General features: G+C 67.1%; 48 protein-coding genes, 1 tRNA gene and 17 pseudogenes. 16 read left to right on the top strand and 50 right to left on the bottom strand.

The features are described 5' to 3' along the window. Nucleotides 1-583: 583 nt before the first annotated feature. The 3 genes from FQ389_RS09965 to pgm form a co-directional block, all read right to left on the bottom strand. Nucleotides 584-838 carry a hypothetical protein gene (locus FQ389_RS09965; protein ID WP_144207204.1) on the bottom strand — a complete coding sequence of 85 codons (255 nt, stop codon included), beginning with the start codon at nucleotides 836-838 and terminating at the stop codon, nucleotides 584-586. A gap of 333 nt (nucleotides 839-1,171) precedes the next feature. Continuing rightward, a tRNA-Ala gene (locus FQ389_RS09960) sits at nucleotides 1,172-1,244 on the bottom strand. An 85-nt stretch (nucleotides 1,245-1,329) separates the two neighbouring features. After that, nucleotides 1,330-2,961, bottom strand: a complete 1,632-nt coding sequence (pgm, locus tag FQ389_RS09955) for a phosphoglucomutase (alpha-D-glucose-1,6-bisphosphate-dependent) (protein ID WP_144207202.1) — start codon at nucleotides 2,959-2,961, stop codon at nucleotides 1,330-1,332. A gap of 41 nt (nucleotides 2,962-3,002) precedes the next feature. On the opposite strand from pgm, the pseudogene FQ389_RS09950 reads away from it, so the two are divergent. After that, a pseudogene (locus FQ389_RS09950) lies at nucleotides 3,003-4,104 on the top strand (DUF190 domain-containing protein). 247 nt (nucleotides 4,105-4,351) lie between these two features. Here FQ389_RS09950 and FQ389_RS09945 read toward each other — a convergent pair. From FQ389_RS09945 to FQ389_RS22385, 7 genes and pseudogenes are all read right to left on the bottom strand, one after another. Further along, nucleotides 4,352-4,738, bottom strand: coding sequence for a hypothetical protein (locus tag FQ389_RS09945; RefSeq protein WP_144207199.1), 387 nt, complete (start codon nucleotides 4,736-4,738; stop codon nucleotides 4,352-4,354). Between the two features lie 48 nt (nucleotides 4,739-4,786). After that, a pseudogene (locus FQ389_RS09940) lies at nucleotides 4,787-5,412 on the bottom strand (GNAT family N-acetyltransferase). A gap of 92 nt (nucleotides 5,413-5,504) precedes the next feature. After that, nucleotides 5,505-5,862, bottom strand: a pseudogene (locus FQ389_RS09935) (DUF488 domain-containing protein). A 421-nt stretch (nucleotides 5,863-6,283) separates the two neighbouring features. Next, the gene (locus FQ389_RS19765) at nucleotides 6,284-6,691 is read right to left on the bottom strand and encodes a DUF4267 domain-containing protein (protein WP_144207196.1); all 408 of its coding nucleotides are present in this window, start codon (nucleotides 6,689-6,691) and stop codon (nucleotides 6,284-6,286) included. Between the two features lie 299 nt (nucleotides 6,692-6,990). Next, nucleotides 6,991-7,290 (bottom strand): sulfotransferase, encoded by a 300-nt coding sequence (locus FQ389_RS09925; RefSeq protein WP_144207193.1) that lies wholly within the window; start codon nucleotides 7,288-7,290, stop codon nucleotides 6,991-6,993. A 468-nt stretch (nucleotides 7,291-7,758) separates the two neighbouring features. Beyond that, nucleotides 7,759-8,085, bottom strand: coding sequence for a hypothetical protein (locus tag FQ389_RS09920; RefSeq protein WP_144207190.1), 327 nt, complete (start codon nucleotides 8,083-8,085; stop codon nucleotides 7,759-7,761). Continuing rightward, entirely contained in the window at nucleotides 8,049-8,669 is a 621-nt protein-coding gene (locus FQ389_RS22385) for an SDR family oxidoreductase (RefSeq protein WP_407662838.1), read from the bottom strand. Before FQ389_RS22385 ends, FQ389_RS09920 begins: the two co-directional genes overlap by 37 nt. Before the next feature lie 238 nt (nucleotides 8,670-8,907). Between FQ389_RS22385 and FQ389_RS09910 the strand changes: the two genes are divergently transcribed. Next, the gene (locus FQ389_RS09910; protein WP_144207187.1) at nucleotides 8,908-11,793 is read left to right on the top strand and encodes an MMPL/RND family transporter; all 2,886 of its coding nucleotides are present in this window, start codon (nucleotides 8,908-8,910) and stop codon (nucleotides 11,791-11,793) included. Nucleotides 11,794-12,205: 412 nt separating this feature from the next. On the opposite strand, the gene FQ389_RS09905 is transcribed toward FQ389_RS09910, so the two are convergent. Next, the gene (locus tag FQ389_RS09905; protein WP_144207184.1) at nucleotides 12,206-13,096 is read right to left on the bottom strand and encodes a DUF808 domain-containing protein; all 891 of its coding nucleotides are present in this window, start codon (nucleotides 13,094-13,096) and stop codon (nucleotides 12,206-12,208) included. Nucleotides 13,097-13,212: 116 nt separating this feature from the next. Between FQ389_RS09905 and FQ389_RS09900 the strand changes: the two are divergent. Both FQ389_RS09900 and FQ389_RS19755 read left to right on the top strand, forming a co-directional pair. Next, nucleotides 13,213-13,634 (top strand): annotated as a pseudogene (locus FQ389_RS09900) (SDR family oxidoreductase). Between the two features lie 999 nt (nucleotides 13,635-14,633). Further along, nucleotides 14,634-15,041, top strand: a complete 408-nt coding sequence (locus FQ389_RS19755; protein ID WP_407662837.1) for a cytochrome P450 — start codon at nucleotides 14,634-14,636, stop codon at nucleotides 15,039-15,041. On the opposite strand, the pseudogene FQ389_RS22380 reads toward FQ389_RS19755, so the two are convergent. The 4 genes and pseudogenes from FQ389_RS22380 to FQ389_RS09875 form a co-directional block, all read right to left on the bottom strand. Next, nucleotides 14,999-15,109: pseudogene (locus FQ389_RS22380) on the bottom strand (DUF732 domain-containing protein); the annotation flags it as partial. The gene FQ389_RS19755 and the pseudogene FQ389_RS22380 overlap by 43 nt on opposite strands. A gap of 469 nt (nucleotides 15,110-15,578) precedes the next feature. Further along, nucleotides 15,579-16,114 (bottom strand): annotated as a pseudogene (locus FQ389_RS09885) (ABC transporter substrate-binding protein); the annotation flags it as partial. Further along, a pseudogene (locus FQ389_RS09880) lies at nucleotides 16,113-16,563 on the bottom strand (GntR family transcriptional regulator); the annotation flags it as partial. The pseudogenes FQ389_RS09880 and FQ389_RS09885, both read right to left, overlap by 2 nt. 200 nt (nucleotides 16,564-16,763) lie before the next feature. After that, nucleotides 16,764-17,993: an MFS transporter gene (locus FQ389_RS09875; RefSeq protein ID WP_144207181.1), complete on the bottom strand. Its 1,230-nt coding sequence runs from the start codon at nucleotides 17,991-17,993 to the stop codon at nucleotides 16,764-16,766. 37 nt (nucleotides 17,994-18,030) lie between these two features. Here FQ389_RS09875 and FQ389_RS09870 point away from each other — a divergent pair, with 37 nt between their 5' ends. Beyond that, on the top strand, nucleotides 18,031-18,741 hold the full coding sequence (locus tag FQ389_RS09870; protein WP_144207178.1) for a FadR/GntR family transcriptional regulator: 711 nt from the start codon (nucleotides 18,031-18,033) through the stop codon (nucleotides 18,739-18,741). 67 nt (nucleotides 18,742-18,808) lie between these two features. Here FQ389_RS09870 and FQ389_RS19750 read toward each other — a convergent pair whose 3' ends face one another. The 12 genes and pseudogenes from FQ389_RS19750 to FQ389_RS09825 form a co-directional block, all read right to left on the bottom strand. After that, a complete protein-coding gene (locus FQ389_RS19750; RefSeq protein WP_260860647.1) occupies nucleotides 18,809-19,195 on the bottom strand; it encodes an aldehyde dehydrogenase family protein in 387 nt (128 codons plus the stop codon). Nucleotides 19,196-19,279: 84 nt separating this feature from the next. Beyond that, nucleotides 19,280-20,107 (bottom strand): annotated as a pseudogene (locus tag FQ389_RS22375) (aldehyde dehydrogenase family protein); the annotation flags it as partial. 149 nt (nucleotides 20,108-20,256) lie between these two features. Continuing rightward, nucleotides 20,257-20,975 (bottom strand): annotated as a pseudogene (locus FQ389_RS09860) (alcohol dehydrogenase catalytic domain-containing protein); the annotation flags it as partial. Beyond that, on the bottom strand, nucleotides 20,972-21,115 hold the full coding sequence (locus FQ389_RS09855) for a hypothetical protein (protein WP_260860644.1): 144 nt from the start codon (nucleotides 21,113-21,115) through the stop codon (nucleotides 20,972-20,974). The pseudogene FQ389_RS09860 and the gene FQ389_RS09855, both read right to left, overlap by 4 nt. Nucleotides 21,116-21,452: 337 nt before the next feature. Continuing rightward, nucleotides 21,453-21,929 carry a hypothetical protein gene (locus tag FQ389_RS19740; RefSeq protein ID WP_260860643.1) on the bottom strand — a complete coding sequence of 159 codons (477 nt, stop codon included), beginning with the start codon at nucleotides 21,927-21,929 and terminating at the stop codon, nucleotides 21,453-21,455. A gap of 365 nt (nucleotides 21,930-22,294) precedes the next feature. Then, nucleotides 22,295-22,618: a hypothetical protein gene (locus FQ389_RS19735; protein ID WP_260860642.1), complete on the bottom strand. Its 324-nt coding sequence runs from the start codon at nucleotides 22,616-22,618 to the stop codon at nucleotides 22,295-22,297. Further along, entirely contained in the window at nucleotides 22,615-22,938 is a 324-nt protein-coding gene (locus FQ389_RS19730) for a hypothetical protein (RefSeq protein WP_260860641.1), read from the bottom strand. Before FQ389_RS19730 ends, FQ389_RS19735 begins: the two co-directional genes overlap by 4 nt. Nucleotides 22,939-22,971: 33 nt before the next feature. Further along, the gene (locus tag FQ389_RS19725; RefSeq protein WP_260860640.1) at nucleotides 22,972-23,154 is read right to left on the bottom strand and encodes a PLP-dependent aminotransferase family protein; all 183 of its coding nucleotides are present in this window, start codon (nucleotides 23,152-23,154) and stop codon (nucleotides 22,972-22,974) included. 84 nt (nucleotides 23,155-23,238) lie between these two features. Continuing rightward, entirely contained in the window at nucleotides 23,239-23,613 is a 375-nt protein-coding gene (locus tag FQ389_RS09840) for an antitermination protein NusB (protein WP_144207175.1), read from the bottom strand. Further along, nucleotides 23,610-24,095, bottom strand: a complete 486-nt coding sequence (gene nusB, locus FQ389_RS09835; RefSeq protein WP_144207172.1) for a transcription antitermination factor NusB — start codon at nucleotides 24,093-24,095, stop codon at nucleotides 23,610-23,612. The genes FQ389_RS09840 and nusB overlap by 4 nt, the downstream gene beginning before the upstream one ends. 2 nt (nucleotides 24,096-24,097) lie before the next feature. Continuing rightward, a complete protein-coding gene (efp, locus tag FQ389_RS09830; RefSeq protein WP_144207169.1) occupies nucleotides 24,098-24,661 on the bottom strand; it encodes an elongation factor P in 564 nt (187 codons plus the stop codon). Between the two features lie 89 nt (nucleotides 24,662-24,750). Continuing rightward, on the bottom strand, nucleotides 24,751-25,863 hold the full coding sequence (locus FQ389_RS09825; protein ID WP_144207166.1) for an aminopeptidase P family protein: 1,113 nt from the start codon (nucleotides 25,861-25,863) through the stop codon (nucleotides 24,751-24,753). A gap of 33 nt (nucleotides 25,864-25,896) precedes the next feature. Here FQ389_RS09825 and FQ389_RS09820 point away from each other — a divergent pair. Then, nucleotides 25,897-26,560: pseudogene (locus FQ389_RS09820) on the top strand (B-4DMT family transporter). A gap of 38 nt (nucleotides 26,561-26,598) precedes the next feature. Here the strand turns inward: FQ389_RS09820 and aroQ are convergent. From aroQ to FQ389_RS09775, 9 genes and pseudogenes are all read right to left on the bottom strand, one after another. Then, nucleotides 26,599-27,039, bottom strand: coding sequence for a type II 3-dehydroquinate dehydratase (gene aroQ, locus FQ389_RS09815; RefSeq protein WP_144207163.1), 441 nt, complete (start codon nucleotides 27,037-27,039; stop codon nucleotides 26,599-26,601). After that, nucleotides 27,036-28,124, bottom strand: coding sequence for a 3-dehydroquinate synthase (gene aroB, locus FQ389_RS09810; protein WP_144207158.1), 1,089 nt, complete (start codon nucleotides 28,122-28,124; stop codon nucleotides 27,036-27,038). The genes aroQ and aroB overlap by 4 nt, the downstream gene beginning before the upstream one ends. Then, nucleotides 28,121-28,651 carry a shikimate kinase gene (locus FQ389_RS09805; RefSeq protein ID WP_144207155.1) on the bottom strand — a complete coding sequence of 177 codons (531 nt, stop codon included), beginning with the start codon at nucleotides 28,649-28,651 and terminating at the stop codon, nucleotides 28,121-28,123. The genes aroB and FQ389_RS09805 overlap by 4 nt, the downstream gene beginning before the upstream one ends. A 5-nt stretch (nucleotides 28,652-28,656) precedes the next feature. Then, a complete protein-coding gene (gene aroC / locus FQ389_RS09800) occupies nucleotides 28,657-29,868 on the bottom strand; it encodes a chorismate synthase (RefSeq protein ID WP_144207152.1) in 1,212 nt (403 codons plus the stop codon). A 216-nt stretch (nucleotides 29,869-30,084) separates the two neighbouring features. Continuing rightward, complete coding sequence (locus FQ389_RS09795) at nucleotides 30,085-30,906, bottom strand: shikimate dehydrogenase (RefSeq protein ID WP_144207149.1); 822 nt, start codon at nucleotides 30,904-30,906, stop codon at nucleotides 30,085-30,087. After that, nucleotides 30,881-32,152 (bottom strand): endolytic transglycosylase MltG, encoded by a 1,272-nt coding sequence (locus FQ389_RS09790; RefSeq protein ID WP_144207146.1) that lies wholly within the window; start codon nucleotides 32,150-32,152, stop codon nucleotides 30,881-30,883. The genes FQ389_RS09795 and FQ389_RS09790 overlap by 26 nt, the downstream gene beginning before the upstream one ends. Further along, the gene (gene ruvX, locus FQ389_RS09785; protein ID WP_144207143.1) at nucleotides 32,145-32,678 is read right to left on the bottom strand and encodes a Holliday junction resolvase RuvX; all 534 of its coding nucleotides are present in this window, start codon (nucleotides 32,676-32,678) and stop codon (nucleotides 32,145-32,147) included. The genes FQ389_RS09790 and ruvX overlap by 8 nt, the downstream gene beginning before the upstream one ends. Next, nucleotides 32,679-35,393, bottom strand: coding sequence for an alanine--tRNA ligase (gene alaS, locus FQ389_RS09780; RefSeq protein WP_144207140.1), 2,715 nt, complete (start codon nucleotides 35,391-35,393; stop codon nucleotides 32,679-32,681). Nucleotides 35,394-35,506: 113 nt separating this feature from the next. Beyond that, nucleotides 35,507-35,884, bottom strand: a pseudogene (locus tag FQ389_RS09775) (secondary thiamine-phosphate synthase enzyme YjbQ). A gap of 211 nt (nucleotides 35,885-36,095) precedes the next feature. Between FQ389_RS09775 and FQ389_RS09770 the strand changes: the two are divergent. Next, nucleotides 36,096-36,700, top strand: a pseudogene (locus tag FQ389_RS09770) (hypothetical protein). A gap of 4 nt (nucleotides 36,701-36,704) precedes the next feature. Here FQ389_RS09770 and FQ389_RS09765 read toward each other — a convergent pair. Next, a complete protein-coding gene (locus FQ389_RS09765) occupies nucleotides 36,705-38,045 on the bottom strand; it encodes a replication-associated recombination protein A (RefSeq protein ID WP_144207210.1) in 1,341 nt (446 codons plus the stop codon). Between the two features lie 185 nt (nucleotides 38,046-38,230). Here FQ389_RS09765 and FQ389_RS09760 point away from each other — a divergent pair, with 185 nt between their 5' ends. From FQ389_RS09760 to FQ389_RS09750, 4 genes and pseudogenes are all read left to right on the top strand, one after another. Beyond that, entirely contained in the window at nucleotides 38,231-39,172 is a 942-nt protein-coding gene (locus FQ389_RS09760; protein ID WP_144207137.1) for a DUF2189 domain-containing protein, read from the top strand. A gap of 224 nt (nucleotides 39,173-39,396) precedes the next feature. Beyond that, nucleotides 39,397-39,543: a hypothetical protein gene (locus FQ389_RS17925; RefSeq protein ID WP_186296343.1), complete on the top strand. Its 147-nt coding sequence runs from the start codon at nucleotides 39,397-39,399 to the stop codon at nucleotides 39,541-39,543. A gap of 17 nt (nucleotides 39,544-39,560) precedes the next feature. Then, complete coding sequence (locus tag FQ389_RS17920; protein ID WP_186296342.1) at nucleotides 39,561-39,905, top strand: hypothetical protein; 345 nt, start codon at nucleotides 39,561-39,563, stop codon at nucleotides 39,903-39,905. A 77-nt stretch (nucleotides 39,906-39,982) separates the two neighbouring features. Next, a pseudogene (locus FQ389_RS09750) lies at nucleotides 39,983-41,639 on the top strand (transglutaminase family protein); the annotation flags it as partial. Nucleotides 41,640-41,715: 76 nt separating this feature from the next. On the opposite strand, the pseudogene FQ389_RS09740 reads toward FQ389_RS09750, so the two are convergent. Next, nucleotides 41,716-42,362, bottom strand: a pseudogene (locus FQ389_RS09740) (transglutaminase family protein); the annotation flags it as partial. Nucleotides 42,363-42,452: 90 nt separating this feature from the next. On the opposite strand from FQ389_RS09740, the gene FQ389_RS09735 reads away from it, so the two are divergent. Then, nucleotides 42,453-42,842, top strand: coding sequence for an MmcQ/YjbR family DNA-binding protein (locus tag FQ389_RS09735; RefSeq protein WP_144207131.1), 390 nt, complete (start codon nucleotides 42,453-42,455; stop codon nucleotides 42,840-42,842). Nucleotides 42,843-42,866: 24 nt separating this feature from the next. Here FQ389_RS09735 and FQ389_RS09730 read toward each other — a convergent pair whose 3' ends face one another. Genes FQ389_RS09730 through aspS form a run of 3 tightly spaced genes read right to left on the bottom strand, consistent with a single transcriptional unit; the run spans nucleotide 42,867 to nucleotide 45,807 of the window. Next, nucleotides 42,867-43,541 (bottom strand): hypothetical protein, encoded by a 675-nt coding sequence (locus FQ389_RS09730; protein WP_144207128.1) that lies wholly within the window; start codon nucleotides 43,539-43,541, stop codon nucleotides 42,867-42,869. A gap of 45 nt (nucleotides 43,542-43,586) precedes the next feature. Continuing rightward, on the bottom strand, nucleotides 43,587-43,982 hold the full coding sequence (locus FQ389_RS09725; RefSeq protein WP_144207125.1) for a nitroreductase/quinone reductase family protein: 396 nt from the start codon (nucleotides 43,980-43,982) through the stop codon (nucleotides 43,587-43,589). 43 nt (nucleotides 43,983-44,025) lie between these two features. Next, nucleotides 44,026-45,807, bottom strand: coding sequence for an aspartate--tRNA ligase (aspS, locus tag FQ389_RS09720; RefSeq protein WP_144207122.1), 1,782 nt, complete (start codon nucleotides 45,805-45,807; stop codon nucleotides 44,026-44,028). A 54-nt stretch (nucleotides 45,808-45,861) separates the two neighbouring features. Between aspS and FQ389_RS09715 the strand changes: the two genes are divergently transcribed. From FQ389_RS09715 to ypfJ, 3 genes are read left to right on the top strand one after another with little or no spacing between them, the layout of a single operon-like run. Further along, nucleotides 45,862-46,749, top strand: coding sequence for an oxidoreductase (locus tag FQ389_RS09715; RefSeq protein ID WP_186296347.1), 888 nt, complete (start codon nucleotides 45,862-45,864; stop codon nucleotides 46,747-46,749). A 10-nt stretch (nucleotides 46,750-46,759) separates the two neighbouring features. Beyond that, the gene (locus FQ389_RS09710) at nucleotides 46,760-47,110 is read left to right on the top strand and encodes an SRPBCC family protein (RefSeq protein WP_144207120.1); all 351 of its coding nucleotides are present in this window, start codon (nucleotides 46,760-46,762) and stop codon (nucleotides 47,108-47,110) included. Between the two features lie 9 nt (nucleotides 47,111-47,119). Then, the gene (gene ypfJ / locus FQ389_RS09705; RefSeq protein WP_144207117.1) at nucleotides 47,120-47,992 is read left to right on the top strand and encodes a KPN_02809 family neutral zinc metallopeptidase; all 873 of its coding nucleotides are present in this window, start codon (nucleotides 47,120-47,122) and stop codon (nucleotides 47,990-47,992) included. 35 nt (nucleotides 47,993-48,027) lie between these two features. On the opposite strand, the gene FQ389_RS21230 is transcribed toward ypfJ, so the two are convergent. The 6 genes and pseudogenes from FQ389_RS21230 to FQ389_RS09690 all read right to left on the bottom strand — a co-directional run bounded on the left by FQ389_RS21230 (nucleotide 48,028) and on the right by FQ389_RS09690 (nucleotide 50,711). Next, nucleotides 48,028-48,375: a dihydrodipicolinate synthase family protein gene (locus FQ389_RS21230; RefSeq protein WP_313901970.1), complete on the bottom strand. Its 348-nt coding sequence runs from the start codon at nucleotides 48,373-48,375 to the stop codon at nucleotides 48,028-48,030. Beyond that, a complete protein-coding gene (locus tag FQ389_RS21225; RefSeq protein WP_313901968.1) occupies nucleotides 48,372-48,575 on the bottom strand; it encodes a dihydrodipicolinate synthase family protein in 204 nt (67 codons plus the stop codon). Before FQ389_RS21225 ends, FQ389_RS21230 begins: the two co-directional genes overlap by 4 nt. Before the next feature lie 127 nt (nucleotides 48,576-48,702). Next, nucleotides 48,703-48,885: pseudogene (locus tag FQ389_RS21220) on the bottom strand (dihydrodipicolinate synthase family protein); the annotation flags it as partial. An 8-nt stretch (nucleotides 48,886-48,893) separates the two neighbouring features. Beyond that, a complete protein-coding gene (locus FQ389_RS17915; RefSeq protein ID WP_186296341.1) occupies nucleotides 48,894-49,040 on the bottom strand; it encodes a hypothetical protein in 147 nt (48 codons plus the stop codon). A 9-nt stretch (nucleotides 49,041-49,049) separates the two neighbouring features. Further along, a pseudogene (locus FQ389_RS09695) lies at nucleotides 49,050-49,601 on the bottom strand (aldolase); the annotation flags it as partial. Nucleotides 49,602-49,685: 84 nt separating this feature from the next. Next, on the bottom strand, nucleotides 49,686-50,711 hold the full coding sequence (locus FQ389_RS09690) for an Rv2578c family radical SAM protein (RefSeq protein WP_144207111.1): 1,026 nt from the start codon (nucleotides 50,709-50,711) through the stop codon (nucleotides 49,686-49,688). 78 nt (nucleotides 50,712-50,789) lie between these two features. On the opposite strand from FQ389_RS09690, the pseudogene helR reads away from it, so the two are divergent. Then, nucleotides 50,790-52,956 (top strand): annotated as a pseudogene (gene helR / locus FQ389_RS09685) (RNA polymerase recycling motor ATPase HelR); the annotation flags it as partial. Here the strand turns inward: helR and FQ389_RS22370 are convergent. From FQ389_RS22370 to FQ389_RS22360, 3 genes are all read right to left on the bottom strand, one after another. After that, nucleotides 52,950-53,168 (bottom strand): hypothetical protein, encoded by a 219-nt coding sequence (locus tag FQ389_RS22370; RefSeq protein ID WP_260860648.1) that lies wholly within the window; start codon nucleotides 53,166-53,168, stop codon nucleotides 52,950-52,952. The pseudogene helR and the gene FQ389_RS22370 sit on opposite strands and share 7 nt — an antisense overlap. Nucleotides 53,169-53,856: 688 nt before the next feature. Next, on the bottom strand, nucleotides 53,857-54,078 hold the full coding sequence (locus FQ389_RS22365; RefSeq protein ID WP_407662836.1) for a DUF222 domain-containing protein: 222 nt from the start codon (nucleotides 54,076-54,078) through the stop codon (nucleotides 53,857-53,859). After that, nucleotides 54,075-54,278 (bottom strand): hypothetical protein, encoded by a 204-nt coding sequence (locus FQ389_RS22360; protein ID WP_407662835.1) that lies wholly within the window; start codon nucleotides 54,276-54,278, stop codon nucleotides 54,075-54,077. Before FQ389_RS22360 ends, FQ389_RS22365 begins: the two co-directional genes overlap by 4 nt. Nucleotides 54,279-54,310: the final 32 nt, after the last annotated feature.

The raw sequence follows: 54,310 nt of genomic DNA, 5'->3' as shown, positions 1-54,310 counted from the left end.
TCGGCTACTGCATCGACTCGCGGATGAAGTCACGACTGGCCACACAGGCCCTCACCAGTGCGGTGGCGCGTCGTGGCGATGTCGCGGGCTGCATCGTGCACAGCGACCGGGGTTCGCAGTTCCACAGACGAAAATTCGTTCGGGTTATGACTTTTCGATTGAGACGGATTTTCGAGACGCAGCGAACTAGCGCAACGGCACACCTGGATATTTGGAGACGCGGTCTCGTAAGCTTTATTTCGAGACTCGAGCTGATAGCTGCTACTCAGCAAGCCATTGGCTTTCAGCCAATACGCTCACCAGAGATCAGGGCCATTGGTGAACCGGCTTGATCACCCTACGACTCTCGTCAGTTCCTCGGACACAGAGGTTGCGTCACTTGGGGCCTCACGTAAATAGCGATGCTGATCGTGACATAGCACGCGCGTTTAGTATCGCCTGCGGCGCATCGCTAGTGTCCGATTAGATCACGGCATCCCACGGAATAGGTGCTGGTTCTCGGCAGGGAGCGCCGCTCTGGACATTCACACGAGTTGCTCGAGTAGCCAGTACGATTTGCCGGACACGATTTCGTTGAAGCGCTCTACCGCGAAGCCAAGAGCGCGCGCCCCTCGTCTTGACAACCCGCGATGAAGTCCGGGCCGGAGTCCACCCGGGCGATCTTGCCGCTTTTCAGACTGCCCATGAGCACCTGGTGACAGTACTCATTCAGGTCGGTGGCGGGATCCAACCGCACGTGGTGTTGCTGAACCTGTTCGTCGATGGCCTGTTTGCCTTGCCCGTGAGACGGGGAATTAGGATCGGCGGCCGCGGCACGCGCGAAGACGCAGCCCGGCACACAAAACCGCCGCCAAGGCCAATCCGCGCTCAAAATTCACGAACGCGACTTTACCGCGATCGGCCGTCATTACCGCGTGATTGTTTGCCCGGCAGGTGGCAGTGCCTAGAAGATCGGGCCGCCACGATTCGGGTGGACGTCTCCGTCCCCACCGCTCGATGATGAACGGCGCCCGTGAGGTTTTCGATGGTCGTGGAAGCTACCGGAAGCACTGCCCCGTAAAGAGATCCGTCCTTGCCGTCTCGCCCCTGAATGGGGAGCGTAGCTACGCCCAATGTTGCCGCGGTCTTCGCCTGACAGCGCTTTTTGTACTGTGACCTGCAATTACCTCGGTGGAGCTAAGGGGACTCGAACCCCTGACCCCCACACTGCCAGTGTGGTGCGCTACCAGCTGCGCCATAGCCCCAAGTCGTGCCCATCGAAGCTACACCACCGGCACCTGTCCATCAAAGTCGCTGGTCACACCGGGTCGGCAGCCACCGCCCCCGCCCTCACCCGATGGCCTTGTTGACCACCTCACGCGCGGTTTCCTGCACCTCCGCCAGGTGGTCGGGCCCGTTGAACGATTCCGCGTAAATCTTGTACACGTCCTCGGTGCCCGACGGCCTAGCGGCGAACCATGCATTGGCGGTGGTCACTTTCAATCCGCCCAGCGGGGCGCCATTGCCGAGCGCGGCGGTGATCTTGGCGGTGATCGGTTCTCCGGCCAATTCCGTGGCAGTGACCTCGTCGGCGGACAGCCGGGACAGCCGGGCCTTCTGCTCCCGCGTGGCGGCCTGGTCGACCCGGGCGTAGAATGGTGTGCCGTATTTGTCGGCCAGCTCCCGATAGCGCTGCGACGGCGTAGCGCCGGTGACCGCGACGATCTCGGAGGCCAGTAGGGCCAGGATGATGCCGTCCTTGTCGGTGGTCCAGACCGAGCCGTCGTGCCGCAGGAACGTCGCCCCGGCCGACTCCTCCCCGCCGAAGCCGATGGTGCCACCGATCAAGCCGTCCACAAACCACTTAAAACCGACCGGCACCTCGACGAGTTTGCGGTCGATCCCGGCGACCGCCCGGTCGATGATTGAGGAGCTCACCGCGGTCTTGCCCACCGCGATGCCGGTCCGCCACGACGGCCGATGCGTGTACAGGTAGTCGATCGCGGCGGCCAGGTAGTGGTTGGGGTTCATTAACCCCGCATCCGGGGTGACGATGCCGTGCCGGTCGGAGTCGGCGTCGTTGCCGGTGGCGATCTGGTAGTGATCACGGTTCGCGATCAGGGAAGCCATGGCGTCCGGGGAGCTGCAATCCATCCGGATCTTGCCGTCGTGGTCGAGCGTCATGAACCGCCACGTCGCATCGACCAGCGGATTGACGACCGTCAGCTCGAGGCGGTGCCGTTCGGCGATCACCGCCCAGTAGTCCACGCTGGCTCCACCGAGCGGGTCGACCCCGATCCGGATGCCCGCCTTGCGAATCGCGTCGACGTCCACGACGTTCGGCAGGTCGTCGACGTAGCTGTCCAGGTAGTCGTGACGCCGCGCCGTCTGCAGTGCCCGCGCCAGCGGCACCCGTTTCACCCCGGAGCCATCGGCTCGCAGAATCTCGTTGGCGCGCTTGGCGATTGCGTTGGTCGCTTCGGTGTCAGCCGGCCCACCGTTGGGCGGGTTGTATTTGAAGCCGCCGTCGGGCGGCGGGTTGTGCGAGGGCGTCACGACAATGCCGTCGGCGAATGCCTCGGTGCGCCCCCCGTTGTACCGGAGGATGGCGTGGCTGATCGCCGGGGTCGGCGTGTAGCGGTCGGCCGAGTCGATCACCGTAGTCACCTCGTTGGCGGCCAGCACCTCGAGCGCCGAAACCCACGCCGGCTCGGAGAGACCGTGTGTATCCCTGCCGAGGAACAACGGCCCGGTCGTCCCGTGGGCCGTCCGATACTCGACGATCGCCTGCGTGATCGCCACGATGTGGGCTTCGTTGAAGGCGCCGTTGAGGGACGAACCACGGTGGCCCGCCGTGCCGAACACAACTTGCTGCGCAACGTCCTCGGGGTCGGGTTGGATGGCGTAGTACGCCGTGACTAGATGGGACAGGTCGACGAGGTCTTCGGGCTGGGCCGGCTGACCGGCTCGCGGGTTGGCCATGTCTACAGATTCTGCCCGTGTCGGGGCGTCCACGTCGCTTCGTGCTACACGGCGCATGGGCAAACGAAAGGGAACCGACACGTGGCACGCGCCAGCGCGTCGTCGGTGACGGCAAGCGCTTCCTGGCCGACGCGATGTTCGACATGTTCGGCGCCCGCGACGTGGCAACCAGCGTGATGTTGCGCGGGATCGCCAGTTTCGGGCCGAGTCAGGAACTGCGCAGCGACGTGTTTTTGAGCCTGTCCAAGGATCCGGCGGTGGTGGTCGCGGCGGTCGACACCGAACCGAAGATCCGCTCCCTGATTGGGGAGGTGGCCGCGCTCACCGGCCGCGGGCTGCTCACGGTCGAGCGGGTGCGGCTGTTCACCCGACAACGCGGCACCGACGCGCTCGGCAGCTTCGACGGCCACAACGGCGATGCCGTGAAACTGACCGTGTACGTCAGCCTGCAGGAACGCATCGCCGGCAAGCCCGTCTATTACGCGGTCTGCGAACTGCTGCATCGGCATGGATTCGCCGGGACCATAGCACTTCTCGGCGTCGACTGCACAGCACACGGACAGCGCTTCCGGGCACACTTCTTGGGTCGCAACGTCGACGTGCCGATGATGATCATAGGCATCGGTTCACCGATCAAGTTGCCACTGCCGCAACGGAATTTGTCGCGATATTGGCTGACCCGCTGCTGACCGTGGAACGGGTTCGGTTGTGCAAACGCGATGGCGAGACGTTCGCCCGTCCGCAGCAGCTCCCCGCGACGGATGCACACGGCCGCACCCCGTGGCAGAAGCTGATGGTGTACACCGCCGAAACCAGCCGGCACGACGAGCTGCCGATCCATAGGGCACTCGTGCACCGGCTGTTGCGCTCCGGGACGGCCGCGGGGCGACGGTGCTGCGCGGCATGTGGGGATTCCACGGCGACCACAAACCGCACGGGGACAAGTTCTTTCAGGTCGCACGACGGGTTCCGGTGACCACCAGCATCGTCGACACACCGGAATCGATCACACACAGTTTCGACATCGTCGACGAGCTGACCGACCGGCACGGGCTGGTCACCAGCGAGATGGTCCCGGCGGTGCTGTCGCTGGACGATACGCAACGCCTGGGCAACATCTCACTGGCCCAGCTCGACTATTGACGTCGGGGTGACACCAAAAGCTCACGCGGGCAACGGCTCAACGCCGCGGATGGCACGGCGGTATGAGCGCGGTGTCATCATCGATGAGCTGGCCGATGATGTGCTGATAGGAACCGCGCCACGCGCTGACCTGGTCGGGGGACGGAGCCGCAAACGAGTCGCGCCGAGCCTCGGTCACCGTCGCGACCGCGTCTGTGGACAACTCGGCGATGCGGCGCAGATGGGGCGCCAGTTCGGGTGCCGACGCCTAATGCGAGTAGGCCACGAGCTGGTCTGACCAGTCCTGATATTTGTCCAGGCCGGGGCCACCCGGAGTGATCAGCCAGGCATCGAGCATGTTCGGGTGCGCGTGAATGTAGTTCATGACCGCATCGGCGGTCCGGCAGTCGTGACTGGGACCGCCCTGCAGATACCCGCGAGGTTTCGGAGTCAACCCGTCGACGATCCGCGCGTAACTCTGCTGCGCCGGACGCCGTGCCAGCGTCAGCAGCGCCGTCATGATCAAGCTGAATGCCGACAACGCCAGCAGCGGCCACACCCAGCCGTAGGCCGCAAGGCCGGGAACCCCACCACGCCCAGCAGGGACAGCGTGGCCGCGAAGATGGCCGCGTTCAGTAGCCAGTACACCCACCATGGCGCCACCACAAGCCGAGCCCACATTTGTGCCCAGTTTCGCAAAGAATCAGCTCGCGCGGGACCGGGGCACGTCGTCGGGTGTACGGGGCAATACGTACAGCGCCATCCGCCGATTGGACATGTCGTGCTCACCGAGGAAGACGCAGCCGCCGCGCTCACAAAACTTGCGCGCCGAGACATTGCGGTGGTCCGGGTCGAACATGACCCGGCGACACTGCGGGTCGAGGGCGAACACGCTGACGACGATGTGCGGCAGCACATAGCTCACGTGGCCGCGACTCAGATATTCCAGATCGGTAACCGCGGCGTGCAGGCCCAAATCGTGGGGGTCGTAGTCATAGCGTGCGGCGATGGAGTCCCGCGCCGCCCGATAGATTTCGACATATGCGTGGTCCACGCCGTCCAGGCTGATCAGGATGGGCTGGGAGAAGCTGCTGTCGAGCTGCGCGACGCAAAGATAGCGGTGCCAGCGCTCGGGCCAGAGATACTCCCACGATTCGGCTAGGTGAGGTCGGTTCATCCATTCCGAGATCATCTCGGGGTTGGCGTCCGGGTCGGCGAGGCGCAAACCGTACGGCTCCGGCACTTGGGGAATCGGCGGCGCGGGACTTTTCCGACCTCGACGCTGATGTCGGTCAGCTGCCGCGGCAGGATCACTTCACGATCACTCATATCGTGGCGGAGCCTACCCCCACCGCCTGCGCCCTAGCTGCGAGTTTGTTCGGTCGACCCCGCCGTCAGCTCACGCGCCTCCGTGCGCGGCTTCAGCCTCGCCCCAGCAACTTCGCCAACACTGCCGCATGAGCTTCCCGCCACTTCGCGGGTGCCGGTGACGAGGGTTATCACCCCGCGTCGAGCCAGCGTCCGCAGTTCTTGCAGCGCGGGATTGTCAGCCAATTCGGCCTCGTAGCGAGCCACGAACTCATCGAAGCGCTCCGGGTCGTGGTGATACCAGTCGCGAAGTTCTCGTGACGGCGCAACCTCCTTGCGCCAAATGCCCACCCGCGGATCGTCCTTGCGAATTCCGCGCGGCCACAGACCATCGACCAACACGCGTTGGCCGTCAGCTGGGGCGACGTCCTCGTAGAGGCGCTCCACCCGAACTCGGCTCTTGGTGGTCATGTGACCAGCCTAGGCGGCAGTAAACACACGGCGTTCGTCCGCGCCTCTTCGTGATATCCGAGATCAAAACGGCGCAGCAGCCCCGCGACGCGCTTGCCGACGCCCCTTGTCCGGAACAGGAATTTCGACAAAAACGATCTGAAACGCATGACCACAGTGGTGCGGGCTACGCGGTCGACCGCGCCCGCGTACGCGATCCGGCAAGCCCTGAGCCTCCTCGATTCTCCGTAGTCTGAATGACGTGAGTGTCGCACCCGACGTCAACGTCGCGATCCAGGACCGATTCGCCCGCGAGTTACCCGAGCTGAGAGTCCGCTGGCGAGCCGAGGCTCCTCCCGACCCGCGGCTGCTGGTCCTCAACGAGTCGCTGGCGGCGGATCTCGGGCTCGACCTGGCGTGGCTGCGGGGGCTTGACGGTATGCTATTCCCGGTAGGCAACCTGGTGTCCGACGAAGCGGTCCCCGGTTGGCGCAGGCCTACGCCGGACGGCGATACCCACGATCGCGCCACCCAGCCCGATCAACTGCTGCAAGCGTTTGAGCTCGAGGTGGACGCTCAACCCGCCGAGCAGGTCGGCCGCGTCGGCGCCGCCGGACGCCAGGAACCAACCCCGGGTGTTCTTGCCGCGCAACGCTGCCGTCGTGAGCAACCCGCCGATGAGCGCGTAGCGGTAGCTCATGGAACGCAGCAGCAGCCGCGCGGTGGGCGTCGGCTCCCCCGGGTCGCCCCACAGGCGATTCGCCTCCAGCGGGTCGACAAGAAAATGGACGCCTGAAGCGAGTCGGATACCTCCCGCGATGAGCGCGGCACGGTCGTGGCATGGCCGCAACCTACGCCGCGGCTCAGCGTGCCGTGCCGATTTCCGCGGCGGCGACCGCGTGCCCGGCCAGTAGGGCCGTAGCGGTGGCACAACATTCGTTGACTGCCCGAAGTTCCTCGGCGGACAGCCCATTCGACGCCCCCGCATATCTCGGGTCGATGACGTCGGTGCCGAAGTCCAGCCATTGTGAATCCGCGTCGACGCCAAGAAAATTCGCCAGGCGCGTCAGCGACTAACGCGGATCCGCGACGAGGTCGGCATACGACAACGGCAGATAGCGATCGGTGGGCAGGTCCGCCAGCTCTGCCTCACTGGTGACGATCAACTCGTTCCACATTTGGGCGAATCGGACGACGGGGAGGCACTGTCCCATCAGATATATCGATGTCGCAGGTGTCACCGAGCAGCGAGGCGAGTTCCATCGGTATCGCGGTCGGGTCCAGCCGCAGACCGGGATGCCGGGCTTCGGGGTCGAGGTCGAGCAGCTCGAGCGCGTCTTGGATGAGCGCCATCAAGCGGAATCCGGTGTGGCGACTCATCGAGACGGCCGTTTCCGGACCGTTGCGGTACAGGTGCACGAACTTCGCGTCGGGGAATGTCTGACGCAACCACGGGACGGCTCAACGACATGGCGGAGCGCTCAACCACCACAGTTCCACCGAAATGCGTTGCGAACAAGGCGAACAGCTGTCGATAATGCAGTCGTGCCGGTCGTTCGGGCCAGGTCTGGATCTCGGCGGCGAGAGCGTCGAAGACTCCGTCGGGATCGGACGACAGATGCGGCAGCGTCATCATGCTGATCGCGGGGATGCCGGTCGTGCTCGCGTCGAACCGCGTGTCCTGCAACCGTGGATAGATGAATTCAGACATGGCCGAGCCGCCCCGGACCATCGAGTCGAAGACCGGGTGCGGGTCGGCCAGCATCCTCCAGAACTGTTCGTCCGACAGCGTGTAGTCGACTGCCGACGTGACGTGCACCGACAGGCAGAACTCGTTGAGGCTGAGCACATCCGGGTGCGCGCCCAGGACACGTGACAGCGCTGTCGACCCGCTGCGACCGACCGTGACGATGAACGTCAGTCCCCTGACCGAATCGTGGGCCCGATCAGGAGACTAAGATGCGGCGCCACCGCGGGCGTTGACGTCGAAGGGTCGCCGCACGCATGGCAGCGGCGGTGGTGCCGTCCCACGCTGTTCAGCAGGTAGTCGCGGTCGACGATCGTATTGCGGTGCGGCTCACCGATCACCGCCCGCACTCCGGTCGTGTCGTAGGTCCGGCTGTGCGCGAGGCAGGGCATGAAACCGCTCGCCCACCGCAGCCGCCGCTCCAGCAGATTGAGGACCTCAATGGGACCCTCGACCAGGGTCAGCGGGATCGGCGACAGCGCGTTGAACAGCCCCACCAGGTCTGCACCGCAACGTCGTGGTGATGCACGATGTGGTAGGTGCTCAGGCCGTCGGGAGCCAACCGCATCAGACGAACCATCCCATCTCGCCGGCGGGCATGTAATTCAAGTGGCCGTTGAGATCTCCGCTGAGCCACATTGTCATGTTGGTTCGCATCGGCCACCCCGAGACGGAGAACAGACGCATCCCGCTGTCCGCCGATGTCGACAGGAAGGTAGAGCGGATGCAACGGAAAGTCCGGGTGCGGCAGCCGATCCACGATCAGGGTGCTGGGCCGAAGCACCACCACCCGGCGCCCGGTGCGGCGCGCCCAGTCGCGCACCAGTGACCCGGACTCGAATTTGGAACGCTCGTAATTATTTTCGAATCCTTGGTCGTCGCCCAGTTCGGTCTCGCGGATGAGACCGCTACAACGCTTGCCCGCGACGAACGCGGTCGAAACGTGGAACAGATCAGGGGCTCGGCCGCCGGACTCGGCGAGCTCGAGGATCCGGGTGGTGCCGCCGACGTTGGTCCGACGAAGGTCGTCGAGGTCGGCATCGAGCTCGATGATTCCGGCGCAATGCAGGATGGCGTCCAGGCTGTCGGCGAGCTCCCAGAACCGCCTCTCCGTCAGCCCCAGTCGGGGTTTCCTGTCGCCGCCAATCCATCAATGAGAGACTTTGGAAGTGTCGTCGGCACGCGGCAGGGTGACGGCAATACCAGAGGGAGAAGAACGCGATAGTGACAGCAGCTGCTGGCGCACCGGGGTGGACGGCGTGGTCGAAGGAGATCACGCGCGACGTGAACGCCGACAACTTCTGCCGGTTGACGGCCGCATGACCGGTCCACGCGTGGACGCGGAACAGCGCGCACCCTTCGCCGCACGGCTGATCCGCTGGCTGTCCACCCCCATCATCTTGGGCTGGCTGGCTCTCACCTTGATCGTGACCATGGGCGTCCCCTCGCTCGAACAGGTGGAGAAGGAACGCTCGGTCTCCCTGAGTCCCAGGGACGCCCCGTCGATCAAGGCGATGCAACGCCTGGGCGAGGAATTCAAGGAATCGAGTTCCGACAGCCTGGCGATGATCGTGCTGGAGAGCCAGCAGCCCTTACGCGACGATGCGCACCACTACTACAACCAGCTGCTGCGGCAGTTGGAGAGCGATCCCGCGCATGTGCAACATATCCAGGACCTGTGGGGCAATCCCGTCACGGCCAGCGGCGCACAAAGCGAGGACGGTAAAGCCGCCTACGTGCAGTTAAAGCTCGCCGGCAATCAGGGCACCAGCCTGTCCAACGAATCAGCCGATGCCGTCCGCAAAATCGTGGACCGAACACCCCCACCACCGGGAGTCAAGGTCTACGTCACCGGACCGGCTCCGCTGATCGCCGATCTCAACCACAGCGGCCAACGGACCATCGTGAAGGTCACCGTGGTCAGCCTGATGGTCATCTTCGTGATGCTGCTGTTGGTGTACCGATCGTTCCTCACCGTCATCATCCTGCTGCTGATGGTCGGAATAGAACTACAGGTGGCCCGCCAGATCGTGGCCTTCCTCGGCAACAACGGCGCACTGAGTCTCTCCACCTTCGCGGTTAACCTGCTGATCACTCTCGGCATCGCGGCGGGCACGTACTACGGGATCTTCTTCTTCGGCCGGTATCAGGAGGCGCGTCAAGCCGGCGAGGACCGCGAGACAGCTTATTATACGACGTGTCGCAGTACGGCGAAAGTGGTGCTGGCCTCCGGTCTGACGATCGCGGGATCCGTATTCTGCCTCAGCTTCACCCGGATGCCCTACTTCCAGACCATCGGGGTTCCCTGCGCGATTGGCATGCTCGTGGCGGTAGCCATCGCGCTGACCCTGGTGCCCGCGGTTCTCGCGGTGGGCGGTGGTCGGGGTCTGTTCGAGCCCAGGCGACGGCTAACGGTTCGGCGCTGGCGACGGATCGGTACAGCTGTCGTCCGCTGGCCCGGACCCATTTTCGCCGCGGCGTGTGCCGTCACCCTGGTAGGCCTGCTGGCCTTGCCGGGCTACACGACGAACTACCACGACCGGGTGTACCTACCGAGCGACCTGCCGACCAACCAGGGCTATGCCGCCGCGAACCAGCACTTTCCGCTGGGCCGCATGCTGCCGGAGTTTGTCTTGATCGAGGCCGATCATGACATGCGCAATCCCTCCGATTTCCTAATCTTGGAGCGACTAGCCAAGGGCGTGCTCGCGGTCCCGGGCGTCTCCCGGGTGCAGTCCGCTACTCGGCCCTCGGGGACCCCGATGGCGCACACCACAATCCCGTTCCGGTTAGGTGTAATGACCGCGAGTCAGTTGGTCAATCTCGAATACCAGAAATCTCGAATGAACGACATGCTCAAGCAGGCCGACGAGCTCGCCAAGACGATCGAGATCACGACAACGCTGTATCACCTGATTCTGCAGTTGAACGCCGTGACCCATGACCTGGCCGGCAAAACCCACGAAGTGCAAGCGATAACGGCGGAGCTGCGCGACCGGATCTCGAATTTCGAAGACTTCCTGAGACCAGTCCGCAGCTACTTCTACTGGGAGAAGCACTGCTACGACATTCCCGTCTGCTTCGCGATCCGATCCCTGTTCGATTCCTTTGACGGTGTCGACGAGATCAACGACAAACTCGCTGAAGTAGTGGTCAATGTCGACAAGATCGACGTGCTGCTGCCGAAGCTGGCGGCGGAGCTGCCGATTCAGATCGACACCATGAAGCAGATGCGCACAATGATGTTGACCATGCACTCCACCATGAGCGGCATCATCGGCCAGGCCGACTCGCAGGGCAATACCACCTCAGAAATGGGCGAAGCGTTCGACGCCTCGAAGAACGACGACTCCTTCTACCTGCCCCCGGAGGTATTCCAGAACTCCGCGTTCCAACAGGTGATGGGACTGTTCCTGTCGCCGGATGGGAAGGCGGCACGTATGACCGTTTCGGATCGCGGCGACCCCGCCACACCCGAAGGCATCGCGCGGGTCGCGGCTATCAAGACCGCAGCCGAGGAATCGCTGAAGTCGACGCCGTTGGAAAACGCCAACATTTTCGTGGGTGGCGTTTCGGCGACCTACAAAGACCTGCATGACGGCTCTCGCTACGACCTGATGATCGCCGGCATCGCCGCGCTCTGCCTAATTTTCGCGATCATGCTGATGATCACCCGCAGCTTCGTGGCCGCCATGGTGATCATCGGAACGATCGTGACGTCGCTGGGAGCGTCCATCGGTTTGTCCGTGCTGCTGTGGCAACACATCATCGGGCTCGGGTTAGAATGGCTTGTCTTGCCGATGTCGGTCATCATCCTGTTGGCCGTGGGCTCCGACTACAACCTGCTGCTGGTCTCGCGCATGAAGGAAGAAATCGGAGCCGGTATCAACACCGGCATCATTCGGGCAATGGGCGGCACCGGCAAGGTCGTCACGGCCACGGGGCTGGTGTTCGCCGTCACCATGGCCTCGATGGTGGTAAGCGATCTGCGGGTGATCGGTCAGATCGGCACCACGATCGGGCTGGGCCTGCTGTTCGACACGCTGATCGTGCGCGCGTTCATGACGCCGTCCATCGCGGCGCTGCTGGGCCGCTGGTTCTGGTGGCCGTTGCGGGTGCGGCCGCGGCCGGCAAGCTTCCTGCTCCGGTCCGAAGGCTCGCGTCCGATGGTCCGTGCCCTGCTCGGCACTCACGCGCCCGACTAACGGTCGGTCCGGCCGCAGCTAGCATGGCCGACATGTCCGAGCCGGGACCGACCACCGACAAAACCGCCGGGTTCGACGGTGGCGAGACCGCGGCCGCCCCGACCGCCGCGCGGAGCCCGAGGCGGCGACAACGTCGAACTCCGCCGGTCTGGGCTTGGTCCCGCGACGAGGACGGCGACGCACCACCCCGCGACCCGGCGAGCCAGCGCCAATCCTGGCGTACCGCCACTGCGCTGTTCGCGGCTGGGCTCGTGGTCGCCGTGAGAACATCCGCCTGGGCATGACGGTGCAGCAGGTCATCGCGGATTTCTGGGCCAGTAATCCCGCGCTCGGCAACGACGCTGACACCTACGCGACGATCTCTGTGCATACCTAACTTGCCCGCAGCACAGCAATCTGGTCGGGAGCGGGCCTAGCGGCCGCGGGCCAATGACAGCAGCCGGACGAGCACCAAAACGGTAAGCCCGACGAGCAAACCGACCACGGTGGACACCGCGGCGTCGAGCGGCCAGGCCAGCATGCCACCGACGACGTCGACGGCGTCGCTCACCTGTGATTGGGCATGGTGAATCGCGCCGCGCGGGGTGTGCCAACCGAGTCGGTCGCCGCCGTCGACCAAGATCTGTCCGCCGACCCACAGCATCGCCACTATCCCGATGAACGAGAGCGCGGACAGCAGTTTGGGCATCGCCGCGACCAGCCCGCGACCGAGTCCCCGTCCGATTCGAGAGGGAGTGGACGTGAGATGCAGACCGACGTCGTCCATCTTGACGATGACGGCCACGACGCCGTAGACCGCGATGGTGAGCAGGACGGCGACGACGATCAGAACGACCAGCCGGGGCCAGAACGTCTGATCCGCCACCTCGTTGAGGGCGATCACCATGATCTCGGCGGACAGCACCAGGTCGGTCCGGACGGCGCCGGCCACCACGTCGTCCTCGGCCGCCGACGCCGGATGGTGCACCTGGCCACGCAGACTCACCCACACCTTCTCGGTACCCTCGTAGCACAGGTACACCGCGCCCAGCATCAGAACCGGGGGGACCAGCCGGGGAGCGAACTGGCTCAGCAACATCGCGGCGGGCAGGATCACCACAAGCTTGTTGCGAAACGATCCCAGCGCGATGCGCCTGATGATCGGCAATTCGCGGTCGGCCGCGATGCCGTGCACGTATTGCGGCGTGACGGCGGTGTCGTCGATGACGACACCAGCCGCCTTCGCGGTCGCGCGGCCACTGGCGGCGGCCATCTTGGCCAGGACCGCGACGTCGTCTAGGAGTCCGAACAGGCCTGCGCTCATCTTGTCCCCGCCATGGCGTTGCAGGGTACCCGTTCGGTGTACGGTAACCGGCCATGGGACGAGTTGACAGCAAAGTGGCGCTGGTCAGCGGCATGGACGCATCGCATGCGTAAGTCCTGGTGGCCGAAGGTGCGCGCGTCTTGATCGGCGACATCCTCGACGACGAGGGTCGTGCGATTGCGGAAAAGCTAGGCGATGCAGCTTATTTCGCGCATTTGGACGTAGCGGACCCCGAACAGTGGGACCGTGCCGTTGACGCCGCCAAGTTCGGCCTGGGGGCATCACCAAATCGGCCGCCGTCGAATTGGCGGAGTATAACATTCGGGTGAATTCAATCCATCCCGGCCTGGTACACACCCCGCTGAGCCAGGGCGTCACCCAGGAGTTCATGCAGCCCATCCCACTGCGACGCGGCGCCGCGCCCGAGGAGATCTCCACCTTCGTAGTGTTTCTCGTCAGCTACGAGTCGGCATACGCCACCGGAGCGGAGTTCGTCGTCGACGGTGGCCTGACAAGTTACGTGCCCGCCAAGATTTGAGTCACCGCAACACCACAGACCACATCAGCATCAAAAAGCCTGGGCTGAACAGATCCGACAGGGCAGCGCCGATGCCGTGTCACGCCCGACGCGCACCGGTGATATGTTCCGGGCAGACGACTTACCGTCGGGTGCGAAGGGGATCGCTGTGCAGACGAGCATTTGGGCTCGGTGGATGGTGAGGTATGGCGCACCACGGGCATTCCTGGCCGTGCAGGCCCGTTGCGGGCAGCCGTTGGCCCGCTTCCTGATAGGGAGGGCGACCGACGCCGAGTTTATCGCCTGGTCGAAGACGTCAGAGCACAGGGCCGCCTGGTGCGACGACCGTTCGTGTGGGTGACCGCTGACCATCAGGTCTGCCGCACGGTGTTACGCGATGACGCATTCGGGGTCACCAACCTGGTGAATGCGCCTTTCCCGCAGCAGTTTCCAGCGTTGCTGGACCGCACGGATCCAGGCTTGCCCAATCCGGTGGAGCGACCCGCGATGGTGATGACCGACCCTCCCGATCACACCCGGTATCAGCGATTGTTCGCCCAAAGCTTCACGCCGCGGGCCATCGACCGACTCAGCGCACGCGTTGCCGAGATCACGACGGCCCTGCTCGACCGTTTGGCGGGCAACCCGCGCCCCGACACCTGGTTACCGACTTCGCGAACGAACTGCCCGTCGCGGTCATCGCCGAGATCCTCGGGCTGCCAACCGATGCGCTTCCGCAGGTGCGGGACTGGGAATACAGCCTGGCCCCGCTACTGGATTGCGGTACCGACTGTGACGACCCGTTCGGTCGCGTGGCCGCCGGTGGCGAGTTAACCTAGCGGGAATTCGCCGCCAACGCAGCACTTTTGGTCGGCGCCGGGTTCGAACCACCGTAAACTTGATCGGCAACGGCATTGTCTTGCTTCTGAATCATCCTGACCAGTTGCCTTGCTACGCGAGGACCCGGGGTTGTGGCCGGCGGCGGTGGAGAAGATTTTGCGCTTCGAAAGTCCCGTGCAGATGCTGGTGCGCAGCGCGCGCCGGGACACCGAGATCGCGGGCACGCGCATCCGCCGCGGAGCGATGGTGGGGTTGTTGATGGGCGGCGCCAACCGCGATCCACGGGTCTTCACCGATCCCGACCGCTTCGACATCACCAGACCCAATGCGCGCGACCACCTGGCGTTCGGTTCCGGCATGCACGGCTGCCTGGGCGCGGCGCTGGCAGGAGTCGAAGGCGCCATCGCCCTGCGCACGTTGTTTGAGCGGTTCCCCGATCTGTCCCTCAGCGAGCAGCCGGAACGACTCGGCCTCGTCACACTGCGGCTCTCCGCCACGGTCTTGATGACCTGGGCCTCGGACATCGCCTGGTCCACCAGTGCGCATTCCCTCTTGCCGACATTGATCGCGACACTCGGGATCGGATAGGAAATCCCGGCCTTCTTTAACGCGGCCAGAACATCCGCATCCGAACCCGGATCGGCCTGCGCCGGCACGGCCAATGCGATCAGGGCGACAAGGTTCGCAAGCAATAATAAAGATTCCCCACATCAACCCATCGTGCTACGCGCTGGCGCCGCTGTCCTGTCGTGCCCACCTGTGCGCGTGGCTCGCCGGATCTCGCCGGACGCGTTCACGGCCGCCGGCATGATCGCCGCGGTCGCCGTCGCATAGCGAAGGCCGCATCGGCGCCTTTGCCGCCCAGATAGTAGGCTGGGCGCGGCGAGTCCAATGCGCCCTTGACCTCCGCGACCGCAGCGCCAACGGGGTTTGTTTGTGCCGTCTCCAGGGTACTCTGCACCATCCACGTCCATGACTCGAGGACGCCCGGGCGCGCCGAGGCCTCACACCTCGACCATATTATGGATGCCTTGTTCGGTGGCACGCCAGCGATCGCCGAAACCTTCGCCGAAGCCGGGTGGCAGCGGGCCTTCGGTTCGGGCAGGATATAGCAACAGGGCGGTCTGGCAGGTCCAGCTCGGCGCCGTCGTACAGCAGTTTGGCCTTGCCTTGAAACACCAGCAACCCCGGCCAGGCAACGAACTGTGAAAGGCCTTGCACCTGACCGTATTCCAGCGCGGAAGCACCGACCTGTGGTTGTTGATTCAGCACGTCAACATCGCGGATCCCAGCCCGGTCCAGGACTCGCACCAAGGTGCCGTGGCCCGCCGAGCCGACACTCGCGGAGACCTTGGACCAGGCCAGATCGTTCAGCGTGGTCGCCGCCGACTCGGACGCGACCACCACCATGTTCAGAGCATCCTTGGGGTTGTAGCCGGTGCTGGAGACGACCTCGGTTTTTCGCCAGCGGGTTGGCCTGCGTCTTGGAGCCGTTGAGCAGCACAGGGTAATCCCCCCATCGAGCCGATGTCGATCTTCTCGGCCAGCATCTGCGCGGTGATCGGGGCGCCCGTGTCGTAATACTGCCACCACACAGCGTATTTGATGCCGGTGCGGGTGGTGATGTCGGCCAGCCGGTGCTCCAGATAGCCTTGCACCCGTGAGGTAGATCAGGTCGAGGCTGAGCGGCAGATCGCCCAGGTAGCGCAGCCGCTCGATGAACACCGCCTACTCGCCAGGCGCCAGTCGCAGCCGGCGGGCGACCATCAGCTGCGCGACCACCGGCATGGCGGCGCGCACCTCGTTGCGGACCTCGCCGATGTGTTTGAAGGTCTTGTTGAGGCCCAGCAGCGAGTCGCTCCGGTGGTCGTACTTGCGTTGCGCGACGTGCATGCCGACCTTGGGTCCGCGGTCGATCAGGCCCTCGTGTTTGAGAATGCCCAGCGCCTCTCGAATGGTGTTGCGCGACACCCTGAATTCGGCCGCCGGAGCGCTTTTCGGACAGCAGGCCGTCCGGATAAGCCGCGGCGTGAATCTGGTGACGGAGCACATCGGCAACCCGACGGGCACGGTCGGCCCAGGGTCCCCCGATGGGTATCGCCTCCGCCACGCCGCCACGCTAACGCGGCTCAGCGGCCTGTTTCGGGGCCGCGGCCGGGCGCCCGCGGCGGCGGCCCGGCGCATTACTCCGGGTGCCCCTCACCGGCGACCAGCGCAAACCGCGACCCCGGCGGCTATTGCGCCACCTGGGCAAACGCACAGCCTTTGCGATCCCGGTGAGTCGAACCTCAGCACAAGCACCGGTCGGGATCAGCGCATGGTGTCTTCGAGATACCGGGGCTTGCAGGCCTGATATCCGCCGATGAGCAGCGCCGCGATGGTGACCACCAGAACGCCGAACGACGGCCCCCACCCGCCGCTGACCTGATGCAGGACTCCGAAAATCAACGGTCCGGCGCAGGCGACCATATAGCCGACCCCCTGGACGAAGCCCGACAGAGCCGTCGCTGCCGCCCCGGTGCGGCAGCGCAGATTCATCAACGTAAGCGCGCCGGCGAACGTACTCTGGCCCAGTCCGACGATCAGTACCCATAGCAGGGTCGCGGTCAGCGGAAGCCAGAGCAGTCCGGCAAAACCGATCAGGAAGCACACCGCGCAGCCGATTACGACGGGAAAGGGGTTGGCGAATCTGACAAACAACGCCGGCGTGAAAAACGCCGCGACCAGTCCGCTGATCGAAAACATCGCAACCATGGCACCACCGAGCGCCTCACTGCCACCGGCCGAGGTGATGATCTGAGGGATCCAGGTCAACAACGCATAGGTATTCAACGACGTCATCGCGAACACGACGGTCAGAGCCCAGGTGACGGGCGACCGCCACACGGCTGCAACGGTTTCCGATGATGCAGCACGATGCTCCACGGCGTCAGCCGCGCACGATCGAAAACTGATCATCCCCCATGGCAGCAGCGAGACGAGCGGGATCAGTGCCCACACCCCGAGCGATACCCTCCATCCCCGGGCGTCGGCGATGGGCACCGCAAGGGCAGCCGGAACTATGGTGCCCAACTGGATACACGACGTGTAAACCGCGCTCATCGACGCGACGCGATCGGCGAAGTAGCGCTTGATCAACGGTGGGATCACGATGTTGCCGATCCCCATTCCCGCCAGCGCAAGCGCCATAAACCCCAAGAGGCTGGCCGCGTCCGAGACCACCGATCGGGCGGCCGTCCCGACAGCGGTCGCGGCGGCCGCATACCAGGCCAAGCGCTCGAGCCCGATTCTGCGGCCCAGCGCCAGGCCGATGAATCCGACCAACGCGAACATCGCGGTCGGAAGCATCCCGAGGATCCCCGCGACGACACTACCGAAACCCAGGGCGCCGGAAACTCTCGATAGCAAGGGTGTCAGCGAGGTCACCGCGGCACGTAAAGCCAGCGAGAATAACACGATCGCCAGCAACACCGTGACCCGCCCGGCAAGCGGCGAACGCCCAGCAAAGGGCTTGACCTGGGCATCTACCATCGCAGACATCATTCCGATCCTCGGGAAGTATTCATCGAATCATTGGATGATGCGATGTATTAGTCAAACCGGCTACCATCAGGGTGTGCAAACCGTTCGACGCCAGACGCTCGCCGCGCAGGTCAGCGACCAGCTGCGCGACGAAATCACATCCGGACGCTGGCAGGTCGGTGAGCGTATCGCGACCGAACCGAAGCTGTGCGAAATGACCGGGGCATCGCGTCACACCGTGCGCGAAGCGGTGCAGGCGCTAGTGCACGCCGGAATGCTGGAACGGCGCCAAGGGTCGGGCACCTACGTGCTAAGCAACGACGAGCACGGCGGCGCGCTCGCCGAATACTTCGCGGCGGCCCGCGAACGTGACGTGCTGGAGCTGCGCGAGGCGTTGGAAGTCACCGCCACAGCACTGGCGGCGCAGCGACGCGACGCGACCGACATCGCGGAGTTAAGGGCCATACTCGCGCGGCGAAACGCATTGTGGCGCCGCGACCCGGACACTGAAGCCGAACGCGCCGAACTGATTTCCGCCGATGTGGCACTGCATCGAGCAATCGTTGCGGCCAGCCACAATGAGGTCTACCTAAACTTCTACGATCTGCTGGTACCGACACTGTGCCGATACGTCGAGATCCGGCCCGTCGGCCACGAAGCCTCGTATGAGGCCCAACACACCAAGTTGGTCGAGGCCGTTATCTCGGGCGATCCGAAACAGGCCGAAGCAGCCGCCCGGGTATTCATCTCGGTCCTGCGCGGGTAGCAAAAAGTCCTAGCACCGACAGGCGCGCCGTCGTTTTCTCGTCGTGCACGGACTCGTGAGTCGAACCTTAGAATAGAATTAAGTGCCGCATCAACGACAGCGCCCACTTGTTGTGCGGCGGATAGATGAACGTGGGATCCGGCCGGGCCGGTTTGGTCAGCATAGAGCGACGGTGGCTGAGCTTCTCGAAACCCCACCTGCCGTGGTAGGCGCCGATCCCGCTGGCACCGACGCCGCCGAACGGAAGCTGCGGCGTCGGGCAGTGCATCGCCACGTGGTTGATCACCGAGCCCCCGGACGGCATCCGATCCACCAGGTCGCGGCCGAGCCGGGACGACGCGGTAAAGACGTACACAGCCAGCGGCTTTGGTCTGCCGTTGACGAAGGCAACGGCGGCGTCGAGCGATTCGACGACCAACACCGGCAGGATCGGCCCGAAGATCTCCTCGGCCATCACCGGTTCGATGCGCAGCGCGGCCAGCCGGTCGAACTTGCGTACGTTGACGATGCGGACGTCCGAGGTGGCCTCCGACGACCGGAACTGGCGCAGGTATCCGGCCGATCCGTCCACCAGTTGCCCGGCGATCGTGTGGTCGGCCAGCACGTAATCCGGTGCGATGCAGGTCTGTACGGAGTTGAGCAGTTTCATCCAGGCGATCCGCCGCGCGGTCACGTCAATGTCCACGTCGGCGGTTACGATGACCGAGCTCTTGCCGCCGAGCTCGAGCGTGACGTGTCAAGGTCGGGGCGGCGGCGGCCATCACCTTGCGGCCGGCCTCGGTGCCGCCGGTGAACAACGCGTGGTCGAAGCCCGGGCGAGCAACTCCCGGGTCACCGACGCGTCACCCTCCACCACCCGGATAGCCTCGGGGTCAAGGTATTTCGGCAGCAGCCGGGCGAGCAGCGCCGAGGATTCCGGGGCGAACTTCGATGGTTTGACGACGACGCAGTTGCCGCGGCCACGGCCGCCACCAGTGGTGCCCAGGCACAGGTAGAACGGATAGTTCCACGCCCGATGATCAGCACGACGCCGAGCGGTTCGTATTGCACCCAGCCGCGGCCGGGTAGCTGCGCCAGTGGCAGCTAGACGCGCCAGCGCCAAACCCATTTCTGGAGGTTGACGCAGCGCGTAGACCGCTTCGGCGCGGGTCGAGACGATGTCGCCCAGCGACGTTTCCGCGGGTGTGCGGCCGAGGTCCGCCCCGCCAGCGCGTCGGCGATGGCGGCCTCCTGCTCGCAGACCAGCCGTTCGATGCCGCGCAGTTGCCGGCGGTGCCACTGCACCGGACCGGGTGCGGCCGGTGGCGAAGACCTCACGCGCACCGGCCAGGACTTGCGCTTCGCCCGCCGTGGGCGGGCTCTCCATGACGAGCATTGCTGACCTCCAGGTTGCGGGGACGGTCAGAAACGGATGAGGCCGCGCAGGTTGAGCCCCGTCGTGCATGTCTTCGAAGCCCGACGAGGAGGTCACCATGCAGACGTCGGGCATCCGCGCCGCGGGTCAGGGTAGCGCCTGGCTTTCTCGACCGTCGCGGCGCTGTGCGTGGCGCCGAACTGCCCGGACGCGGTGCGTTTGTATTCAACCGGGTCCAGCGCAATAATGTTGCGCCGGACCCGCAATCCGGGCGCCCTGCACCGCGTTCATGCAGATGCCGCCGACGCCCATCACCACCACGGTATCCCCGTCGCGCACCTCGCCGGTATGCACCGCGCTGCCGTAGCCGGTAGTCACCCCGCAGCCGACCAGCGCTGCGGTGTCCAACGCGGTGTCCTGGTCGACCTTTATCACCGACGAGGTGGGCACCACGGTGTACTCCGAAAATGTTCCGAGGACTCACATTTGGCTGAGGTCCTGGCCTTTGGCGTGGAAACGGAAGGTGCCGTCGAGCTGCGGGCCGGCGACGATCGCCGCGCCTTGGACACACAGGTTGCTCATCCCGCGCGCACGGCACGCAGCGTCCGCAGGCCGGAATGAAGCTGAGCACCACCGAGTCGCCCTCGGCCACCTCGGTGACGCCGGGGCCCACCTCAACGACAACCCCGGCGCCCTCGTGGCCGCCCCCCACCACCGGCATCCACATCGGCATGTCACCGGTGACCAGGGGTCGTCGGAATGACACAGGCCGGTGGCTACGAGCTGGACCATGACCTCGGCGTGTTTGGGCCCATCCGGGTCTACCTCTTCGATTTCCCACTTCTGGTGCCCCCCACAGCACCGCGGCTTTCGTCTTCATCGGTCGGTGTTCCCCTCCGGTGTCCAGGTGGCGGGCAGGCGCTTGATGCCGTTGATGAAGTTGGCGACCAGGAAGTCTGGCTCGGGCGTGTCGATATCGGGGATGCGGGTGTAGACCTCGGTCAGCAGCGACTTGAGCATGGTGCGGGCGAGCGCGTTCCGCCATGGACTTCGCCCGGAACGAGCGAGCGGACAGGTCAATGTCGCGGTGCGTCGGGGTCAGCGCGGTGGTCATCACGGTCCTTCCGTTCGGGCCGCCCGGTGCATCGATTCGGCCGTGGCCCCCATCACATGCTCGCCCGGCAGTGACGCGCGCAGCACCGGCGCGCGTGCCAAAGCGTGGCCTGTGCGGGCCAATCGCACAGTCGGTGGGAATGATGACGGTCGCGGCCAAACCGCCGCCGTCACGGGCCGAGAACGTCAGCCGGCCTGTTGTACTGCACCAAAATCTGGATTCAACACCACCACCTGCGCGCTGTCATCGGGCAGGTGGTGGTGTCCGGAGCGGCCAGGATGCACTGCCCATGGCTCTTCGCAGAGGGTGTAGTCGACGGTGACGTGCATGAGTGTCTCCCAGGTCGAATCTGCTGCTGCGGCAAGTATTGCGCCGTTTCCCCGGGCAGCGGCGCCCGTGCGCGCCAACGGTGGCCTGGCGTGCCACAGAACGCCTCAGGCGTCTTCGCCGACCGACTGCCGGACCCGGTCCCCGTTGCACGCCCCGTTGAGCACCGAGGTGTCCGCGGGTAACTCGAACGACGGGAACGCGGTGCCCACGGCGGCGGCCGCCGCGCTGCGCCTCCAGCCGGGCCAGCGCCTCCTGGGTGAACACCGACAAGTCGAATTCCGGGTTGTAGCGGTGGATTTCCTTCACGTCGAGCTGCGCCAGAAAGTACAGGATCTCCTTGGACACCACATGACCCGGAGCCAGCACCGGGAAGCCCGGCGGGTAGGGCACCACGTGGCTTGAACGCGACGTCGAACTCGCTGAAAGTCGGGCAGGTGTGGACAGGTCCTCGGTGAGTTCCTCGACCCGCCGTTGGTGCAGCGTCCAGTCGGCGGCACTGGCCAGCTCCCGCTTCCCGGTCGAGGTCGGTCGCCAGCCAGCGCAGCACGTCGAGCAGATGGTGCACGCTCGACCAGGTAACGCCGATGGTGAAGATCAGCAGCACACTGTTGATTGACGTCTTGTTGATCTGAATCCCGAACCGCTCCATCAGGATCTTCTCGCCGAAGTCACACCCGTTCATCCCGGTCTTACCCAGGAACAAGCGTGACGCGCGTCGGGTCCAGCACGAACTGTTCGGAGCGCCACACCTCGTTTCACTCGGCCAGCGCGCCCTGCCGCACCTCCCGGTACGAGCTGACCGCCGAGGCTCGGAATTCCTCGGGCACCAAGTCGGATTCGTCGAGAATGCGGAACCACTTGTTGATCAAGCGGTCCTTGCGGAGCCGATGCCGGAACACCAGCGCCATGTCGTAGACCTTCCGAACCAGCTGGAATCCCTCGATGTCGACCTGCCGGCGGGCCAGATCCAGCGAGGCGAGCAGCCGCTGGTTCGGCGACGTCGAGGTGTGGGTCAAAAAACGCCTCACCGAACGCGTCGCGGGCCCGCGAATTGAAATCCGGTCCCACACATGGATCATCGACGCCTGCCGGAACGCCGACAGGGATTTGTGGGTGGAGTGTCGCGTACACCCGCACCCGCGCACGGTCCGGGTCGGGCAACAGCCGGCGGTTCACCCACTCCGATCGCGGGACGTATTCCGGTGACGCCGGCATCTGCTCGAGACGCTCCGCGGCGACCACCGCCGTCCATTGCCGGCCCACGACACCGCGGTGGCGAAGGCGTACCACCCTCGTCCCACAGGAAGCAGATATCCGGCTTGATCGCCAGCACCTCCTCCATCACCCGCTGCGGGTTGTAGACCACACCGTCGAAGATGCAGTTGGTGAACAACAGCATGCGCACCTTATCTAGCTGTCCGGCCTCTTCGAGTTAGAGCAGCGCCTTCTTGATCGTCTGCAGCGGCACGGCACCGTAGATGGCGAATTGCGGCAACGGACAGGCGTCCAGGTACAGCGGGTAGGCCCCGGCCAGCACCAGACCATAGTGGTGCGACTTGTGGCAGTTGCGGTCGATCAGGACGATGTCGCCGGGCCGGGTCAGGGACTGCACCACGATCTTGTTGGCCGTAAGTGCAGTTCCATTGTTATCCGGTCCGGCCAGCCGGGGTGATCTTTTTGCCCAGGATCGACGGGATGCTCAGCGCTCGGTGTCGTCGCCGTCGCCGACCCGTCGACCGGCGCGGGAGTTGTCCATCCACCGCAGCATCGGCAGGCCCCGGCCCCGCGCCGGCAGTTCGGCGACGTCGGACAGCGACCGCACGACGGCCTGGGTGAGACCCATCAGGGGTAACAGCGCCTGCAGCGGTTTGGCCGCCGACCGCACGGTGCTGATGTGGCGGGCGACGACCAGCCGCTCGATGCAATGGTACAGCCAGGCGCCCACGTCCAGCGCGTAGATCGACGCCGCCGACGCGACGATGGTCAGCCCGTAGGCAGCACAGCTCACCGCGCCCAGCACCACCGTAGAGGCGAGGACGACGGCAACCAGGGCGCGGAGCTCCAGCCTGTTCACGTTTCCTGGCGGCCCCGCACGGCCTGGGCCGCCAGCCGAATCTGCGGCGTCACCAGCATGACCTGGCCGAGCACGCCATTGATGAAGCCCGGCGACTCGTCGGTGGACAGCTCCTTGGCCAGCTGCACTGCCTCATCGACGGCGACTGGCTCCGGCACGTCGTCGGCATGCAGCAGCTCCCACACGGCGACGCGCAGAATTGCGCGGTCGACCGCGGGCAGCCGGTCCAACGTCCAGCTTTGCAGGTGGCTGCTAATCAGGTCATCGATGTGCGAGAGCTGGTCGCCGACGCCCCGGGCCACCGCGACCGTGTAGGGGTGCAACGGCTTCACGTCGGGATTCGATCGGGCCAGCGCGGTGCGGGCGTCAGCCACCTCGGCGGGACTCAAACCGCGCGCCTCGGCTTCGAACAGCAGGTCCACGGCGCGCTTGCGGGCGTGGTGACGTCCTTTGGCGGGCCTCGGCGGTTTACCGTCCGGCATGGTCAGCTGTTGACCCGGCCCAGATAACTGCCGTCGCGCGAATCCACCTTCAGCTTGTCACCGGTGTTGATGAACAGCGGCACCTGTAGCTCCGCGCCCGTCTCAACGGTCGCCGGCTTGGTCCCGGCGCTGGACCGGTCGCCCTGCAGGCCGGGCTCGGTGTGGGTGACCACGAGCTCGACCGACACCGGCAATTCGAGGTACAGCGGGGCGCCGTCGTGGAAGGCGATCTGCACCGGCAAGCCCTCCAACAGAAACCGGGCCGCGTCGCCGACCAGGGACTCCCGCAGCGGGTACTGCTCGTAGTCCTGGCTGTCCATGAACACGAAGTCCGACCCGTCGCGGTACAGGTACGTCGCGTCGCGGCGGTCAACGGTCGCGGTGTCGACCTTGACGCCGGCGTTGTAGGTCTTGTCGACGACCTTGCCCGACAGCACGTTCTTCAGCTTGGTGCGCACGAAGGCCGGGCCCTTGCCCGGTTTGACGTGCTGGAACTCGGTGATCTGCCACAGCTGGCCGTCGATCACCAGCACCAGTCCGTTCTTGAAGTCGGCAGTCGTTGCCACAGTCGGTCTATCTCCTACAGAATGACGAATTTTCCGGCCCGAGCCAGGCCCGGAGTGGAGCTTACGCGCTGCCCACACCACCAGCTAAGTCAGAACCGCCACAGGTCCCTGGGGAACCGGGTCAGCAGGTCCGGCGTGGTGGTCGCGTGCGCGCCCTCGGACCCCACGACCAGGGTGTCCTCGATGCGCACACCGCCGCGGCCGGGCAGGTACACGCCGGGCTCGACCGTCACCACGGAGCCGGCCAGCAGCGTCCCGGTCGAGGTCGCGCCGATCCCCGGCGCCTCGTGAATCTCCAGCCCCACCCCGTGTCCCAGGCCATGACCGAAGTGATCGCCGTACCCCGCGTCGGCGATCAGCTGGCGCGCCGCGCAGTCCACGTCGCGCAGATCGGCGCCCGGCCGCAACGCCTCGCGCCCGGCCCGCTGCGCCTCGGCGACCAGCTGATAGATCTCCAGCTGCCAGTCCGCGGCCTTCCCCAGAACAAAGGTGCGGGTCATGTCCGAGTGATACCCGGCGACCAGTGCACCGAAGTCGATCTTGACGAAATCACCGTCGGCGAGCACCGCGTCGGTGGGCCGGTGATGCGGGATCGCCGAGTGCGGGCCCGCCGCCACGATCGTCTCGAACGAGATTCCGTCGGCGCCGTGGTCGAGCATCAACGCCTCGAGCTCGCGGCTCACCTGGCGTTCGGTCCGGCCGGGCCGCAGACTGCCGCGGGCCACCAGGTCGTTCAGCGCGGCGTCGGCGGCCTCGCAGGCCAGCCGCAGCAGCGCCACCTCGCCGGCGTCTTTGATCTCGCGCGGCGTCTCGACCGCCCCGGCGGCACGCACCAACTCGGTCTTGCCGCCGTGCTCGTCCACCTCACCGCGCAGCGCGTCAAAGCCGTCCACCGTCACCACGTTGCTTTCGAAGCCCAGCTTGCTCACGTTCGCGTCGGCCGCGCGACCGGCCAGATAGCGGGCCACGGCGCGTTCGATCGCGACTTCGAGGTCGGATGCCTGTTCGGCGGCCTGGGTGCGGTAGCGGCCGTCGGTGGCCAAAACGGCTTCGCGATCGTCGGCGAACACCAGCAACGCGCCGTTGGAGCCGGAGAAACCGGATAGATAGCAGACGTTGTTCAGGTCCGTGACCAGCATCGCGTCCAGCCCGCTGGCACCGATCTGGGTTTTTAGCTTGTCTCGACGCTGGGAATGTGTCACGACACACGACGGTACTCGCTACGCTGATTGCCCATGGGTAACTGGATGGTGCGGGGATTGGCGTTCGCTGCGGCGATGGTGGTCGTCCGGTTGTTTCAGGGGACAATCATCAACACATGGCAAACGCAGGCCGGGCTGGTGAGCCCGGTACTGCTGCTCCTCTTCATCGTCAGCGTGATCGTGTGGGGCCTGCTGGACGGCCGCGCCGACGCCCGGGCCAACGCCGATCCGGACCGCCGCGCCGACCTGGCGATGACGTGGCTGCTGGCCGGCCTGGTCGCCGGGGTGCACAGCGGCGCCGTGTCCTGGCTCATCGCGTTGTTCTACAAAGGCCTCTACACCGGCGGCCTAATCAACGAGGTGACGACGTTCGCTGCGTTCACCGCGCTGTGCGTGTTCGTGCCCGGCATCGTCGGGGTGGCCGTCGGTCGCTGGCGGGTGGACCGCAATCCCCCGGCCGACCGCCCAGCCGGGCCCGACGCCGAACGGGGTGACACCGACGTGTTCGCCGCGGCCCGTGCCGACGAGGCGCCGACCGGCGAGATCCCGGCACAGCGCGCCGACGCAGGCGGAAGCCCCGACCTCGTCGGTTGCCACGGCCGAGTGCGCCCCACCGACCGAGACGATCCCGACCGGCCCGTGGGGCGCACCCACTGAATCGATTTCCACCGGTACCGATGACTCCAAACCGAGGTGATCCGCACCGACACCGACGCCGACAAGAGGGACTAACCGCTAGTCTTTCGCCGTCTCGGCCAGGTAGCGCAGCGCCAGCAGGTAACCCTGGACGCCCAGCCCGACGATCACTCCGGTCGCGACGGGGCTCAGATACGAGTGGCGCCGAAACTCTTCGCGCGCATGCACATTGGAGATATGCACCTCGATCAGCGGTGCGCGCAGCTCAGCACAGGCATCGCGCAGCGCCACCGACGTGTGGGTCAGACCACCGGCGTTGAGGATCACCGGTTCTCCCGCGTCCGCGGCAGCGTGAATCCAGTCCAGCAGCTCGGCTTCGCTATCGCTTTGCCGAACAACGGATTTCAAGCCCAATTCGGTGGCCTCACGTTCGATGCGCGCGGCCAGCTGCTGGTGCGTGGTGTCGCCGTAGACCTCCGGCTCGCGCCGGCCCAGCCGGCCCAGGTTCGGTCCGTTGAGGACATGGACCGTCGTGCTCATGGCGCACACACTCCCGCGTAGGCCGTCACCAGCAGGCCCGGGTCCGGGCCGACCAGCCGGGCCGGTTTGGCCAGCCCTTCCAGAACCACGAACCGCAGCACACCGGCGCGGGTCTTCTTGTCCCGCGCCATGTATTCCAGCAGCTGGGGCAATGCGTCGGGGTCGTAGCTGACGGGCAGACCCAGCGCGGTCAGGATGCGGCGATGGCGCGCGGCAGTGTCGTCGTCGAGCCGTCCGGTGAGCCGGGCGAGTTCGGCGGCGAACACCAGACCCACCGACACGGCGGTGCCGTGCCGCCATTGGTAGCGTTCGCGGCGTTCGATGGCGTGCGCCAAAGTGTGGCCGTAGTTGAGGATTTCGCGCAGCTCGGATTCCTTCTCGTCGGCGGCGACCACCTCGGCCTTGACGGCGATAGCGCGCCGGATCAGCTCGGACAGCACGTCACCGCGCGGATCCAGCGCCGCGTCGGGATCGGCCTCGATGAGGTCCAGGATCACCGGGTCGGCGATGAACCCGGCCTTCACGATCTCGGCCATTCCCGCGATGATCTCATTGCGGGGCAACGTTTCCAGGGTGGCGAGATCGACCAGGACGGCCAGCGGCTGGTGGAATGCGCCGACCAGGTTTTTGCCTGCGTCGGTGTTGATGCCCGTCTTGCCGCCCATCGCCGCGTCGACCATGCCCAGCAGCGTCGTCGGCACGTGCACGATCGAGACACCCCGCAGCCAGGTGGCCGCGGCGAAACCCGCGACGTCGGTGGCCGCCCCGCCACCGAGGCTGACCAAGGCATCCTTGCGACCAATTCCGGTGCGGCCCAACACTTCCCAGATGAACCCGATGACGGGCAACTCCTTGCCGGCTTCGGCGTCGGGAATCTCGATGCGGTGCGCGTCGACGCCCTTGTCGGCCAGGTAGGCGCGCATCGCCTCGGCCGTCTGCGCCAGCACCGGCTGGTGCAGGATCGCGACCCGGTGCCGGTCACCGAGCAGCTCGCCCAGCTCGGTGAGCAGTCGGGTGCCGATCACCACCGGGTAGGGTGGATCGACGGCCACCTGCACGGTGACCGGTTCACGGGTTTCAGTCATGTAGTCGCCTTGGACTGGTGGGTGTCGGGCAGGCGGGACGTGATGTAACGCACCACCGCCCCCGGGTTGCGGCGATTGGTGTCGATCCGAAGGGTCGCCACCCGCCGGTACAGCGGAGTTCGTTCCGACATCAGGGCGCGGTATTTCTCGGCCCGGTTCGCACCGTTCAGCAGGGGCCGGTCCGAGGTGCTGCCGGTGCGCCGGATGCCTTCGCGCACAACGATTTCCAGGTAGATTACGGTATGATCGGCCAGCGCCTCGCACACCCCCGGGCTGGTGACCGCCCCGCCGCCCAGCGAGACCACCCCGTCGTGGCCAGCCAGCGCCGCGCGCACCACGGCTTCTTCGATACGGCGGAATTCCGGCTCCCCGTCGGTGGCGAAGATCTCCGGGATGGTGCGACCGGTCTGCTCCTCGATCAGTGCGTCGGTGTCGACATAGCCGACGCCCAACGCCTTGGCCAGCCGGCGCCCAATGGTCGACTTGCCCGACCCCGGTAATCCGACGAGCACAGCCCTGGGTGTCACGGTGCCTACCCGGACGCCCGGGCGCGTGCCGCCGGTGCTTCGTGCTCGACGACCGCGCGCTGGTAGGCCTCGATGTTGCGCCGGGTCTCGGCCAGCGAGTCGCCGCCGAACTTGTCCAGCGCGGCCCGGGCCAACACCAGCGCCACCATGGTCTCGACGACGACGCCGGCGGCCGGCACCGCGCACATGTCGGACCGCTGGTGGATCGCGACGGTCTCGTCGCCGGTGGCCATGTCGACGGTGGCCAGCGCCCGCGGCACCGTCGAGATGGGCTTCATTGCCGCCCGCACCCGCACCGCCTGGCCGTTGGTCATGCCGCCTTCCAGGCCGCCGGCCCGGTTGGTGGAGCGGACCACCCCGTCCGGACCGGGGTACATCTCGTCGTGGGCCTGGCTGCCGCGCCGGCGCGCCGTGGCAAAGCCGTCGCCGATTTCTACACCCTTGATCGCCTGGACGCCCATCACGGCGGCCGCCAGCTGGCTGTCCAGCCGGTTGTCGCCGCTGGTGAACGAGCCCAGCCCAATCGGCAGGCCCAGCGCGACGACCTCCACCACCCCGCCGAGGGTGTCGCCGTCCTTCTTGGCGGCCTCGATCTCGGCGATCATCGCCTCCTCGGCCGCCTTGTCGAAGGCACGCACCGGGCTGGCGTCGATGGCGGCCAGGTCGCCGGGCCCTGGCGGCGAACCCTCGTAGGGCTGCGACGGGCCGATCGACACGACGTGGGAAAGCACCTCGACGCCGAGCGCCTGGCGCAGAAACGACCGAGCGACGGTCCCCGCCGCGACGCGTGCGGCGGTCTCGCGGGCGCTGGCGCGTTCCAGCACCGGCCGGGCGTCGTCGAAGCCGTACTTGAGCATGCCGGCGTAGTCGGCGTGGCCGGGCCGCGGCCGGGTGAGCGGCGCGTTGCGGGCCGAGTTCTCCAGGTCGGCCGGGTCGACCGGATCGGCCGCCATAACGGTCTCCCACTTCGGCCACTCGGTGTTGCCGATCTCGATCGCGATCGGCCCGCCCAGGGTCACGCCGTGGCGCACCCCTGCCAGCACCGTCACTACGTCCCGCTCGAAGGCCATTCGGGCGCCACGGCCGTACCCGAGGCGGCGGCGGGCCAACTGGTCGGCGATTTCGGTGGAAGTGACCTCCACACCGGCGACCATGCCTTCGACCACGGCGACCAGCGCGCGGCCATGCGACTCCCCGGCAGTGATCCAACGCAACACAAGAGCCATTGTCCCACGGGGTACTGCGCGGACGTAAATCCGCGCGGCGCCCGGCGGCCCGGGGTCAGAGCGACAGCACCGCCGCGGCCGCGGTGACCAGCACGGCGACGGCGCCGGGCAACGTCAACCAGTTCGGCAGCTGGCCGCCGGCGGATATCGTAGCCGCTGAGCACGGCCATCCACAGCACCACCGCCCCCGCCAGCACGGGACCGACGCTAGCGAAGCGCGGCGCTCATCGCCGCTCGCGGCGCGGGCAACCCGGTGAACTGTTCGACCTGCGCGAAGGCCTGATGCAGCAGCATCTGCACACCGTTGATAACCCGTCCGCCGGCGGTGGCCACGGCGGCGGCCAGCGGGGTGGGCCACGGGTCGTAGACGGCGTCGAGCAGCACCGGGATCGCCGCGAAGGTGCCGGTGTACCGCGCCGCGACGTCGACCGGAATGGTGCTGACCAGCACCTCCGCGGCCGCGACCTCGTCGGCCAGGGTGTCGCTGTCCAACCCGCAGGCCCGGGACGGCAGGCCGACCCGGGCGCCCAGCTCGACCAATCGGGCCGCCTTGTCCGGGTTGCGGGCCACGACGGTGATTCCGCGCACCCCGAGCTGCGCCAGGCCCACCACCGCCGCCGGCGCCGTCCCGCCCGATCCACAGACCAGCGCCCCTCCCGAGGCCGACCCGATTGCCCCGCTGACGCCGTCGATGTCGGTGTTGTCGGCGCGCCAGCCGCGCGGCGTGCGGACCAGCGTGTTGGCCGACCCCACCTGCGCGGCGCGTTCGGTGTGCTCGTCGGCGAAGGTCAAGGCGGCGAACTTGCCGGGCGCCGTCACCGATACGCCGACCCATTCCGGGCCGAACTCGCCGACCACCCGCGGCAACTGTTCGGCGTCGCACTCGATGCGCTCGTAGGTCCAACCGTGCAGGCCCAGCGCCCGATACGCGGCCAGGTGCAGCTGCGGGGACTTCGAATGTGCGATCGGCGACCCGAGCACCGCCGCCTTTCGCGGGCCCGCGTCAGCGGGGCGTGCTGTCGAGGACACCGTTGTGCTTGGCCAGCTCGATGTTGGCCAAATGCTGCTTGTAGTCGCGGGTGAACAGCGTGGTGCCCTGGCCGTCGATCGTGACGAAGTACAGCCAGTCCCCCGGTTCGGGACGCTCGGCCGCTCGCAGCGCGTCGATGCCCGGCGAACAGATCGCGGTGGCGGGCAGCCCTTGGGAGACGTAGGTGTTCCACGGCGTCTCCTGCCCGCGGTCGGCGTCACTGGTCGCCACCTCGCGGCGGTCCAGCGGATAGTTCACCGTCGAATCGAACTCCAGCGTGTGGTGGGCGTTGAGACGGTTGTAGATGACCTGCGCCACCTTCGCGAAGTCCGGGGAGTTCGATTCCTGCTGCACCAGCGAGGCCACCACCAGGATGTCGTAAGGCGAGAGCTTCAGGGCTTGCGCGGTGTTCAGCAGCCCGGACTGCGCGTACACCGTGGCACCGGCGCTGATCAAGTTCGTCAGGATCTCCTGCGCCGGCGCCGACGGGTCGACGTTGAAGGTGCCGGGCACGATCAGTCCCTCAAGCCGGCGGTGGTCGCTGCCGAGTTCGGTGACCGGCTGGATCGCCCAGGTGGGCACCGAAAGCTCGCTGGGCGGTGTGTTGCCCGCCGCCGCACGCAGGTCGGCCACCGAGACACAGTGCGTGTTGCCGTCGAGATCCACACAGCTGGCGCGGGAGATCAAGGTGAGGATCCCCGGGGTCACGACGTTGGTCTTCATATCGGTGGTGTCGTCGAGCTGGCGTCCCTCGGGGATGACCAGCTTGCCCACCCGGTTGCCGGGGTCGGTCAGCCGAGCGACGGCCGACGCGGCCGGGATCTCGGTGCGCATCCGGTAGTAGCCCGGCTGAATCGAGTTGATCGCGGCGTTGCCGTGGGCGGCGTTGACGAAAGCCCGGACGGTGGCGACCACGCCCTGGTTGTACAGCGTCTCGCCGACGTTCGTTGTCGAGTCGCCGGCCTGGATCTGAATGACGATGTCGCGCTTGCCGTCTCCGCTGTAATCGTCGCCGGTGCCGAACATCGAGTGCCACATCTTAGAGCCGACGAACACCGCCGCCACCACGATCACGACCAGCAGGCCCACCACGATCACGACCAGCAGGCCCAGCACGATGCGGCCGGTGAACCGGCGCCGCCGGCGGCCGCGCTCGGCCCGGATGCGGGCTATCCGTCTGGACCGGGCCCGGGGTGGGCCGACCGCCGGCGGCTCGGCCCGTTCGTCGCGCGCGCTGTCAACCATCGACGCCATCCCCTCGCGCGGGCCTGCGGTCGCTTTCCGATTCGATGCCGGCGCGGCGCTGATCGAGCCAGCTCTGCAAAATCGCCACCGCCGCGGCTTGGTCGATCACCGCCCGCTGGGCCTTGGCCCGCACACCCGCCGCGCGCAGCGACCGTTGTGCGGCGACGGTGGTCAGCCGTTCGTCGGCCAGCCGCACCGGTGTCGGCGCCACCCGCCGGGCCAGCGCCTCGGCCACCTCGATCGCGTCGAGGGCCGACGGGCCGGTGCGGTCGGCCAGCGTCCGGGGCAGGCCGACGATCACTTCGACGGCCTGAAGTTCGGCGACGAGTTTGGCCAGCCGTCGCAGGTGCTTGCCGGACCGGTCCCGGCGCACCGTCTCCACCGAGGTGGCCAGGATGCCGTCCGGATCGCTCGCGGCCACGCCAATGCGGACCGTGCCCACATCGACCCCCAGCCGCCGCCCCCGCCCAGCGTCGTGTTCAGGGTCACCGGGCCGGTCGGGCAAGCGATGCTGTGCCAACCCCACTCAACCGACCCGCGCTATCGCGGCGATCTTCGAACGCAGTGCGTCCAGCGCCGCATCGATGCCGGTCGGGTTCTTGCCCGAACCCTGCGCCAGGTCGGTCTTGCCGCCCCCGCGACCGTCGACGGCCGCGGCGAGCTCTTTGACCAGGTCGTTGGCGCGCAAACCGAGCTCCTGGGCGGCCGGATTGGCGGCGACGGCGTACGGCACGCTGTCGGCTTCCCCCTCGGCGATCAGCGCCACCACCGCGGGATCGCCGCCGAACTTTCCGCGGATATCGCCCGCCAGCGAGCGCAGATCGCCCGCTGTCATCCCGCCGGACATTCGCTGCGCCACCACACGGACGTTACCGATCCGCTCCGCGCCCGCGGCGGCATTGGTCGCGGCGGCGCGGGCACCGGCCATCCGAGCTTGCTCCAGTTCCTTCTCGGCGGCCTTGAGCCGCTCCACCAGGTTGGCCACCCGGGCCGGCACCTCGTCGGAGGGCACCTTGAGCGACGAGGCCAGCCCCGCCATCAGGGCGCGCTCCTTGGCCAGGTGCCGGAACGATTCCAGACCGACGTAGGCCTCCACCCTGCGAACCCCGGAACCGATCGACGACTCGCCGAGGATGGCCACCGGGCCGATCTGCGCGGAGTTGTGCACGTGGGTGCCGCCGCACAGCTCCAGCGAGAACGGCCCGCCGATCTCGACCACCCGCACCTCGTCGGGATAGGCTTCGCCGAACAGCGCCATCGCGCCCATCGCCTTGGCCCGCTCCAGCTTCTCGGTGAAGGTGTGCACCTCGAAGTCGGCCTGCACGGCCTCGTTGGTGACCTCTTCGATCTGGCTGCGCTGACCATCGGTGAGCGGGCCCTGCCAGTTGAAGTCGAACCGCAGGTAGCCCGGGCGGTTCAACGAACCGGCCTGAACGGCGTTGGGCCCCAGCACTTGTCGCAGAGCGGCGTGCACCATGTGGGTGCCCGAGTGGCCTTGCGTGGCCCCCTTGCGCCAGCCCGGGTCCACCGCGGCGACGACGGTGTCCCCCTCGACGAATTCGCCGGACCCGACGTTGACGCGGTGCACCCACAGCGTTTTGGCGATCATCTGCACGTCGGTGACTGCGGCCCGGGCGCTGGCACCGGAGCCGGTTCCGCTGATGGTGCCCTCGTCGGCGATCTGGCCACCCGACTCGGCGTAGAGCGGGGTGCGGTCCAAGACCAGCTCGACCCGCTTCCCGTCACCGGCGCCCCCGGCGGTGCCGTGCGCGACCACCGGAACGCGCTTGCCGTCGACGAAGATGCCCAGAATCTTTGCCTCGGAGGTCAATTCGTCGAATCCGGTGAACTCGGTGGGACCCGCGTCGACCAGTTCTCGGTACGCGCTGAGGTCGGCGTGCGCGTGCTTGCGCGCGGCCGCGTCGGCCTTGGCCCGCCGGCGTTGTTCGGCCATCAGCTCGCGGAAACCGAGCTCGTCGACCTGCAGGCCGGCCTCGGCGGCCATCTCCAGCGTGAGCTCGATCGGGAAGCCGTAGGTGTCGTGCAGGGTGAAGGCGTCCGAACCCGAAACCGTGGTCTTCTCGGCCGCTTTGGTGCTGCCGGTCACCTCGTCGAAGAGCTTCGCGCCCGACGTCAGGGTGCGGTTGAACGCGGTCTCCTCGGCGACGGCGATGCGGCGGATTCGGCCGAAGTCGTCGACCAGTTCGGGATACGACGGGCCCATCGCGTCGCGGACGGTAGCCATCAGGTCGCCGACGATCGGGCCCTCGATGCCCAGCAGCTTGGCCGAGCGGATCATCCGACGCAGCAGCCGGCGCAGCACATAGCCACGGCCGTCGTTGCCCGGGCTGACCCCGTCGCCGATCAGGATCGCGGCGGTGCGGCTGTGGTCGGCGATGATCCGGTAACGCACGTCGTCGGCGTGGTTACCCGCGTCGTAGCCGCGGGGTGCGCGCGCGGCCACCATGTCGATCACCGGCCGCAACAGGTCGGTCTCGTAGACGTTGTGCACGCCCTGTAGGATGAACGCGACCCGTTCCACGCCCATGCCGGTGTCGATGTTCTTGCGGGGCAACGGCCCATGGATCTCGAAGTCCTCCTTGCTGGTGCCCTCGCCCCGCTCGTTCTGCATGAACACGAGGTTCCAGATCTCGATGTAGCGGTCCTCGTTGGCGATCGGGCCACCGTCGACGCCGAACTCCGGCCCTCGGTCGTAGTAGATCTCCGATGACGGGCCGCACGGCCCGGGGATGCCCATCGACCAGTAGTTGTCGGCCATGCCGCGGCGCTGGATCCGCTCGGCCGGCAGCCCAGCAATCTCCTGCCACAGCTGGACGGCCTCGTCATCGTCGAAATAGACTGTGGTCCAGATCTTTTCGGGATCCAGCCCGTAGCCGCCTGCGGCGATCGGTTTGGTCAGCAGGGACCAGGCCAACTCGATGGCCTCCCGCTTGAAGTAGTCGCCGAACGAGAAGTTGCCGGCCATCTGGAAGAAGGTGTTGTGCCGGGTGGTGATGCCCACCTCGTCTATGTCCGGGGTGCGGATGCACTTCTGGATGCTGGTGGCCGTCGAGTACGGCGGCGTGCGCTGCCCCAGGAAGAACGGCACGAACTGGACCATGCCGGCATTGACGAACAACAGGTTGGGGTCGTCGAGAATCACCGACGCGCTCGGCACCTCGGCGTGGCCCGCCTTCACGAAATGATCAAGAAATCGCTTCCTGATCTCGTGTGTCTGCACTCTTTTTCCGCTTCTTCCTGATATCGGCTGTTCAAAGACTTTTTATAGACATTGTCCACGACTGTTTCGACCGCACACAGTACCGGTCCCGGCTGGGTCCGCCCGGCCGGGAGCTAGTCCCCCAGAAAGCTCAGCCGGACCGACAGGCGCGGGTTGTCCCGGTTGAGGTCGACCAGCTGACGCTCTGCCAGGTGCCCAGCTGCGGCTCACCGGCCTCGACCGGGACGGTCACCGACGGCGCGACGATCGCCGGCAACACGTGGCCGGCGGAGCCGTGCGAATGCCGGTACCGGTCATCGCGCGGCAGCAGCCGCTCCAGCGTGTCGACCAGATCGTCGGCGGAACCGGCGCCGGTCTCGATGATCGCGACCCCGGCCGTCGCGTGCGGGACGAACACGTTGCACAGGCCGTCCCCGCATGGAGAAGCAAAACCGGCGCACCGCGTCGGCCAGATCGACGACGCGGCGACAACTGGTGTCCACCTCGAGCACGTCCGTATGCATCTGCTCAAGCCTACGGCGCGGCGCCCGCGCCCGCGCGCCGGACGAGCCGCCGCCGGGCCGCAATCCCCCAATCGGGCCGCAATCGGACCATTGCCACGCGTAATCGGGAGGAGGAAGTGTAGTCGGTGGGACCGGTGGCGGCCACCGGGGGCGCTGCCCCGAACCTCAGGGAGCCATCGTGTAGGCACGCTCTTTCACCATCGACGGGCAACCCTTATCGGTAAACATCGGGGTCGCCCACGGTCGCGACGTCGTCATGACGGAATTGCAGGAAATCGACAGATACGTCGGGATGTCGCTGTTGGTCGAACGCCCGTCCGGGCGGCTGCATGGGGACCAGCGCCTGGGAGTCTCTCGCGGCGATGCGCGCCAGCGCCGAGCGGCTGGGGCTGATCCGCGACCACGTCGCGTTGATGTTCGACGGCAGTGCCAGCGTCGAAGAATGGCGCATCGCGTCGCTGCACCGCCGGCACCGCTCACCCGAGGGTGTGTTCGTGCGCGCCACCTGGCTCAAGGTGGTGCCCGACCAGCTCGACCGCTCGATGGACTTCTACCGGATGGCGGTGCTTCCGAAGATGGAGTCGCTCGAAGGGTTCTGCAACGCCAGCCTGATGGTCGATCACCCGGCCGGGCGCCGCGCGGTGTGGTGCTCGACGTTCGACAGCCAGCTGGCGATGGCACGCAACAGCGAGGCGGCCGGCGGGCTGCGCAGCCAGCGGGCCCGCGACCTGGGGCGCCGAGATCGTCGACGTGGCCGAGTTCGAGCTGGCGATCGCCCGCCCGAACGTGCCCGAGCGAGTCTGAGCCGTCAGCCGCGCAGGCGCCGGATGATGGCGCGCAGCCGGTCCAGTCGCCCGCCGAGCTCGCGTTCGACACCGCGTCCGGTGGGCTGATAGTAGTTGACGCCCACCAGCTCGTCGGGTGGATATTGTTGCGCGACAACGCCATCCGGGCTGTCGTGGGAGTATTTATAGCCCTGTGCGTTGCCGAGCGCGGCCGCACCCGAGTAGTGGCCGTCGCGCAGATGCGCCGGCACCAGACCCGCCTTGCCGGCCTTGATGTCGTTCATCGCGGCGGCCAGCGCGGTGGTGACCGCGTTCGATTTCGGCGCGGTGGCCAGGTGGATGGTGGCGTGCGCCAACGTCAGCTGCGCCTCGGGCATGCCGATCAGCTGCACGGTCTGCGCGGCGGCTACGGCGGTCTGCAGCGCGGTCGCGTCGGCCATGCCGATGTCCTCGCTGGCCAGGATCATCAGCCGGCGCGCGACGAACCGGGGGTCCTCGCCAGCCACCAGCATGCGGGCCAGGTAGTGCAGCGCGGCGTCGACGTCAGAGCCGCGCACCGACTTGATGAACGCGCTGATCACGTCGTAGTGCTGGTAGCCGTCGCGGTCGTAGCGCACCGCGGCCTTGTCCAGCGACTGTTCGACGGCCGCGACGGTCAGCTCGCCACCGGGCCGCACCGCCTCGGCCGCCACCTCGAGCGCGGTCAGGGCGCGGCGAGCATCGCCGGCGGCCAACTGCACCAGCAGGTCGACTGCCTCGGACTGCACCGCAATCTGGCCGCCCAGGCCGCGGGGATCGTCGATCGCGCGCTGCACCACGGTGCGGATGTCCTCGGCGGTCAACGGGCGCAGCTGCAGGATCAGCGATCGCGACAGCAGCGGCGCCACGACCGAGAACGACGGGTTCTCGGTCGTGGCCGCCACCAGTAAGACCACCCGGTTCTCCACCGCGGACAGCAACGCGTCCTGCTGGGTCTTGGAAAATCGGTGCACTTCATCGATGAACAGCACGGTCTGTTCGCCGTGCAGCAGGCCCCGGCGGGCAGTGTCGATGACGGCCCGGACGTCTTTGACGCCCGCCGACAACGCCGACAGGGCCTCGAAGCGGCGGCCGGTCGCCCGGGAGACCAGTGCCGCCAGCGTGGTCTTACCGCTGCCTGGTGGGCCGTACAGGATCGCCGAAGCCATCCCCGATCCCTCGACCAGGCTCCGCAGCGGCGAACCGGGCGCCAGCAGGTGGTCCTGACCGACGACTTCATCCAGTGACGCCGGCCGCATCCGCACCGCCAGCGGGGCACCGGCCGGCCCGGCGGGTGGCGATTCGCCGGGTAGGTCAAACAGACCGTCGGGCACGGTGTAAGGCATACCACGCTGACCGGACACGCACGCCACGGTGGCGGCGCGGGTCACGGCTGGACGCCGGAAAAACAAGCACGACAGGCAAACTTCAATCCTCGCTCCTCGGCCGCTTATTTGCTAAATTCCGCAGTGCCAAGTTCTCTGCGTGTGTGCCCGTAAGCTCCTCCCACAGCGAATCAGGACGGCAAATATTGAGCCAGCCACCAGAACACCAAGGCGATCCGGCCGGCCCCGACGGCGGCGACCAAAGCCCTGCGGGCTCCCCGCCCCCGCCCCCCGCGCCGGACTATCCGCCTTCGCCGGGCTACGGCGCACCCCCGACCGGCTATCCGCCGCAGCCGGGATTCGGCGGCGCCTACGGGGCCCCACCCTCGCCGCAATTCGACGTCGGTGACGCGGTGAAGTGGTCGTGGGGCAAGTTCACCCAGAACGCCGCGGCACTGATCGTGCCGGTGTTGGTCTACGCCGTGCTGATCACGGCCGCCGTTCTGGTGGCCGCGCTGTTGCCGATGGCGTTCGGCGAGAGCACCAGCACGACGTACACCGACAGCTTCGGCCAGACCACCAGCGGCGTCGAGATCGAGTACGGCTCGGCGTCGATCGCGGTGATGATCGTCGGCTACCTCCTGGTGTTCGTCGCGGCGGTGTACATGCACGCCGCGCTGCTGACCGGCGGTCTGGACATAGCCGACGGCAGGCCGGTGGGCATCGGATCGTTCTTCAAGCCGCGCAACCTCGGCGCGGTGTTCGTTGCGAGCCTGCTGATCGCGGCTGGCGTCGCCGTCGGTTTGATCCTGTGCTTCATCCCCGGCCTGCTGTTCGCGTTCGGCACCTTGTTCGCGTTGACGTTCGTGATTGACCGGTCGCTGTCGCCGGTGGAATCCATCAAGGCCAGCATCGCCACCGTCCGCGCCAACGTCGGCCCGTCGCTGCTGTCCTGGCTGGTGCAGTACGCGGTAGTGCTAGTCGGCGAATTGGCTTGCGGGGTGGGCATTATCGTCGCCCTACCGATCGCCGCACTGATCCAGGTCTACGCCTACCGCAAGCTCTCCGGCGGTCAGGTCGTCCCGCTGCAGCCCGGCTACCAGCCGGGGCTGCCACCCGGGCCACCGCCCGGACAGCAGTTCGCCTAGTCGGCGCCCCGATGAGCGAACTCCCACAGCAGCCAGCACCACGATTGAGCATCGGCAGCGCCTTCGGCTGGGCGTGGATCGCATTCACCCGCAACGCCGTAACGCTGATCGTGCCCACCGCCGTCTAGGGGCGTGCTGTTCGCCGCGGCCTCCACCCTGAACTTCCTGGGCCAGAACATGAGCACGAACTTAACAAGTTCGACTTCACCGACTACGACTTCTCGATGCACTTCAACCCCACCGGGGTGGCCGCCATCCTGCTCGGCTACGTCGTCTCGCTGGTGGCGACCACGCACACGCAGGCCGCGTTCCTGTCCGGCTGCCTGGACCTCGCCGACGGCAGACCGGTCAGCATCGGGTCCCTTCTTTAAGCCGCGCCAACCTCGGCATGGCTTTTCTGGCGGCGTTCCTGGTCAGCGTGATCACCGGGATCGGCTGTGCCGCCTGCTTCGTGCCCGGCCTGCTCGTGGTGATCTTCACTCAGTTCACCATCTTGTTCCTGATCGACCGATCGCAGTCGGCGACCAACTTCACCTCGAGCGTCGCCCTGGTCGGATCGAATTTCGTCAGCGCATTGCTGGTGTGGCTGGTGTCCGTGGCGGCGATTGTCGTCGGCTCAATGGTCTGCGGCATCGGCCTGCTGGTGACCGTCCCCGTCGCCGCGCTGATCCTGACTTACGTCTACCGCACCCTTTCCGGTGGTCAGGTCGCGACGGAGCCCCGGCCCGCCTAGCGAAGCCGCCCCGGCCCGGTGCCGGCAGTCGGATGGCGCGCTGCGGCCTGGCGACGCGTGTGATGAGATCAGCGGTTGTGACCATCAAAGTTGCGCTGGAGCATCGCACTAGCTACACCTTGACCGGCTGGTATCGGTGTTTCCGCACGTCGTGCGGCTGCGTCCGGCCCCGCACTCGCGCACGCCCATCGAGGCTTACTTGCTGCGCGTCGAGCCCGCCGAACACTTCAATCAACTGGCAACAAGACGCGGTGGGCAATTTCCCTTGTCCGGCTTGTCTTTCCGAACCCCATGCGTCAGTTGACCATCACGGTCGGGCTAATCGCCGACCTCAAGGTGATCAACCCGTTCGACTTCTTCATCGAGGACTGGGTCGAAACGTGGCCGCCCGCTTCCGGGTCGATCTACCCCAAGGCCCTCGCCGAGGATCTCAAGCCGTATCTGCGGCCCGTCGAGGAGGCCGAGGAGGGCTCGGCGAGCTCGCCCGAGAGTGGACGCGTAACTCCTCAGTTCCCGACGGCACCCGCACCATCGACTTCTTGGTCGCGCTCAACGCCGACGTCGCCTACAGCCTGCGCATGGAACCCGGCGTGCAAACGCCGGATTTCACGCTGCGCACCGGGGTGGGCTCGTGCCGGGATTCGGTGTGGCTGCTGGTGTCGATCCTGCGCCAACTCGGGCTGGCAGCCCGGTTCGTGTCCGGCTATCTGGTGCAGCTGGCCTCCGACGTCGAAGCGCTGGACGGGCCGGCCGCCGACTTCACCGACCTGCACGCGTGGACCGAGGTGTACATCCCGATGCGGGCTGGATCGGGCTCGACCCCACCGCCGGGCTGTTCGCCGGCGAGGGCCACATCCCGCTGGCCGCCACACCGCATCCCGCCAGCGGGGCGCCGATCACCGGCAGCACCGACGTCTGCACCACCACGCTCGAGTTCTCCAAAACCGTCACCCGCATCCACGAGGACCCGCGCGTTACACTGCCCTACACCGACGCGGCATGGGACACCATCTGCGTGGTCGGTCGCAGTGTCGACGAACGCCTGGCCGCCGGCGACGTCCGGCTGACGATGGGCGGTGAACCCACCTTCGTGTCGATCGACAACTAGGTCGACAAGGAGTGGACCACCGGGGCCGACGGCCCGCACAAGTGGCAGCGCGCCTCCGACCTGGCTGCCCGGCTGAAATCGGTGTGGGCCCCGCAGGGGCTGATTCATCGCGGACAGGGCCGGGGTATCCGGGAGAACCGTTGCCGCGCTGGCAGATAGCGCTGTACTGGCGCACCGACGGGCAGCCACTGTGGACCGACGCGACGCTGCCGGCCGACCCGTGGGCCGCCGAGCCGGCCGGCTCCGGCTCCGATGACAAGACCGCCTACAAGGTGCTCGACGGTGTGGCCGAGAGCTTGGGACTGCCACCATCCCAGGTGCGGCCGGCCTACGAGGACCCGCTGGCCCGGCTGGAGGCCAAAGTCTAGCTGCCCGAGGGCGACCCGGTGCAACCCGACGATGACCTCGCCGCCGACGACACGGCCGCCCGCGCCGCACTGCTGGTCCGGCTCGATGAAACGACGACGGCCCCAGCGGTTTTTGTGCTGCCGTTGCACTGCCGGGAAGACGGCAACAGCTGGGCGAGCGCCGACTAGCGGTTGCGCCGGGGCCGGATCATGCTGCTGGAAGGGGATTCGCCGGCGGGGCTGCGGCTGCCCCTGAACTCGATCAGCTGGAAGCCGCCGTGACCGTCGTTCGAGGCGGACCCGCGGGATCCTGGAAAGCCCTGGGGTGCGCGTTTCCTGCCGGAACTGGCCGCCAACCCGTGGCGCACAGGCAGGCGATCGCCAGCCGTGTAAAGTCTTGACATAACCTTTCCCGCGCCACCAGAACACCTTTCCCGCGCCACCAGAACCTCTTTGACCCCGGTGGAAATCGTCGTCGACCCCGAGGCGGTAGATGAAGTCGCTGAAGATCGCGCGGCGCGAGGTCGCGCAGCACCTAAATCAGCGGGCGGCTGGGGACAAAGCTGGGCGCCGCATAGTCGCGGACCTCGTCGGTGACCTCGGGCGGATCCAGGTCCAGGGTGAACTCGCTGGCCAGCGCACCGCGGCGCCCGGACGGCCGCGCCCGCCTCCCACGGTTCGACCGCCGGCCCACTGCTGTAGCGCTCCGGTGGCGCCGGGTACACGTTAACGATCGAGTCGCTGGTCACCGTCAGAGCGCGATGCGGTTCGGTGACGTGAAAGTTAGGAGCTGATATTGCCGTAGCCGTCGACGCTGGTGGAGCTGTCGGACGGGACCGGGTCGATGGTCAGCCGGTGCGCGATGCAGCGCTGCCGCTGCGAGTCGCGCGGAGTGAGGAAGCCGCGGCCGTACGAGCTGGTCACGACGTCGGAATAGCGGTATTCGGTGCGGTGGGTGACGCGATGCCGTCGGGCCTGAAGGCCTTGGTCTGCAGCAGACAACGAATACCTCCCGGGAGTGGCCCGTGCGAGGTGGGCAACCGATAGCCGATACGGCACCAACCGCACCATAGCTGGAGCACAATTGGAGGGGTGGCCAACTGGGACGATGTTGCCCGGATCGTGGGTGGGCTGCCACTCACCTCCGAGCAGTCACCACACGACTGGCGGGTCGGCAAGAAGTTGCTGGCCTGGGAGCGGCCGCTGCGCCCGACGGACCGGGAGGCGCTGTCGGCCCGCGGGGTTCCGCCGCCCGACGGCGACATCCTCGGAGTCCGGGTGTCCGACGAGGGCGTCAAGTACGCGCTGGTGGCCGACGAGCCGCGAATTTACTTCACTACCCCGTATTTCGACGGCTACCCCGCGGTGCTGGTCAAGCTGGACGCGATCGACGTGCGCGGTCTCGAGGAGCTGATCACCGAGGCCTGGCTGTCGCAGGCGCCCAAGAAGCTGGTGCAGGAGTTCCTGACCGGTTCGTTCTGAGCCCTCACGTCGTTCCGAGGTCGATCATCCGCTGCAGATCGTCGACGCAGGCCTGGACGACGTCGGCCAGCACCACCTCGGTAGCTCCCGGGCGCGCTGGTCAGCAGGTGCGCCGCGTGCCCTCGTGCGGCTTCGACGTGGGCTGTCGCGGCGGCGGGATCGGTGTCGGCCAGCGCGGTCGCCCGGGGCAGCTCCTCCAACACCTCCTGCACGGGGTGCGGCGCCCGATCGCCGACAGCCGTGGGTGGTGAGCGAGGCGGGCACCACGACGCGAGCCAGCTGCAGCACCGAACCCGCCAGCAGGGCCAGCCGCACGGCCTGCTGATCCCGGCCCGTACCGCGTCGCGAAGTCCCCACCGCCGCGGCGCCACCCGCACGATCTGCCGCGAGGTGGTGCCGGGCCTGGATCAAGCCAAGCCGCCCAGCCGTTCGTGCACCCGGTCCACCGCCGGCAACGGCCAGTCCGCGGCGGGCGCTTCGCGGCAGCGCTAGATCGCCGGTGCGCCGCAGCACCGACTCCAGCGTCTCCAGCACCGCCAGGCGCACCGAGCGCAGCACCAGCAGCGGGTCGGCCGGGAAGAGCAGGACTGCGTTGACGATGGCCAGGCTGGCGCCGATCAGCGCGTCGAAGATGCACTGCTGCACACCGCCGACGAAGGCGGCTCGCGCGAACGGGTGCGTCAGCAGCGATGTGCTCATTCCGCTTGCTTACCGCAGCGCCGGCGCGTGCGGCAATGTGACTCGCTAGACGCGCTTCAACTCGAACAGCGGAATGATCCTGCTGGTCTTCGACTCGTATTCGCCGAAGCCCGGCGCGGCTGCGACCACGCGGTCGAAGAGGCGGTCGCGCTCGGCGCGCGGCAGTTCGTGTGCGATCACGTCGACCGTCTCGATCCCGGATTGCGAGCCGATCTCGACGCGGGCCCGCGGGTTGGCGCGCAGGTTGTGCACCCACGCCAGATCCTTGGGCGCGCCGGCGAAGGAGCCGATGATGATCAGCTTGCCGTCGATGTCGAAATACGCCAGCGGGGAAAGCCGCTGGCGGCCGGACTTGGTGCCCGTCGTGGTGAGTAGCAGCAGGTCGCGGCCGGCGAATTGGCCGACGACCTGGTCAGCGTTGGCCCGAAATTCGTCGACGATGGCCTGGTTGAACGCGTGAGGTCGTCGATTGGTGTGGTTTCGGTCACGTCTGTTGAACCATCTTAGGTTTGACGTCTATTCCGGATTCCTTACGCTGTTGCGCGGTGATCGGCGCGGGCGCGTCGGTCAACGGGTCCGCGCCGCCGCCGGTCTTCGGGAAGGCAATCACCTCGCGAATGGAGTCCACCCCGGACAGCAGGGCGTTGATCCGGTCCCAGCCGAACGCGATGCCGCCGTGCGGCGGTGCGCCAAGGGTGAACGCCTCCAACAGGAATCCGAACTTGTCCTCGGCTTCGGCCTTGTCCAGGCCCATCACCGCAAACACCCGCTCCTGGATGTCACGGCGATGGATACGGATCGAGCCGCCGCCGATCTCGTTGCCGTTGCAGACGATGTCGTAGGCATCGGCCAGCACCCGGCCGGGATCGGTGTCGACGATGTCCTCGTATTCGGGTTTAGGCGAAGTGAACCCGTGGTGCACCGCGGTCCACGCCCCAGAGCCGACCGCCACGTCACCGGCGGCGGTCGCTTCTTCGGCGGGCTCGAACAGCGGCGGGTCGACTACCCACACGAACGCCCACGCGTCGGGGTCGATGAGGCTCAGCCGGTTGGCGATCTCGCCGCGGGCCGCGCCCAGCAGGGCGCGCGACGACTTCGCCGGGCCGGCGGAGAAGAAGATGCAGTCCCCCGGATTGGCGCCGACGTGGGCGGCCAGGCCGCTGCGTTCGGCGTCGGTCAGGTGCTTGGCGACCGGACCGCTCAGCTCGCCGTCCTCGCCCACCAGGACGTAGGCCAGCCCGCGATGGCCGTGCTGCTTAGCCCACTCCTGCCACCCGTCCAACGTGCGCCGGAGCTGCGACGCCCCGCCGGGCATCACCACCGCGCCGACGTAGGGTGCCTGGAAGACGCGGAAAGTGGTGTCTTTGAAGAACTCTGTGCACTCGACAAGCTCCAGCCCGAAGCGCAGGTCGGGCTTGTCGGAGCCGAACCGTCGCATGGCGTCGGCGTAGCTGATCCGCGGGATCGGCGTGGGGATCTGGTAGCCGATCAGCGCCCACAGCGCGGTCAGGACCTCCTCGGAGATCGCGATGATGTCCTCGGCGTCGACGAAGCTCATCTCCATGTCGAGCTGGGTGAACTCCGGTTGCCGGTCGGCGCGGAAATCCTCATCCCGATAGCAGCGTGCGATCTGGTAGTAGCGCTCCATGCCGCCCACCATCAGCAGCTGCTTGAACAGCTGCGGGCTCTGCGGCAGGGCGTAGAACGAGCCGGGGTGTAGCCGCGCCGGCACCAGGAAGTCGCGGGCCCCCTCCGGGGTGGAGCGGGTGATAGTAGGCGTCTCGATCTCGACGAAGTCGTGCCGGGCCAGCACCGACCGGGCGGCGGCATTGACTTTGGAGCGCAACCGGATTGCCGCGGCCGGGCCTTCGCGGCGTAGGTCCAGGTAGCGGTACTTCAGCCGTAGTTCCTCCCCGGCCGGCTCGTCCAGCTGGAAGGGCAGCGGCGCACATTCGCCGAGCACCGTCAGGGATGTGGCGTTGACCTCGACGTCGCCGGTCGGTATCTCGGCGTTGGCGTTGCCCTCCGGGCGGATCTCAACGACGCCGTGCACGGCGATGCAGAATTCGGCGCGCAACCGGTGCGCCTGCTCCAGCACGTCCGCGGCGCGGAAGACCACCTGGGCGACCCCGGACGCGTCGCGCAAGTCGATGAAGATGAAGCCACCGTGGTCGCGGCAGCGCGCCACCCAACCCACCAGCGTCACCTGCTGGCCGGCGTCGCCATCCCGAAGCGAACCAGCGGTGTGGCTGCGCAGCACGAACACTCCCCTCTGCCTTGGACGACTGATCAGTCTAAGGGGCGGTGTAACTTCACTTTTATCGCCACAAACATCGCACTCGTCGGCCCCGGCGCCGTCGGCACGACGGTCGCCGCCCTGCTGTATCGGGCCGGGCATTCCGTGCTCGTGTGCGGCCGCACTCCGCGAGACCGGATCGAACTACGTCCCGACGGCCAGGCCCCGATCGTGGTGCCCGGGCCGGTACACACCGACCCTGCACAGATCCGCGGCCCGGTGGACCTGGTGGTGTTGGCGGTCAAGGCCACCCAGAACGATCGGGCGGCCGGCTGGTTGTCTCGTCTGTGCGCCGAGCACACCGTCGTCACCGTGCTGCAGAACGGCGTCGAACAGGTCGAGCAGGTGCAGCCGCTGTGCCCGGATTCCGCCGTGATCCCCGGCATCGTCTGGTATTCCACCGAGACCCAACCCGAGGGCTGGGTGCGGCTGCGCACCGAACCGTCGCTGGTGTTGCCCAGCGGCCCCGCGGCGGAAACGGTCGCCGAGCTGCTGCGCGGTGCCGGCTGCCGGGTGGACTGCGACCCCGACCTCGGCACGGCGGCCTGGCGCAAACTGCTCACCAACGCCCTGGCCGGGTTCATGGCGCTGTCCGGGCGGCGGTCCGGGATGTTTCGCCGCAGCGACGTCGCCGCCCTGGCCCGCCGCTATGTGGCCGAGTGCCTCGCGGTGGCGCGGGCCGAGGGCGCCCGGCTGCCCGACAGCGTGGTCGACGAGCTGGTCGGGCTGTTCGAGCGGGCCCCGGAGGACCTGGGCACCTCGATCCTGGTCGACCGCGAACACCACCGGCCAATGGAATGGGACATCCGCAACGGCGTGATCATCCGCAAGGGGCGGCGGCACAACCTGGCGACGCCGATCAGCGATGTGCTGGTGCCGCTACTGGCCGCGGCCAGCGACGGACCGGGCTAGGTTTACCCCTATGCACCCTTGCGAGCGGGTCGGCCTCGACTTCACCGAGACGGCGCCCTTCGTGTTCCGCGACAATGTCGACCTGGCCATCACGCCGGAGCAGCTGTTCGAGGTGCTGGCCGACGCCGACTCCTGGCCCCGCTGGGCGCCGGTGATCACCAACATCACCTGGGCCAGTCCCGAGCCGCGCGGTGTCGGCACCACCCGCATCGTCGAAATGCGCGGCGGCTTGAAACCTCTGGTCGGCGACGAGGAATACTTGGCCTGGGTCGCGCCGTTGTTGAACGTCGCGCTGCGGCGCTTCCTGCGCAACCTGCGCCGCTACAACGATGCCCGTTACTCCACGAGCCCACAACATTAGGAGGGTGCGATGACCTTCAACGAGGGCATGCAGATCGACACCAGCACCGCGGAATCGTCCGGCGGGATGGGCGGCATGGGGATGGCCGTCGGCGGTGGTGGAATCGGGCTGCTGATCCTGGTCGCGGCGTTGTTCTTCGGCATCGACCCGGCCCGGGTGGCGACCCACCCGGGCCCGAGCACCGGCGGTTACTCCGCGCCCGGCTTCGACCTGAGCCAGTGCAAGACCGGCGACGACGCGAACAAGTACCTGCAGTGCCGCGTGTTGGCCACCGGCAACTCGTTGGACGCGGTCTGGCATCAGCTGATACGCAATTACACCCGCCCGCGCGTGCGCCTGTTCACCGGCTCGGTAAACACCGGCTGCGGCCCCGCCACGACCGCGGTGGGCCCGTTCTACTGTCCGGTGGACCAAGCCGCGTACTTCGACACCGACTTCTTCAAGGAGCTGGTCGACAGATTCGGTTCCAGCGGTGGGCCTTTCGCGCAGGAGTACGTGGTCGCCCACGAATACGGCCATCACGTGCAGCAGTTGCAGGGGCTGCTGGGCCACTCGCAGCAGGGCGCCGGCGGTAACGGGGTGCGCACCGAGTTGCAGGCCGACTGCTATGCCGGCATCTGGGCGCACTACGCGTCCACGGTCAAGCAAGAAAGCACCGGAGTGCCGTACCTGGAACCGTTGAGCGACAAGGACATTCAGGATGCGCTCTCGGCGGCCGCGTCCGTCGGCGACGACCGGATCCAGAAGGAGTCCACAGGGAGGGTCAACCCCGAGTCGTGGACCCACGGATCGGCCGCGCAGCGGCAGAAGTGGTTCACGATCGGGTATCAGACCGGCGACATGCACCAGTGCGACACCTTCTACGCAGAGTACCTGGGCTAGGTTATCATGGGGCTAGGAAGCGCCCAGCAGTGTCATCAGATAAACCCGGCCCGGCTCGTCGAGCGGCAGCAACGGCGCCCGCGATCGCCGATCGGGAAACCGAGCAGGTCTAGGCCCGCCTTCACGGTGGTCGGCAGGCCGCCAGCGACGATGAACTCCAGCAGCGGCTTGAGGTCGTCGTAGAGCAGCTGCGCCTTGTCCAGGTTGCCCGCGCCCGCACCGCTTCGTACAGGTCCCGGCACGGCTGTGCGCAGATTCGGCGCGGCCGTCCACCATCCGGAGGCGCCGGCCTTCAACGCGTCCAGCACCAGTGGTATTGCTGCCGTTGTAGAACGGCAGCCTGCCGCCGGACGATTCGCGGATGCGCGCCGCGTCCGGGTCAGGTCGCCGGTGGATTCCTTGACCTATGCGCACGTTTTCGATGTTCTCGAACATGCTGGCCAACAGCTCGGGTGATGTCCACACCGCTGGTGGCCGTGTTGTTGTAGACCATGATCGGGATGGAGACGGCGTCGCTGATGCTGCGGTAGTGCTGCACGATCTCGCGCTCGGCCAGCTTCCAGTAGGACACCGGCAGCACCATCACCGCGTCCGCACCGGCCCGTTGTGCGTACTCGGCGCGCCGGACGGTCCGGGAGCGTCACGTCCGACACGCCCACCACGACCGGAACCCGGTGATCCACGGCGGCGATCGTGGTGTCGACCACGGTGTCGAATTCTTCCTCGTCGAGGTAGGCCAGCTCGCCGGTGCTGCCCAGCGGCGCGATCGCATGCACCCCGACGGTGATCAGCCGCTCGACCAGTTCGGCCAGCGCGGCGGTGTCGATGCCGCCGTCGCTGCCCTCGTCGAACGGGGTGACCGGATAGGCGATGATGCCGTGGATTTCAGACACGGGATTCCTCAACCCGTCAGGGCGTCGGGGTGGCGGGCCAGCGCCCGGCGTGCGTAGTAGACAAAGTTGGCTGGGCTGCGTTTGGGTGTCAGGGTCCAGTCGTGTGCCTCGCGGGCCAGCCGCTCGGGGAGCGGATTAACCCGGCCCGCGGCCATCGCCGCCAGCTACAGTTTCGCCACCCGCTCGATCAGGATGCCCAGCGAGCAGGCCTCCTCGACGCTGGCGCCGGCGATCACGCGGCCATGATGGGCCAGCAGCACCGCCTTCTTGGCGCCGAGTGAGGCGCTGATGATCTCGCCCTCCTCGTTGCCGACCGGCTCTACGCCCGGCCGCGCGGCCAGAAACGCGCAGTCATTGTAGAGCGGCGTGGTGTCCATGTGCGAGACCACCAGCGGGACCTCGAGCATCGACAGGGCGGCAACGTGGAAGGCTTGGTGTGCACGATGCATTGCACGTCGGGCCGGGGCCCGGTAGATCCAGCTGTGAAAACGGGTGGCGGGGTTAGCCATTCCGTCACCGTCGAGCACGTTCAGGTCCTCGTCGACCAGCAGCAGGTTGTCCTCGGTGATCTCGTCAAACCCCAGGCCCAGCCGCTGCGTGTAGTAGGTCCCGCCGGTTTCCGCGCGTGCGGTGATCTGCCCGGCCAGGCCGGAATCGTGCCCCGCGTCGAACAGCGCCCGGCAAGTCAGCGCCAGCTTCTGCCGGGTGGTCAATTCATCATAGGAAACCCTGTGTCATTGGTCGTGAGAGGAAGGGCCTGCCGGAGCAGGTCACCCTGACCAAGCCGCGCGGCGGCTAACTCAGAACAAGGTCGGCTGAACCGGTTGCGGCTCGACGGTGCGGGCCGACTGGGCGAAGGCCCGCTGATCACCGGTCAAGCGGTGTTTGGCGATCAGCAGCGCGGCCCGCGCCCGCAGCATCTCGCGATAGTCCGGCGGCAAATACGCTCCGCGCCGGTACAGTTCGCGATAGCGACCGACGAGTTCGGGATGCGAGCGCTCCAGCCACGACATGAACCAGCCGCGGGTGGAACGGCGCAGATGCAGCCCGAAGACGGTGACACCGGTGGCTCCGACGGCGGCTATCTGGCCGAGCAGCGAGTCGAGGTGCTCGGCGGAATCGGTGAGGTGCGGCAGCACCGGGGCGACCATCACGTGGCAGTCCAGCCCGGCGTCGCGGATCGCGGCGATCAGGCCCAGCCGCGCCTGCGGCGTCGGGGTGCTCGGTTCGACGTCGCGGTGCAGTTGCGTGTCGCCGACCGCCAGCGACACCGCGACCGAGAGCGGAACCTGTTGCGCTGCTTCGGATATCAGCGGAATATCCCGTCGCAGCAGAGTGCCCTTGGTCAGGATGGACAGCGGGGTGCCGGACGCAGCCAGCGCCTCGATGATCCCGGGCATCAGCGCATACCGGCCCTCGGCGCGCTGGTAGGGATCGGTGTTGGTGCCCAGCGCGACGGTATCGCGGCGCCACGACGGGCGGCGCAGCTCGCGGGCCAGCACCTGCGCCACGTTGGTCTTGACCACCACCTGGGTGTCAAAGTCGTTGCCGCAGTTGAAGTCCAGGTACTCGTGGGTGGGGCGGGCGAAACAATAGCGGCAGGCGTGTGAGCAACCGCGGTAGCCGTTGACAGTGTAGCGGAACAGTAGTGCGGCCGCGTCCGGGATCTTGTTCAGCGCGGATTTGCACAGTACCTCATGAAAGGTGATCCCCTCGAACTGCGGCGCGCGCACGCTACGGACCAGGCCGATTCTCTGCAGGCCTGGCAGCGCCTCGTCGTCGACCGGTTTTCCGCCGACCGCGACGGCCTGGGCCGCCCACCGCATCGGTCTATTCGATCATTTGTTCGATGTGCTGTCAAGCGCCCCTAGACTTGGCCGAGGTCAGAACTGGCGGAGGGACGCTTGTCGAATCTTGAGTACGAAGACGAACTGCGGTCCGGGCAACGCTGCGTTACCGGACTGTATGCGCGGCTCGACGCCGATCGCGCCCGCCCGGGAGCGGTACCGGATGGCGCTGCGCGGCGACGGCGGCAGCCTCGCGAACCGCGACACCGAGGTGTGTTGCGCTGGCCCGCGAGGTCAAGCGGCTGGACGTGGCGGACTACGGCCTGTGTTTCGGGCGGCTGGATGGCGAGTCCGGCGACCGCAGCTACATCGGCCGAATCGGGTTGTTCGACGCCGACGACAAGTACCGGCCGCTGCTGCTGGACTGGCGGACGCCGGCCGCGCGCGTTACGTCGCCACCGCCGCCAGTCCGGAGAGCATGCACCGGCGTCGCCAGTTCCACACCCGGGAGCGGCGGATTATCGACTTCACTGACGAGTTCTTCGGCTGGCCGGGCGCGGCCGAGGCGGGCGGCTTGGAGGACTGGGCGCTGCTGGCGGCGGTCAACGCGCCGCGCGGCGAGGGCATGCGCCATATCGTGGCGACCATTCAGGCTGAGCAGAACGAGATCATCCGCCTCGACCACCCTGGGCGTCCTGGTGATCGAGGGTGGCCCAGAGCGGGTAAGACTGTGGTGGCGCTGCACCGTGTCGCGTATCTGCTGTACACCCAGCGCGAGCGCATCGAACGTCATGGCGTGTTGGTGGTGGGGCCCAACCCGGCGTTTCTACGCCACGTCGATCGGGTGCTGCCGTCGCTGGGCGAGTCCAGCGTGGTGTTCATGACGCCGGGCGATCTGGCGCCCGGGATGCACGTCACCGTCGAGGACACCCCGGAATGCGCGGCGTTCAAGGGCTCGCTGAAGATGCTGGACGTGCTGGCCACGGCGATCGCCGATCGGCAGCGAGTGCCCGTGCGGCCGTTGGAGATCGAGCTGGCCGCGTCACCTTGCGCATCGACGCCGGAGATCGCCGGTGGGCCCGCGACGAGGCACGCGGCAGCGGGAAGCCACACAACAAGGCGCGGGCCGTGTTCACCGATATCCTAACCTGGGCTATCCTAACCTGGGCGCTGAGCGAGCGCGCGATCGCGCGGATCGGTCGCGGCTGGCTGACCCGCGACGACCGCGCCGCGTGGGAGCAGCTGCGCGCCGAGCTGGCGGACAACGAGCAATTCGCCGCCGCGCTGGACCGGCTGTGGCCGATCCTGACGCCGCAGGAACTGCTGACGTCGCCTGTACCTGTCCCCGAGCGGCTGCAGGCCGTAGGCGCGCCCCAGACGCTGTTGCGCGTTCCCAGCGATCCGTGGACCGTGTCGGACGTGCCGTTGCTCGACGAGCTGGTGGATCTGCTGGGTTACGACCAGGCGGCCGCCGAGTCGGCCGAAGCGAACGCCGAGCGGGAGCGCAACTACGAGGCCGAGTACGCCGCCGGCGTGCTGGACCTGATGGTCGCCCGCGAGGATCTGATGGACGACGAGGACCACCTGATCGCCCGTGACGTGATCCACGCCGAGGCGCTGGCCGACCGGTTCGTCGAGCGCGACACCCGTGAACTCGCCGATCGTGCTGCCGCCGACCGGGATTGGACGTACCGGCACATCGTCGTCGACGAGGCGCAGGAGCTGTCCGAGATGGACTGGCGGGTGTTGATGCGGCGCTGTCCGGGGCGATCGTTCACGGTGGTCGGGGATCTGCGCAGCGTCGCTCGGCGGCGGGAGCGACCTCATGGGGAGCCATGCTGACGCCCTACGTGGCCGACCGCTGGGAGTACCGGTCGCTGACGGTCAACTACCGCACTCCGGAGGAGACCATGACCGTCGCCGCGGCGCTGCTCGAGGAGTTCACGCCCGGGGTGCGGCCTCCTGAGTCGGTGCGGTCCTGTGGTGTGCGGCCGTGGTCGCGGAAGGTCAACGACGACGAATTGTCCGGTGCCATAGAGGAGTTCGTTCGCGACGAAGCCGGCCGCGAAGGAACGAGCGTGGTCATCGGCCCGCCCGGCGTACCCGGCACCGTGCCGGCGTCGGAGACCAAGGGTCTCGAGTTCGACACCGTCCTGGTCGTCGACCCGCAGACGGGCCCCGCGGCTCAGCCAAGCTGTATGTCGCCCTCACCCGCGCCACGCAGCGCCTCGGTGTCCTGAACCGAGACCCGTTGCCGCAGGCTCTGATCGGACTGGATCAGGCCGAGGAGCGCGCAAGTCTAGCAGGTTCAGAGGGCGGCGGATCGGGGTCACCGGCGACGACGGCGGGTTCCGCACCCGACAGGGTCTCTCTTCTCGCCGTGCGCGCGTCGCGGTTGCGCCGGCGTTCGGTGGCGATGCGCGCGACACGATCCTGAGCGCGGGTGCGCTTGCGGCGTGGCATCATGGCGGTCTGGCTGCCGCAGTAGTCACCCAACGGGTCCGCCTCCGGAGCCGGCAAACCGCCCGTAGACCGGCACACGCCCGGAAACAGCAACGCGTGGGGTGGTATCATGGGTGCGCCCCGCCGGCGAGGTCAAGACCAGTGTCCCGTCGGGCAATTGCTCGTCGCGCCAGCTCCAGAATGTCTTGACCAAGTGATGGGGACGACAGTAGCACTTCAGGTTTGACACGTGCGTCGGGCCTCCGACGGCGTACGGGATCGTGTGGTCGAGGTCGCAGTCGACCGCGGGGCGGTCGCAGCCCCGGCCAGCGGCACGTCAGGTCTCGGCAGCGCACAAAGTCCTGCAGCGCCTCGGAGGGGACTTAGCCCGGATCGGGCGGGGCGTCGGCCGGATGTACAAGCGGTACCAACTTGGACGACTTAGCCAGTTCCGCTACGAGTTCCGGCGTGATGAGGCTGTCCGCACTCAGCTGGGAGGCGGGCACCGAGCCGGTGCCGTCGATGGTGGCCTGCTAGGCGATCACATGAATGACGACCGGGGCTGCCGGGCGACGCTTGCTCGCCGCGCAGTCCGGCCACACCGGCATAACAGCCGGTCGGCGGCCGCCGCCAACGCCCCGAGCGCGTCTGCGCGGCACTCCTCCCGGCTACGAGGGTCGTGCTCACACACAAGTGTTAGCCAACGCATTCAACCGTTGTTCCAAAACACGCGCGTCGTGCGTCAACAAGGAGCCGTGAATTTCGGACGTGCCGTCCCCGATGTCGCCGATCCAATCTCGCTGCCGGACTGGCGGTCCTTACGCCGCCGGACGGCATCCTTGTCGGCGCGCACGACGATCCTGTCGACCTGCGCGGCCAGGCGGCCTTGCGTCATCGACGGCCACCGCGGCACGGTGACGGCCAACCCTGCGTCGACGCAGAACAGCACCTCGTCGTCGGTCAGCAGATCGGTGCGATAGACGATCGTTTGAAACGTCCGATAGTCGATTTTGAAACGTCCGATAGTCGATATCGCCGGCTTTGAAGACCTCCGCGGCCCGTGGCAGCCGCTCCCGCATGGCGCGGGGCATAGCGAAGGCGACTCGCCGCCAGCCCTTGGCTGATCCGCAGGGCCGCCGCAACCTCTGCGGCCACGGCATCCATGGTGTCGACCGCCCAGTCCTCGGTGTCCGAGC

Source organism: Mycobacterium tilburgii (genome assembly GCF_902168065.1).
In the GTDB taxonomy this organism is placed as follows: Bacteria; Actinomycetota; Actinomycetes; order Mycobacteriales; family Mycobacteriaceae; genus Mycobacterium; species Mycobacterium tilburgii.
This window is presented reverse-complemented; position numbering and strand designations above follow the sequence as displayed.

Bases quoted from the DNA above. Each gene is read 5' to 3' on its own strand.
- pgm (WP_144207202.1), bottom strand. From the start codon at position 2,961: ATGGCCAACCCGCGAGCCGGTCAGCCGGCCCAGCCCGAAGACCTCGTC.
- FQ389_RS09945 (WP_144207199.1), bottom strand. From the start codon at position 4,738: ATGGTGGGTGTACTGGCTACTGAACGCGGCCATCTTCGCGGCCACGCT.
- FQ389_RS09910 (WP_144207187.1), top strand. From the start codon at position 8,908: ATGACCGGTCCACGCGTGGACGCGGAACAGCGCGCACCCTTCGCCGCA.
- FQ389_RS09905 (WP_144207184.1), bottom strand. From the start codon at position 13,096: ATGAGCGCAGGCCTGTTCGGACTCCTAGACGACGTCGCGGTCCTGGCC.
- FQ389_RS19755 (WP_407662837.1), top strand. From the start codon at position 14,634: ATGCTGGTGCGCAGCGCGCGCCGGGACACCGAGATCGCGGGCACGCGC.
- FQ389_RS09875 (WP_144207181.1), bottom strand. From the start codon at position 17,993: ATGTCTGCGATGGTAGATGCCCAGGTCAAGCCCTTTGCTGGGCGTTCG.
- FQ389_RS09870 (WP_144207178.1), top strand. From the start codon at position 18,031: ATGATGCGATGTATTAGTCAAACCGGCTACCATCAGGGTGTGCAAACC.
- FQ389_RS19750 (WP_260860647.1), bottom strand. From the start codon at position 19,195: ATGGCCGAGGAGATCTTCGGGCCGATCCTGCCGGTGTTGGTCGTCGAA.
- FQ389_RS09855 (WP_260860644.1), bottom strand. From the start codon at position 21,115: ATGCTCAAGTCGCTGCTGACCGAGGTCTACACCCGCATCCCCGATATC.
- FQ389_RS19735 (WP_260860642.1), bottom strand. From the start codon at position 22,618: ATGATCCATGTGTGGGACCGGATTTCAATTCGCGGGCCCGCGACGCGT.
- FQ389_RS19730 (WP_260860641.1), bottom strand. From the start codon at position 22,938: ATGCTGTTGTTCACCAACTGCATCTTCGACGGTGTGGTCTACAACCCG.
- nusB (WP_144207172.1), bottom strand. From the start codon at position 24,095: ATGCCGGACGGTAAACCGCCGAGGCCCGCCAAAGGACGTCACCACGCC.
- aroQ (WP_144207163.1), bottom strand. From the start codon at position 27,039: ATGAGCACGACGGTCCATGTCCTCAACGGACCGAACCTGGGCCGGCTG.
- aroB (WP_144207158.1), bottom strand. From the start codon at position 28,124: ATGACTGAAACCCGTGAACCGGTCACCGTGCAGGTGGCCGTCGATCCA.
- FQ389_RS09790 (WP_144207146.1), bottom strand. From the start codon at position 32,152: ATGGTTGACAGCGCGCGCGACGAACGGGCCGAGCCGCCGGCGGTCGGC.
- FQ389_RS09765 (WP_144207210.1), bottom strand. From the start codon at position 38,045: ATGCCTTACACCGTGCCCGACGGTCTGTTTGACCTACCCGGCGAATCG.
- FQ389_RS17925 (WP_186296343.1), top strand. From the start codon at position 39,397: ATGCACTTCAACCCCACCGGGGTGGCCGCCATCCTGCTCGGCTACGTC.
- FQ389_RS17920 (WP_186296342.1), top strand. From the start codon at position 39,561: ATGGCTTTTCTGGCGGCGTTCCTGGTCAGCGTGATCACCGGGATCGGC.
- FQ389_RS09730 (WP_144207128.1), bottom strand. From the start codon at position 43,541: ATGAGCACATCGCTGCTGACGCACCCGTTCGCGCGAGCCGCCTTCGTC.
- FQ389_RS09710 (WP_144207120.1), top strand. From the start codon at position 46,760: ATGCACCCTTGCGAGCGGGTCGGCCTCGACTTCACCGAGACGGCGCCC.
- ypfJ (WP_144207117.1), top strand. From the start codon at position 47,120: ATGACCTTCAACGAGGGCATGCAGATCGACACCAGCACCGCGGAATCG.
- FQ389_RS21225 (WP_313901968.1), bottom strand. From the start codon at position 48,575: ATGGTGCTGCCGGTGTCCTACTGGAAGCTGGCCGAGCGCGAGATCGTG.
- FQ389_RS17915 (WP_186296341.1), bottom strand. From the start codon at position 49,040: ATGGCCGCGGGCCGGGTTAATCCGCTCCCCGAGCGGCTGGCCCGCGAG.
- FQ389_RS09690 (WP_144207111.1), bottom strand. From the start codon at position 50,711: ATGCGGTGGGCGGCCCAGGCCGTCGCGGTCGGCGGAAAACCGGTCGAC.
- FQ389_RS22360 (WP_407662835.1), bottom strand. From the start codon at position 54,278: ATGGATGCCGTGGCCGCAGAGGTTGCGGCGGCCCTGCGGATCAGCCAA.